This is a genomic window from Spirulina sp. CCNP1310 (assembly GCF_034932185.1).
Classification (GTDB): domain Bacteria; phylum Cyanobacteriota; class Cyanobacteriia; order Cyanobacteriales; family Spirulinaceae; genus Spirulina.
Genome location: NZ_JAYGHW010000005.1, coordinates 1 through 57671, shown reverse-complemented (window position 1 = coordinate 57671; position 57671 = coordinate 1). Strand labels below are relative to the sequence as shown.

General features: G+C 51.8%; 48 protein-coding genes and 1 pseudogene (1 of these 49 running past the window's edge). 23 read left to right on the top strand and 26 right to left on the bottom strand.

The window, feature by feature from the left end; translation table 11 throughout:
* From VB712_RS02605 to VB712_RS02590, 4 genes are all read right to left on the bottom strand, one after another.
* A protein-coding gene (locus tag VB712_RS02605; protein WP_323251830.1) for a hypothetical protein crosses the window boundary here: on the bottom strand, nucleotides 1-262 show its start. The gene continues 353 nt to the left of window position 1, outside the view; 262 of the gene's 615 nt are visible here — the first part of the coding sequence; the start codon lies at nucleotides 260-262; the stop codon falls past the left edge of the window.
* Nucleotides 263-581: 319 nt separating this feature from the next.
* On the bottom strand, nucleotides 582-992 hold the full coding sequence (locus VB712_RS02600; RefSeq protein WP_323251828.1) for a type II toxin-antitoxin system VapC family toxin: 411 nt from the start codon (nucleotides 990-992) through the stop codon (nucleotides 582-584).
* Nucleotides 989-1252, bottom strand: a complete 264-nt coding sequence (locus tag VB712_RS02595) for a hypothetical protein (RefSeq protein ID WP_323251826.1) — start codon at nucleotides 1250-1252, stop codon at nucleotides 989-991. The genes VB712_RS02600 and VB712_RS02595 overlap by 4 nt, the downstream gene beginning before the upstream one ends.
* Nucleotides 1253-1332: 80 nt before the next feature.
* Nucleotides 1333-2211, bottom strand: a complete 879-nt coding sequence (locus VB712_RS02590) for an alpha/beta fold hydrolase (RefSeq protein ID WP_323251825.1) — start codon at nucleotides 2209-2211, stop codon at nucleotides 1333-1335.
* Between the two features lie 53 nt (nucleotides 2212-2264).
* Between VB712_RS02590 and VB712_RS02585 the strand changes: the two genes are divergently transcribed.
* From VB712_RS02585 to VB712_RS02575, 3 genes are all read left to right on the top strand, one after another.
* Nucleotides 2265-2921: a class I SAM-dependent methyltransferase gene (locus tag VB712_RS02585; RefSeq protein ID WP_323251823.1), complete on the top strand. Its 657-nt coding sequence runs from the start codon at nucleotides 2265-2267 to the stop codon at nucleotides 2919-2921.
* A gap of 62 nt (nucleotides 2922-2983) precedes the next feature.
* Entirely contained in the window at nucleotides 2984-4084 is a 1101-nt protein-coding gene (locus VB712_RS02580) for a mechanosensitive ion channel family protein (RefSeq protein ID WP_323251821.1), read from the top strand.
* A gap of 5 nt (nucleotides 4085-4089) precedes the next feature.
* Entirely contained in the window at nucleotides 4090-5202 is a 1113-nt protein-coding gene (locus tag VB712_RS02575; protein WP_323251820.1) for a mechanosensitive ion channel family protein, read from the top strand.
* A gap of 174 nt (nucleotides 5203-5376) precedes the next feature.
* On the opposite strand, the gene VB712_RS02570 is transcribed toward VB712_RS02575, so the two are convergent.
* Nucleotides 5377-7095, bottom strand: coding sequence for an iron uptake porin (locus VB712_RS02570; protein ID WP_323251818.1), 1719 nt, complete (start codon nucleotides 7093-7095; stop codon nucleotides 5377-5379).
* Nucleotides 7096-7302: 207 nt separating this feature from the next.
* Here VB712_RS02570 and VB712_RS20355 point away from each other — a divergent pair.
* Nucleotides 7303-7603 (top strand): annotated as a pseudogene (locus VB712_RS20355) (hypothetical protein); the annotation flags it as partial.
* A gap of 105 nt (nucleotides 7604-7708) precedes the next feature.
* Here the strand turns inward: VB712_RS20355 and VB712_RS02565 are convergent.
* Nucleotides 7709-9286, bottom strand: a complete 1578-nt coding sequence (locus VB712_RS02565; protein ID WP_323251816.1) for a glycosyltransferase family 39 protein — start codon at nucleotides 9284-9286, stop codon at nucleotides 7709-7711.
* Nucleotides 9287-9503: 217 nt separating this feature from the next.
* On the opposite strand from VB712_RS02565, the gene VB712_RS02560 reads away from it, so the two are divergent.
* The 4 genes from VB712_RS02560 to VB712_RS02545 all read left to right on the top strand — a co-directional run bounded on the left by VB712_RS02560 (nucleotide 9504) and on the right by VB712_RS02545 (nucleotide 13260).
* The gene (locus VB712_RS02560; protein WP_323251814.1) at nucleotides 9504-10529 is read left to right on the top strand and encodes an ABC transporter ATP-binding protein; all 1026 of its coding nucleotides are present in this window, start codon (nucleotides 9504-9506) and stop codon (nucleotides 10527-10529) included.
* Nucleotides 10530-10766: 237 nt separating this feature from the next.
* Nucleotides 10767-11639: an ABC transporter permease gene (locus VB712_RS02555; RefSeq protein ID WP_323251812.1), complete on the top strand. Its 873-nt coding sequence runs from the start codon at nucleotides 10767-10769 to the stop codon at nucleotides 11637-11639.
* A gap of 130 nt (nucleotides 11640-11769) precedes the next feature.
* Nucleotides 11770-12750, top strand: coding sequence for an adenosine kinase (locus tag VB712_RS02550; RefSeq protein ID WP_323251811.1), 981 nt, complete (start codon nucleotides 11770-11772; stop codon nucleotides 12748-12750).
* 285 nt (nucleotides 12751-13035) lie between these two features.
* Nucleotides 13036-13260, top strand: coding sequence for a DUF4327 family protein (locus tag VB712_RS02545; protein WP_323251809.1), 225 nt, complete (start codon nucleotides 13036-13038; stop codon nucleotides 13258-13260).
* Nucleotides 13261-13286: 26 nt separating this feature from the next.
* Here the strand turns inward: VB712_RS02545 and VB712_RS02540 are convergent, their stop codons facing one another.
* Nucleotides 13287-13454, bottom strand: coding sequence for a hypothetical protein (locus VB712_RS02540; protein ID WP_323251807.1), 168 nt, complete (start codon nucleotides 13452-13454; stop codon nucleotides 13287-13289).
* 4 nt (nucleotides 13455-13458) lie between these two features.
* On the opposite strand from VB712_RS02540, the gene VB712_RS02535 reads away from it, so the two are divergent.
* On the top strand, nucleotides 13459-14076 hold the full coding sequence (locus VB712_RS02535) for a GDYXXLXY domain-containing protein (RefSeq protein WP_323251805.1): 618 nt from the start codon (nucleotides 13459-13461) through the stop codon (nucleotides 14074-14076).
* A 124-nt stretch (nucleotides 14077-14200) separates the two neighbouring features.
* Here the strand turns inward: VB712_RS02535 and VB712_RS02530 are convergent, their stop codons facing one another.
* Complete coding sequence (locus tag VB712_RS02530) at nucleotides 14201-14785, bottom strand: Uma2 family endonuclease (protein ID WP_323251803.1); 585 nt, start codon at nucleotides 14783-14785, stop codon at nucleotides 14201-14203.
* Between the two features lie 121 nt (nucleotides 14786-14906).
* On the opposite strand from VB712_RS02530, the gene speA reads away from it, so the two are divergent.
* Nucleotides 14907-16880 carry a biosynthetic arginine decarboxylase gene (gene speA / locus VB712_RS02525; protein WP_323251801.1) on the top strand — a complete coding sequence of 658 codons (1974 nt, stop codon included), beginning with the start codon at nucleotides 14907-14909 and terminating at the stop codon, nucleotides 16878-16880.
* Here the strand turns inward: speA and VB712_RS02520 are convergent.
* Nucleotides 16877-17626, bottom strand: coding sequence for a CAP domain-containing protein (locus tag VB712_RS02520; protein ID WP_323251799.1), 750 nt, complete (start codon nucleotides 17624-17626; stop codon nucleotides 16877-16879). The genes speA and VB712_RS02520 overlap by 4 nt on opposite strands.
* 164 nt (nucleotides 17627-17790) lie before the next feature.
* On the opposite strand from VB712_RS02520, the gene VB712_RS02515 reads away from it, so the two are divergent.
* Both VB712_RS02515 and VB712_RS02510 read left to right on the top strand, forming a co-directional pair.
* Nucleotides 17791-18507 (top strand): Uma2 family endonuclease, encoded by a 717-nt coding sequence (locus VB712_RS02515; RefSeq protein ID WP_323251797.1) that lies wholly within the window; start codon nucleotides 17791-17793, stop codon nucleotides 18505-18507.
* Between the two features lie 166 nt (nucleotides 18508-18673).
* The gene (locus VB712_RS02510) at nucleotides 18674-19270 is read left to right on the top strand and encodes a COP23 domain-containing protein (RefSeq protein ID WP_323251795.1); all 597 of its coding nucleotides are present in this window, start codon (nucleotides 18674-18676) and stop codon (nucleotides 19268-19270) included.
* Here the strand turns inward: VB712_RS02510 and VB712_RS02505 are convergent, their stop codons facing one another.
* The 3 genes from VB712_RS02505 to VB712_RS02495 all read right to left on the bottom strand — a co-directional run bounded on the left by VB712_RS02505 (nucleotide 19271) and on the right by VB712_RS02495 (nucleotide 21662).
* Nucleotides 19271-19444: a hypothetical protein gene (locus tag VB712_RS02505; protein ID WP_323251793.1), complete on the bottom strand. Its 174-nt coding sequence runs from the start codon at nucleotides 19442-19444 to the stop codon at nucleotides 19271-19273.
* A gap of 44 nt (nucleotides 19445-19488) precedes the next feature.
* Nucleotides 19489-19698, bottom strand: a complete 210-nt coding sequence (locus VB712_RS02500) for a DUF433 domain-containing protein (RefSeq protein WP_323251915.1) — start codon at nucleotides 19696-19698, stop codon at nucleotides 19489-19491.
* 260 nt (nucleotides 19699-19958) lie between these two features.
* A complete protein-coding gene (locus tag VB712_RS02495; protein ID WP_323251791.1) occupies nucleotides 19959-21662 on the bottom strand; it encodes a tetratricopeptide repeat-containing serine protease family protein in 1704 nt (567 codons plus the stop codon).
* 193 nt (nucleotides 21663-21855) lie between these two features.
* Here VB712_RS02495 and hisS point away from each other — a divergent pair, with 193 nt between their 5' ends.
* Nucleotides 21856-23142 (top strand): histidine--tRNA ligase, encoded by a 1287-nt coding sequence (gene hisS / locus VB712_RS02490; protein WP_323251789.1) that lies wholly within the window; start codon nucleotides 21856-21858, stop codon nucleotides 23140-23142.
* A 19-nt stretch (nucleotides 23143-23161) separates the two neighbouring features.
* Nucleotides 23162-25831 carry a hypothetical protein gene (locus VB712_RS02485; RefSeq protein WP_323251787.1) on the top strand — a complete coding sequence of 890 codons (2670 nt, stop codon included), beginning with the start codon at nucleotides 23162-23164 and terminating at the stop codon, nucleotides 25829-25831.
* Here the strand turns inward: VB712_RS02485 and VB712_RS02480 are convergent.
* The 5 genes from VB712_RS02480 to rimP all read right to left on the bottom strand — a co-directional run bounded on the left by VB712_RS02480 (nucleotide 25809) and on the right by rimP (nucleotide 31891).
* Nucleotides 25809-26699, bottom strand: a complete 891-nt coding sequence (locus tag VB712_RS02480) for a low-complexity tail membrane protein (RefSeq protein ID WP_323251785.1) — start codon at nucleotides 26697-26699, stop codon at nucleotides 25809-25811. The genes VB712_RS02485 and VB712_RS02480 overlap by 23 nt on opposite strands.
* An 80-nt stretch (nucleotides 26700-26779) precedes the next feature.
* Complete coding sequence (gene infB, locus VB712_RS02475) at nucleotides 26780-29725, bottom strand: translation initiation factor IF-2 (RefSeq protein ID WP_323251783.1); 2946 nt, start codon at nucleotides 29723-29725, stop codon at nucleotides 26780-26782.
* A 128-nt stretch (nucleotides 29726-29853) separates the two neighbouring features.
* Entirely contained in the window at nucleotides 29854-30144 is a 291-nt protein-coding gene (locus VB712_RS02470) for a YlxR family protein (protein WP_323251781.1), read from the bottom strand.
* Between the two features lie 40 nt (nucleotides 30145-30184).
* Complete coding sequence (gene nusA / locus VB712_RS02465) at nucleotides 30185-31399, bottom strand: transcription termination factor NusA (RefSeq protein ID WP_323251779.1); 1215 nt, start codon at nucleotides 31397-31399, stop codon at nucleotides 30185-30187.
* Between the two features lie 21 nt (nucleotides 31400-31420).
* Nucleotides 31421-31891: a ribosome maturation factor RimP gene (gene rimP, locus VB712_RS02460; protein WP_323251777.1), complete on the bottom strand. Its 471-nt coding sequence runs from the start codon at nucleotides 31889-31891 to the stop codon at nucleotides 31421-31423.
* 133 nt (nucleotides 31892-32024) lie between these two features.
* Between rimP and VB712_RS02455 the strand changes: the two genes are divergently transcribed.
* The gene (locus VB712_RS02455; protein ID WP_323251775.1) at nucleotides 32025-33302 is read left to right on the top strand and encodes a cytosine deaminase; all 1278 of its coding nucleotides are present in this window, start codon (nucleotides 32025-32027) and stop codon (nucleotides 33300-33302) included.
* 143 nt (nucleotides 33303-33445) lie between these two features.
* Nucleotides 33446-36673: an efflux RND transporter permease subunit gene (locus tag VB712_RS02450; RefSeq protein WP_323251773.1), complete on the top strand. Its 3228-nt coding sequence runs from the start codon at nucleotides 33446-33448 to the stop codon at nucleotides 36671-36673.
* 121 nt (nucleotides 36674-36794) lie between these two features.
* Here VB712_RS02450 and hisD read toward each other — a convergent pair whose 3' ends face one another.
* Entirely contained in the window at nucleotides 36795-38099 is a 1305-nt protein-coding gene (hisD, locus tag VB712_RS02445) for a histidinol dehydrogenase (RefSeq protein ID WP_323251770.1), read from the bottom strand.
* Between the two features lie 279 nt (nucleotides 38100-38378).
* Between hisD and rpsT the strand changes: the two genes are divergently transcribed.
* The 7 genes from rpsT (at nucleotide 38379) to VB712_RS02410 (ending at nucleotide 50735) form a co-directional block, all read left to right on the top strand.
* Entirely contained in the window at nucleotides 38379-38681 is a 303-nt protein-coding gene (gene rpsT / locus VB712_RS02440; protein WP_323251768.1) for a 30S ribosomal protein S20, read from the top strand.
* 89 nt (nucleotides 38682-38770) lie between these two features.
* Nucleotides 38771-39553 (top strand): TatD family hydrolase, encoded by a 783-nt coding sequence (locus tag VB712_RS02435; protein WP_323251766.1) that lies wholly within the window; start codon nucleotides 38771-38773, stop codon nucleotides 39551-39553.
* A gap of 105 nt (nucleotides 39554-39658) precedes the next feature.
* Nucleotides 39659-42991, top strand: coding sequence for a DNA-directed RNA polymerase subunit beta (rpoB, locus tag VB712_RS02430; protein WP_323251764.1), 3333 nt, complete (start codon nucleotides 39659-39661; stop codon nucleotides 42989-42991).
* Nucleotides 42992-43121: 130 nt separating this feature from the next.
* Entirely contained in the window at nucleotides 43122-45056 is a 1935-nt protein-coding gene (locus VB712_RS02425; RefSeq protein ID WP_323251762.1) for a DNA-directed RNA polymerase subunit gamma, read from the top strand.
* Between the two features lie 261 nt (nucleotides 45057-45317).
* Nucleotides 45318-49256: a DNA-directed RNA polymerase subunit beta' gene (locus VB712_RS02420; protein WP_323251760.1), complete on the top strand. Its 3939-nt coding sequence runs from the start codon at nucleotides 45318-45320 to the stop codon at nucleotides 49254-49256.
* Nucleotides 49257-49433: 177 nt separating this feature from the next.
* Nucleotides 49434-49757, top strand: a complete 324-nt coding sequence (locus VB712_RS02415; RefSeq protein WP_323251758.1) for a metal-sensing transcriptional repressor — start codon at nucleotides 49434-49436, stop codon at nucleotides 49755-49757.
* An 18-nt stretch (nucleotides 49758-49775) separates the two neighbouring features.
* Nucleotides 49776-50735, top strand: coding sequence for an undecaprenyl-diphosphate phosphatase (locus VB712_RS02410; protein WP_323251756.1), 960 nt, complete (start codon nucleotides 49776-49778; stop codon nucleotides 50733-50735).
* A gap of 281 nt (nucleotides 50736-51016) precedes the next feature.
* Here the strand turns inward: VB712_RS02410 and VB712_RS02405 are convergent, their stop codons facing one another.
* The 8 genes from VB712_RS02405 to VB712_RS02365 form a co-directional block, all read right to left on the bottom strand.
* On the bottom strand, nucleotides 51017-51421 hold the full coding sequence (locus VB712_RS02405) for a type II toxin-antitoxin system VapC family toxin (protein ID WP_323251754.1): 405 nt from the start codon (nucleotides 51419-51421) through the stop codon (nucleotides 51017-51019).
* 9 nt (nucleotides 51422-51430) lie between these two features.
* Nucleotides 51431-51670: an antitoxin gene (locus VB712_RS02400; protein ID WP_272118205.1), complete on the bottom strand. Its 240-nt coding sequence runs from the start codon at nucleotides 51668-51670 to the stop codon at nucleotides 51431-51433.
* A 344-nt stretch (nucleotides 51671-52014) separates the two neighbouring features.
* Nucleotides 52015-52389 (bottom strand): type II toxin-antitoxin system PemK/MazF family toxin, encoded by a 375-nt coding sequence (locus tag VB712_RS02395; protein WP_323251751.1) that lies wholly within the window; start codon nucleotides 52387-52389, stop codon nucleotides 52015-52017.
* Nucleotides 52382-52606 (bottom strand): hypothetical protein, encoded by a 225-nt coding sequence (locus tag VB712_RS02390; protein ID WP_323251749.1) that lies wholly within the window; start codon nucleotides 52604-52606, stop codon nucleotides 52382-52384. Before VB712_RS02390 ends, VB712_RS02395 begins: the two co-directional genes overlap by 8 nt.
* 361 nt (nucleotides 52607-52967) lie before the next feature.
* On the bottom strand, nucleotides 52968-54515 hold the full coding sequence (locus VB712_RS02385; protein ID WP_416236227.1) for a trehalose-6-phosphate synthase: 1548 nt from the start codon (nucleotides 54513-54515) through the stop codon (nucleotides 52968-52970).
* Between the two features lie 96 nt (nucleotides 54516-54611).
* Nucleotides 54612-55277, bottom strand: a complete 666-nt coding sequence (locus tag VB712_RS02375; protein WP_323251747.1) for a PIG-L deacetylase family protein — start codon at nucleotides 55275-55277, stop codon at nucleotides 54612-54614.
* Nucleotides 55259-56239 carry a hypothetical protein gene (locus VB712_RS02370; RefSeq protein ID WP_323251745.1) on the bottom strand — a complete coding sequence of 327 codons (981 nt, stop codon included), beginning with the start codon at nucleotides 56237-56239 and terminating at the stop codon, nucleotides 55259-55261. The genes VB712_RS02375 and VB712_RS02370 overlap by 19 nt, the downstream gene beginning before the upstream one ends.
* Nucleotides 56236-57459, bottom strand: a complete 1224-nt coding sequence (locus VB712_RS02365) for an amidohydrolase family protein (protein ID WP_323251743.1) — start codon at nucleotides 57457-57459, stop codon at nucleotides 56236-56238. Before VB712_RS02365 ends, VB712_RS02370 begins: the two co-directional genes overlap by 4 nt.
* Nucleotides 57460-57671: the final 212 nt, after the last annotated feature.

Genomic DNA, 57671 nt, shown 5'->3' with positions numbered 1-57671 from the left:
ATCGTATCTTAAAATCTGTGGCCATTGGTCGAGGATCATGAAAGTTGCCCAGCGATCGCTCAATTTTGCGAGAGATATTCAGGCCAAGTAAAACTGTATTTCCATGGAGTACATCGAGCAGTGCAGGATTTTGTTCAGGATCTAATACAGTGAGATCATCAATATTATCTTTGGTTTTTTTACCTTCCTCTGCCCACACTGCCCAACTTGCAAAATGTCCAAATTGTTCACGAATTTTACAGAATGTTTGGAGGTTGATCATGAGCGTTTGATGAGTGTAAACTAACTAATAAAACTTAAGGCAATGCAATCTCGAATTATTCAAAAGTTGTAGGATGCATTAGAGAAATTAAACCACAAAAAAATAACTTCGTAACTAACGCAAAATCACCATTCAGAAAATGGTGCGTCAAGCAAAATTGAACCACTAATTGCATAATTAATTCCATCTGACGCACCCTACATTTATAATTACTTTATGAATTTTGAAAATATGCGCAGACGCTTCTTATCTTGATTTTTTTGTGATAAATTTTCCTTATAAATACATATCCAAAAGACCCAGTTTTAGATACTGTGCATTATCGTAACAATGCATTAAAACCGGCTTGGACAAAGTGCTTATCATAAGCAAGTGCATCCATAATGTTCTGTTCTTTCATAACGCAAAATGATGCACAATCTGTTAAACTCCAAGACTGGTCTAAACGGTTTGCATAAAATTCAAGTGCTGCTAAAAATAATTCTTGATCATGAGGAATGATTGTGATATTTTCGTTATCTTGAGAACGCTTCACTAATTTGATCATTGATGACTTTAACCATTTCCTTTGACCAGAAAAGGCATTTAAGCATTCAACAAAAATCATTTCAGTAGTAATAATTTTTAGAGGATAAAGGGCTTGGGTTATTTCCTTTGACTTTGAATGTAAATTGTTACTCGAATTCAGCAATGCAATCCAGTATCCTGTATCTGCAAAAACAGTCTTCATGATTCTTGTTTAGGGACACCGTAAAGATAATGATCTAACTGTTGAGAAAAATCCTTGGGAAGTTGATCCCATTCCTGTAAAGGAACTTCGGCGGTAATTTCATCAATCATTTGCAGGATCGGGTTATTGTTGGCAGGAGAAGAATCTGGGATAGGTTGAACCTTGACCTTCGTTTTTAAAAAAAGCAGAAAGTCATAGACTTCTTGAATTAAAAAATCAGGCGTTGATTCCAGTTCGTCAATTAGTTGTTGTTTATTCATTGGACGTTGTAGAGTTGATCGGCGTGGGGGCGAAATTTAAAATTTTTCGCCCCTACATCAGCAATATATCTGAATATCCCCTAATCCTGAGCGTGAGCCGCTAACCATTGGAGGATAAGGGCATTGACTTGATCCGGGGTTTCGTCGTGGGGACAATGGCCCGCCTTCGGGATGATGTGGAATTCCCCTTGGGGGAGATTTTGATAGATTTTAGAACCAGAGATCGGAGTCCAGGGATCAGCATCCCCCCACAGAATTAACAGCGGTTGCGCGATCGCTGGTAACAATTCCCCCGGAGCCGGGCCAGGGGGTGCAGTCAACACCGAAGCAAACACCGCCTGCGCCCCCGCATCACAGGAAGGTTGATAGAGCAACTCCACCAGATCATCCGTGACAGCATTGCGATCGCCATACACCTGATAAAGCGTATTCTTAATCCGGCCCCGCTGGCGAATTTGGTTAAACACCAAAGGCCCCACCAGGGGAGAACTCACCAACTGCGTAAACGTCCCCATCACCAACCGCAACAGCGGGTTTAACTCCTCCGGCCGGTGGTTCAGCCCCCCCGCACAATTAATCAATACCCCGCCTTCCGTGATTTCCGGCCGGTGCGCCATCACCATCAACGTCAACAGCCCCCCGATAGAATTCCCCACCATCACCATCGGCCGGCCAATGTGGGCCTGCCAAAAATCACAAATCTGCGCCTCCCATAACTCCAGACTGTAGGCCAACGCCGGTTTAGCCGAACCCCCAAACCCCAACAGGTCAAGGCCATAGACCTGATAGCCCGCCGCGGCTAAAACCGGGATATTTTTGCGCCAATGACCAATGGAAGCCCCAAACCCATGGATCAACAGGAGCGGCTCTCCCGTCCCGGCGACGGTGTAGCGGATGTTGTGGCCCTGCCATTGCCAATCATGGGGGGTGAGGGTTGCGGGGGCGGCTGCTGTTACCATGGATAGATTAAAACTTTCTAAACTTTTGTAACGTTATTTTATCGATAATCACCATGCTTTTGCCAGAACAACGCACGAAGCTCGACCCCACCAACGATTCTCTGTTTTACGACTATCCCCGCTTCGTCACCCATGTCGATGATCATTTCATTGCCCAACTGACCACCCTGTACCGCGATCGCCTCACCCCCCAAACCCGCATCCTCGATCTGATGAGCAGTTGGGTTTCCCATTTACCGGAAGAAATGGCATTTGCCCATGTGGAGGGCCATGGCATGAATGGGGAAGAACTGGCCAAAAATCCCCGCTTGGATCACTACTTCGTCCAAAACCTCAATGAAAACACCACCCTCCCCTTCGAGGATGAAAGTTTTGCGGCGGTACTCAATTGCGTTTCCGTGCAATATTTGCAATACCCCGATCAGGTGTTTGCCGAGGTAGCCCGAATTTTGACACCGGGGGGGCTGTTAATCATTAGCTTTTCCAATCGGATGTTTTACCAAAAGGCGATCGCCGCCTGGCGAGAAGGGACAGAATCCAGCCGGGTGCAATTGGTGCAGCGTTATATCCGGGCGATCCCAGCCTTTGAAGAACCAGAGGTGATCTGCAAAACTTCCCCCGCCCCCCCCATTTTGCAATTGTTAGGGATGGGCATTCATGACCCGTTTTATGCTGTGATTGCCCGCAAACAAAAATCTCCTTCAGGATAGAGGTGTTCTGACCCCCCATTGCGATAAAACCAATAAAGATTGCATCCCCATTCTGACCCCCAATGGATCCCACCACTGCCACCCAAATCACCATCCCTACCCCCCTCCTGATCAAGGGATTGATCGGTTTAGGCAGTATTTTAGGCGTGATTCTCTTGGGCTTAGGGGGGCGATCGCTCTACCGCGCCCTCATCGCCCGCCTCCCTCCCCTTTGGCAGGATATCTACTATCGCCTCATCGCCCCCGATCTATTTCTCGTACTCCTGAGCGTGATCATTGGTGTGAGCGATGTGGTGCTAATTTATCTCCCCTTAAACTATTGGTGGTGGATTGGTGAAACAGCCTTAGGATTACTCTTAGCCATCTTTTTAATCCTCTTGGGGACGCGGTTTTTTGCCCGCTTATTTGACCGCTATTTACTCGATACCGCGATTCAAAGCCGCCAAAAAGTGAATAGTGAACTGCTCAATGTGACGAAGGCGATCGCCAATGGATTACTAATCATCATTGTTGTGATTATATTCGCCCAGGTGCATCGCTTTAATATCGTCGGCCTCCTCGCCAGTTTAGGCGTGGGGGGGCTAGCCATTGCTTTTGCCGCTCAGAAAACCCTAGAGCAAATTTTAGGGGGGATTGTCATTTATTTAGACCGGCCCTTTGTGGTGGATGATTATATTGGTTTACCCGATGGTATTTTTGGCCGGGTGGAATCGATTGGGATGCGATCGACCAAAATTCGCACCTCTGGGAAAGGCACATTAGTGATTGTTCCCAACAGTGCGTTAGCTTCGATTAACATTGAAAACTACACCAGCGCCAAAAAAATCATCTCCCTGGTCTATCTCACCTTTCATCGTCTGATTGAAGATACCGAAAAAGCTTTTGTTCGCCAGATTATTTTAGACAGTACCAAAGATATTTTAGGCATCGATCCCCGTAGTACAGAGGTGCGTTTTCAAGAAGCACAGAATCATCAAAACCAAACCATTACCCAAGCCCAAATCAACTTTTTTATCCTTGGCTCAGGGGATGTTTCCATGGATTTACGCAAACAAGTCTTAGAAATTGCCAATCAAAATATTAACCGTCAGTTAACTGAGTTTGGGGTTGAATTTTCCATTGAAGAACGCAGCCTCAATGTTGATTCTCCCATTACCATCTAACCCCCATGGATTTTTCTCAAGTTGCGGATATTTTTCAAGCCACAATCCTTTGGCTCCATAGGCGAGAACTGCTCAATGCCCTCATTTTTCTCGGCTTTTTAGCCATCGCGATGATTGTGGGTCGTTATACGCCGACAGTGGTGCGGATTGTGATCAATGCGATCGCCCCCCAAACCCAAAACCGCTTTTACGCCCGCTGGATCGAACCCATCCGCCCAGAAATCCGGATTACCGGCACGCTCCTCCTCATTACCATCGCCCTCAGTTGGCTCACCCCCTACACCGCCCTTTATAACTTTCTGCGGCCCTGCATGATTCTCAGCCTGACCATTAGCACCGCTTGGCTCACCTCCCGCCTCCTCCATCTCTTCCTCCAAGTCTATGGCATCGCCTTTGTCCAAAAGCTGGGTCTAGACCCCGATGAACTGATTTTACCCTTTGAATCGGTGTTGAATGTTGTGATTGGGATGACGGCGGCGATCGCCTTTGCCCAGACCCAAAATATTAACCTCATCGGCTTAGTAGCCAGTTTAGGGGTAGCCGCTACAGCAGTGGGTTTAGCGGCCCAAACTGCCCTCTCCCAATTAATCGGAACCATCGTGTTATACCTCGACCGCCCCTATATTAAAGGAGAATATATCCGCCTCACCAATGGCCTTTTCGGCCGCGTCGAATCCATCGGTATCCGCTCCACCAAAATCCGCACCCCCGCTAAAAATACCCTCGTCATTGTCCCCAATTCCCTGATGATCAATATGGAAATTGAAAACATCACCCGGGGCAAAAAAGTGATGGTCTTGTTATATCTTGACTTTTTTCAGAGTTTAAATGCCCAGCAAATGGCCCTTGTTGAGCAGGTTGTTAATCAAAGTACCGATAGTTTAATGGGCATTGATCCCGGCAGCACCCGCATTCAATTTATGACCCTAGAGGATCAGGAAAATCGCCGCGCCCGAGTCACATTCTTCATCCTCGGCTCTAGTGATAACTCCATCGAACTCCGCAAACGCTTATTAGAACTAGCCAACGCCACCATCGCCCAACGCATGACCACCTACGGTTTAGAATTCACCACCCAAGACCCAACGGTTTATGTCGATTCCCCTGTACCTCTCTAGCCCCTCTTTGATCTGCGTAGGGGCGAAAAAATTTAAATTTATAGCAATTGCTAGAGCTATGCGGTACAAAGATCCCCCTCAATCCCCCTTAAAAAGGGGGAAGTAGAGTTCTCATAAGTCGCGAAAACGCTATATTAAATTTTTCGCCCCGACTTCAAACACAACCGTTAAAAGTTAAAAACTAAATTGTGCTCGGAAGTTAGCCACATAAACATCGGGATTAGCGCCGAAGTTATTCGGGTTTTTAATCCAGAAGAACGAAGGAACCAGGGCAATATTATTATTGAGGGGATAGAAATAGTTGGCTTCAAACTCATGTTGAATGCCCCCGTCCCCTGCCCCAGAAACAACAAAGTTGCGCCCCCCAATAATTGAAAAGGGAATCAGATAGGACACTGTTAATAGTGAGCCATCTTTGCCCAAATCTGGAAACGCTAACCCCGCTTGTACTGATTGGCCAATAATCACCCCCCGAGATAAACCCGTATTCACCGGGCGTACATGGGTCTTCCCATAGGTATAACGACCAAATAAACCCAACCATTCTAAAGGTTGCCAGTCGAAATTAAAGCTATAGGTATCGGCATTGGCATCATTGAGATCCCCACCAAAACCATCATCCGCCAAACCATAGAGCGGTTCACTTTGCCCCCCTGCACCGATTAAACCACCAACGGCATTGAGGCGCGATCGCGTGTATAAAAACCGCAAATTGAGGTCATCAATGGGGGTAAACGTCAGTTCACCGCTGAGGGTATAGGTTCCCGAAAACAAACCCTCTGAGGGGTTAGCGGCGGTATTAAAGCCAGCGGCTTGGCTGAGAAATTCGGTGCTTTCCCCTAAATAGCCAATATTGAACTGAATCTTATCGTTCAAGCGGGCTAACGCCACTGCCCCCGCCCCCCGGTCTAGGGTATTAATCAACGCCCCACCACTGGAGTTAAAACTATCAGCCCCTTTGAATAAATTGGTGTAGCGGTTGCCATCAAAATAGCGATACCAGTTCACCCTTGGCCCAACCACTAATTGCAAGGTATCATTCACCGGGAATTGATAAAAGAGTTCGCGAATAATGACCGAATTATCCGTTGTGCCTTGATTGGTAAATGTCGAACCCCAGGTATTAAATAAACCGGCAGAAACATAGGTGTTGGCGGGTGCAGTCCCATTCCCTGCGGCAAGCTGAATTGCTAAATTATCTTTACCTGTAAAGGAGGTGCTTAAGTTGAGCCAAGTCAGATAGGAAAATGTCGGTTTGCTATCATCGCTAATCGTGCGGCGAATCGGAATATTATTCGCATCTCGACGGGGGGTAGCTAAGGTAAAAGCACTGCTACCTTCGGCGAGCAGATCGCGCCCTGCCCAAGCATGGCTCATGTGCATAAACACATTGCCCCGCAGTCGGGTCGTGGTGGAAAATTGGTTATCTTCCAAAAAAGCCACCCGACTATCGAGGTTGTCCACCCGGGTTGTCAGCATGGCGAGTTCAGTTTCAAACTCTGCCATCAGCCGCTCCATGGTGGCGAGATCATCACGGCTGACAAAGTTGGCGGTACTTTCGGCAATCAGTCGTTCGATCTGTTGGAGACAAGCATTCAAGCCAGCGGCAAATTCATAGCGAGATAACGCCCGATCGCCCCTAAACGTGCCGTTGGGATAACCGGCAATACAGTTGTAGCGTTGTACCAAATCACTCAACGCGGCATAGGCCCAATCATTGGGGGAAACATCGCTCAATTCCGCAACACCCCGGACTTGGGACATCGGGGCTGTGCCGCTGATGGCTTCGAGTTGTTGCAGCGTTTCATTGGCGAGGGTTGCGGGGGCAAACCCTAAGCTCAGAGCGGTGGCCATTGCCCCCACCAAAATTCCTTGACTTTTCCTCAATTTCATAACTCACACCGAAATTTAGCAGGACATTATTTTCAGACTCCCGCAACGTAGCAGACATTTTTTAGGGGTTGTGTAGTCTGGATTACGAAAATAGTGCGGGAGTCTTAGAGCAACGTCAATTTATTGCGGGGATGAAAGACGACACGAGCGACTTTAGTCGCCGTTTTAGGCCAGTCGTGTTATGCTAATCATATTGTATTTCAAACGTCCAGGAACTATCACAAGGCTAAAAACCGACAGGCCTGGAAGCATTTAAGGGTAAGCAGGCAGCGTAATGAGTGGGCGGATTGCCTACTGCGTCATCCAATCTAACGATTTGGTCGCCTAGGAAGACTTGAATGTGAAAGGGTTAGTCTGCGAGCGGCATCGTGCTGAGTCGATAGTGAAGCGGGTTTGTATCCTGCGCCTGGGACGAACTACCGTGGGGCAAACGGGAAGTCATACGCTTGGGGAGATTAGACCTCTGGCTGGGTTGGAGCAATCCTGCTCGGTTAAGTCCGGTCGATGAACCAAGAATCCCCGTCGCTTTAGCGCGGGGAGTGTCAACGTTAATCAGAGACAAAAAGGCAGATGGTGATGGTCGTCATCCGTGAAAAGACGGATTTTTTGAGCGTCATAGCTGAGTTTTGGGGGCAATGAGGTGATAGCCGTCGGCACTGGCGACGATTTCCAGGGATTCCCCCCAAGTGGCGCGGGTGGGTTCGTCGATGAGGATGAAGTGTTGGGTGTGGAGGGTTTGCAGTGTGGGGAGGTCGGCGGGGATGAAGAGGCGATCGCCATAAAAATCCAAACTGGGGCGGCTGGCGAAATAGCCCAGATAGACCACAGTATCGGGGGAGGTATGTTCCCGCACCATTGCCCCAATGGCCCGCACCGGAAAACTTTCATTCACCTCCCACACCCAAGCGGGGGAGAGGAAAAAACTGGTTAACCCCAGATATAGGCCGATGCTGAGGGTGATTAAAAAATGGCGATCTGGGTTGGGGCGGCTTAAGCATCGGGTACAGAGGGCGAACGTGATGAGGGCGATCGCCACCCCGCCGATTAAGGGAATTTGCGGATCACTCCAGAGCAAATAAGCGCCACCCCCTAAACTAGCAAGGGTTAAAAATCCGAAAAAGTAGCGCAATTTGGGCGCAATATTCGTTAATCCATAACCGCCGATCAGCAGGGCGAAAAAGGAATAAACCGGGAAAACATACCAGGGTAATTTTGTCCCCATCACGCTTACGAGGGCGAAGAAAAACCCAAATCCCCACAGGGGCAATAATCCCCCCTTGCGCCATTGTTGGGCGGCTTGGGTGAGGGCTTTGGGGAAAAAGACGAGCCAAGGCCAGCCATATTTGAGCAGTTCTAACAGGTAATACCAAATTGGCCCAGCATTGCCCTCCACGGCGGTACTGAGGCGATCCAAACTTTGGCCGCCAAAATGCGCGGTCATAAATTCCCCGCCGTAGGCCTGCCATTGCGCCTCATACCAAGCCCCTACCACCGCCCCCCCAATCAATAATCCCCCCCAACTGTAGGGATTTTTAAACACTTGCCATTGTTGTTGGAGGAGGATGTAACCAAGGGCGATCGCCCCCAAGGCCAACACTAAAACCCCTTTCGTCAGCGCAATGGCCGCAAGGGCGATCCCCATACCGAAGGCCCAGGGGGGCCGCTGTTTCGATTTCACCAAACAGAGCAGGAAAAAGATCAAAAATGTGTTGATGATGCCATCAAGCATGGCGAGGCGACCATGGCGGACAACGGGTAAAAGGGTGAGGTAGACGACAGCGGCGGCAATTGCCCTCCGTTGATTCCCGAACAGTTCCCGACCGAGGAGGTAGAGGAGGGGAACGCCGAGGGCGGTGATGATGGCCAGGGGAGCGCGGCAGGCAAATTCGAGGGCGGGGGATTGCCATTCAGCCCCGAACCCTTGGAGGACTTGATACCCGATGGCCACTAGCCAAATCCCTAAAGGGGGCTTGGCCCAAAAGGGTTGGCCAAACAGGGAAAGATGGAGCCAATGGTGCGATCGCACCATCTCCCTCGCCACCAAGCCATAGGTTCCCTCATCCCAATCCCTTAGGGGAGCCGTGCCTAAACCCACTAACCATAGAAATAAGGCCGCAACGGTCAACCCCCCCAACCAACGCCATTCGGTTTTGCTCAAGCTCACCCCCAAAATTTTGCCAAAACTTAGCATATAGCAATCCTCAAGGATTCATGAACGCCGCTACTCCCCTCTCACACCCCCATGCTGTGGGCCTCAAGCTCAGAGAGGCGTAAAATTCTCATCCGCAATCCAGTTAGCGAAAAAAATTTCCCCCCACGGCTCAGAGGGCTGACTTTAGCCACCTTTCCCATTCCCGGACGGCAACCCTTTAAAATGGGGAGCGTTATCCCAAACCCATGGTGCTGTCATGACCGCCGCTGTTGTCATTGAACATCTGCAAAAACGCTACGGCGAAATCCCAGCCGTTCAAGATATTTCCTTTACCGTCCAACGGGGAGAAATTTTCGGACTCCTGGGCCCCAATGGGGCCGGCAAAACCACCACGATTCGTTGTCTTTGTACCCTTGCTAAACCCGATAGCGGCCGCGTTGAAGTCTGTGGGATTTCCGCCGTCAAGCAACCCAAACAGGTACGGCGCAGACTGGGCTATGTGGCCCAAGAAGTGGCCCTTGATAAAGTCCTCACCGGGCGGGAACTGCTCAACCTTCAAGCCGCCATCTACCACATCCCGCGCTCTCGGGCCCAAGACCGCATTCAAGAACTACTCGAAGCCCTCAATCTGACGGACTACGCCGACCAAAAAACCGGAACCTATTCCGGCGGGATTCGCCGCCGCCTCGATCTCGCTGCTGGGCTACTCCATCAGCCGGATCTTTTGGTTTTGGATGAGCCGACGGTGGGGTTGGATATTGAAAGCCGCTTTGTCGTGTGGGAATTTTTACGCCAACTGAAGGCCGCCGGGACAACGGTGCTGCTCACCAGCCATTATTTAGAAGAGGTGGATGCCTTGGCCGATCGCCTCGCGATTATTGACCGGGGTTTAGTCTTGGCAGAAGGCACACCCACCCAGTTAAAGGATCAGGTGGGGGGCGATCGCATTACCCTCCGGCTCCGGGAGTTCACCTCCGACGAAGAAGTCCAAAAGGCACAGCACAGTCTTAATGCCCTGCCCTTTGTGGAAACGGTGATTATCAATACCGCCCAAGGCAATTCCCTCAATCTTGTTGTCCAACGGGGTAGCAATGCCCTCCCCCAAATTCAAGACACCCTCACCGATATTGGTCTGCCCATTTTCAGCCTCGCCCAATCCCGACCGAGTTTGGATGATGTTTATCTCGCGGCTACGGGTCGCACGCTCATGGATGCGGAGTTGGCGGCGGCCAGTATGCGGGATCTGAAAAAAGAACAAAAACAAGCGATGAAAACAGCTTAGATCCCCAGAGATCCCCCTAAATCCCCCTTAATACGGGGGACTTTGAACCGGAGATCCCCCTAAATCCCCCTTAATACGGGGGACTTTGAACCGGAGATCCCCCTAAATCCCCCTTAATACGGGGGACTTTACAGCCCAAGATCCCCCTAAATCCCCCTAATCCCTTGCGGCGATGCGCCTGCGGAGTAGAACAAGGGGACTTGGGACAAGATTAAACTTTCCTTTAAAAATCAAATCATGAGCCAATCCATTAGTCCCACTGCCCTTGCCCCCCAAACTGCCCAAGCCCCGGATCCGGGGGCTGTGGCGGAATTTATCCAGGAAACCCTGGCCCTCACTCAACGGCTCTTTATTCAACTGCAACGGCGGCCCTCTACCCTTGTGGCGGGGGTGATTCAGCCGATGATGTGGTTGATTCTCTTTGGGGCTTTGTTTACGAACGCGCCCCAAAGTTTGTTTGGCCCTGAGGTTCACTATGGCCAGTTTCTCGCGCCGGGGGTGATTGTGTTTACGGCGTTTTCGGGGGCATTGAATGCGGGGCTGCCGGTGATGTTTGACCGGGAATTTGGGTTTTTAAATCGGCTCCTTGTGGCTCCCTTGGCTTCCCGCTATTCGATTGTGGCGGCTTCGACGATCTATATTATTAGCCTCGCCTTTGTGCAAACGGTGGTGATTATTGGGGCCAGTGCGGCTTTGGGGGCGGGGTTGCCCAATGTGGTGGGGTTGGGGGAGATCGCCCTCATTGTCCTGCTCATCGTTTTAGGGGTGACGGCCCTCAGTTTGGGGCTGGCCTTTGCCCTACCGGGACATATTGAATTAATTGCCGTAATTTTTGTCACCAATCTACCCCTCCTGTTCGCCAGCACCGCCCTCGCCCCCCTCTCCTTCATGGCCCCCTGGTTGCAATGGTTAGCGGCATTGAACCCCCTCACCTATGCGATCGAGCCGATCCGCTATATCTATTTCAATGCTCAATGGTCCCTCACCAGTCCCGTCATGGCCGCCCCTTGGGGGGATCTCAATTTTGCTGTGATGTTGGCGGTGTTATTGGCCTTTGATCTGGTTGTCCTGCTCCTGATTCAACCCCTCCTCCGCCGCCGTTTCGGTTGATCAATCCTGTGCGATCAAAACTCTACCTCCCCCTTTTTAAGGGGGATTGAGGGGGATCTCTGTACCGCATCGCTTCAGAAATTGCTATATCATCCAAAGGCTTCAACTTGCAGATTTAAAACATTAGCTTATGTATGACGTTTACGGCATTGGCAACGCTTTGGTGGACATGGAATATGAGGTGACACCGGAGCAACTGGCGGAGTTAAACATTGAAAAGGGCGTGATGACATTGGTGGATGAACACCGCCAAAGTGAAATTACCGTTCACCTCCAAGGGGTGGAGTGCAAAAAGGCCAGCGGTGGCTCGGCGGCCAATACCCTCGTCACTCTCAGCCAATTGGGGGGTAAGGGTTACTATGCCTGTAAGGTAGCCAATGATCCCACAGGGGGCTTTTTCCTCTCCGATCTCCTCGAATGTGGCTTAGATACCAATCTGCAACACCAACCCCGCACCGAAGGCGTAACCGGCAAATGCTTGGTCTTTGTCACCCCCGATGCTGATCGCACCATGAACACCTTTTTAGGGATTAGTGCCGATATTTCCCCTGCTGAAATTGATAGCACGGCCCTCGCCCAAGCCCAATATCTCTACACCGAGGGCTATCTTGTCACCTCCCCCACCGGCAAGGATGCAGCGATTACGGGGTTAAATTTTGCCCGCGATGCGGGGGTGAAAACCAGTTTTTCCCTTTCTGACCCGAATATGGCCAAGTTTTTCCGGGATGGCCTGCTGGAAATCATTGGGCCGGGGGTGGATTTGCTCTTTGCCAATGAGGCGGAAGCGATGACGTTGGCGGGGGTAGAAGACCGGGAAGGGGCGATCGCCTATCTCAAAACCCTGGCCCGCACCTTTGCTGTCACCCTCGGCCCCGCTGGTTCCCTCGTTTTTGATGGAGAAACATTACACGAGATTGAGCCAATGCCAGTAAAGGCGATCGACACCGTGGGCGCAGGGGATACCTATGCGGGGGCTTTTCTCTACGGCATTACCCACGGCATGAGCTACCCCGAAGCGGGAACTCTGGCCTCACGGGCAGCGGCCCAAGTGGTGACACAATATGGCCCGCGCTTAACCCCAGAAGTATTGGCCACGTTGCTCCAGGTTTAAGGGGGAAAGCACCCACAGGGACAGTCCTTAAAACTGTCCCTAGGGGCATTGTTCTCAATCGAGGTCAAAAAATGCGACAAATCCCCCTCGACAGGGTGGAAATCTTAAGAAAATCTAAATAATTCTTGCCAGATCCGGGAAAACCCTTGCTTTTAGGGTTCTTTTTGCGCTAAAAGAATAAACAGTGAACCTCCGACAGATCCTCTCCTCGTAGTGGAAACCTCAAGGATCGGGAGCGTAAAAACAGAAAGTTTGCACCATTTATTAAATAATCACAAACAGCGTATGACTCAACAAGTTGCTCACCCTATGGTGAAGTTACAACGGAAAGTGCGTTCTTTAGTGGATTCCAATATCCTCAAGCCGAGCGATAGCATTTGGAAAATTGCTTTCCTCTATGGCGATGATTGGAGTCACTGGAAACAAGAACTGTTAGATTTTGGTTTTGCGATGCAAGACCCTGTGAGTGAAATCCTTTTAGTCGAAGCCTGGGATGAAGACGAAGAATAAACCCTTCTCCAGGATTGCAGAGATCCTCAGGGCATGATGCCAGGAGCCAGGATCAGTCCATGCTTGTCCCCCCAGTTGTGGGGGATTTTTTGTAGGGGAGGAATCCTGCTGCTGTGGCGATCGCCAAATTGACCCATGGAGAAAACCAGGGGCGATCGCCCCCCTAATAATGAGGCATACTCTATCCTCCGCATTCCCATGACCACAACCCCTGATCACAGTCTCCCCCCCTGGCGATTTGCCCTCACCCTGTTGGCGCAATTTGCCTTAATTGTCGGTGTGCCGGCCCAAGCCATGATCACTTATTTTGCCGGGGAGCCGGTGATCCTCCAAACTGCCCCCGTTGATCCCTACGATCTTCTCCGGGGCTATTCCCAAACCCTCAACTACGATATTTCCCAAGTTCCAACCTTGGAAAAACTCCCCGGTTGGGCAGAAATTCAAGCCGAATTAGACAGCGAAGAGCGAGACCCATCGCAACCGATGTTGATTTATGTCACGTTAGGCAGTCCCGAAACGGAAACCAATGCGGGGATTCCCACCCCTTGGGAGCCGGTGGCGGTGGGGTTAAATCCCCCTAAAGGTTTGGCGATCGATGAGGTGGCCTTAGCTGGGCAACTGTACTATGGCCAAGTCACCTATGGCTTGGAGCGGTACTATATGCCGGAAGATCAAAAAGACGGGATCAATGACCACATTGCCGATATTAACCGCCGTTTCCCCACCGATCCCCCCATGGTCGTAGAGGTGCGAGTACGGGGCAATCAAGCAGTTCCGGCTACGCTGTGGGTGGGCGATCGCGCCTATCGTTTCTAGGAAAATTCATCTCGTGCCATGGCTCTGCCATGGTATGGGCATCAAGCGGCTCTGCCGCCCTTGAGAATGGAGGCAGAGCCTCCCGGAGGGCGTTACTTGGCAGAGCCAAGTAACGAGGAAAGACCTAAACCTTGAGCCAATCGAATAGGGTCTGATGGGTAATCTGCCAATCATCTAAGCCCTCAAGCACCTTTAACGGCGTGGTATCGCCCGGTAGATAAATCTGGGGCCGGCTGTGATTAAAGACCGTGATCCCTTTGCTGTGGGGATCAATCAGCCAGCCCAGTTCTGTCCCTTGACTGACACAAAAGAGGATTTTCTCCATCACCAATGTTGCGGACTGATCCGGTGAGAGGATTTCAATCATCCAATCGGGGGGACAAGTCACCTGATCGCTAATTTCGCCATCCTCATCCCTGGGCAAATTCGCCCAACGCAACACCGCAATATCCGGCACAATCGAGCGGCCAGCAATGGTGCAGCGCAGTTCTGTGAGAGCAAGGGCAATTTTGCGATCTTCTGCCACTTCGTCAATAGCACGGGCTAAACGGGCTTGAAGGCGACTATGTTTTCCTTTGGGCATGGGTTTGGTTTCGATCCTCCCTGGATGGTATTCGCGGGCGGGTTTGGTTTCTGGTAAAGCCAGAAATTCCTCTAGGGTGAGCGTTGAGGATGTTTCTGTTGAGGATTTTACGGGGGTTGCAACCATCAAACCTCCTGGGGTATGTATGTTTGTATTATGCCATAGAAAACCTGAGATGCTGGGCAATTTGCGGAATGGGGGGCGAGAATTTGGCACACTAGAGATCGAGTTTTCGAGAAGATCGCCCATGGCTGCTACTGCTGTTCAATCCCTGCCGACCCTCACCCCTCCCCGACCCTGGACTATTGAAGAGAGTGAACGCCTCTATCGGGTGCAGGGGTGGGGCGAGCCTTATTTTTCCATTAATGCGGCGGGCCATGTGCTGGTTTCGCCCTTGGGCGATCGCGGCGGTTCGTTGGATTTGTATGAATTGGTGCAGGGGTTGGAGCAGCGCAATTTAGGGATGCCCCTCTTGATTCGGTTTGCGGATATTTTGGGCGATCGCATTGAACGCCTCAATGCCTGCTTTGCCCGCGCCATTGCCCGCTACAGTTACCCCGGAACCTATCGGGGCGTGTATCCGATTAAATGCAATCAGCACCGTCATTTAGTGGAAGCATTAGTGAAGTTTGGCCAGCCCTATCACTTTGGGTTAGAGGCCGGATCGAAGCCAGAACTGATGATCGCCCTCGCCACATTGCCCCCCAATCCCCCCGGCAATGATCAACCGACGCTTTTAGTCTGTAACGGCTACAAAGACCGGGAATATATCGAAACAGCCCTGTTAGCAACAAAATTGGGACATTATCCCCTCTTGGTGATTGAACAGTTGGAAGAGTTGCGGTTAATTTTAGAAATTAGCGCAAGTTTGCAGATTCGCCCCAATTTAGGGGTACGAGCGAAATTAAACACGAAAGGATCGGGCCATTGGGGAAATTCCACAGGCGATCGCGCCAAGTTCGGCCTCACCATCCCTGAAATTCTCACCGTCGTTCAAACCCTGGAAAAAGCAGAATTATTACCCTGTTTACAACTCCTTCATTTTCATATTGGCTCACAAATTTCCGCCATTAGTGTGATTAAAGATGCCATCCGCGAAGCCAGTCAAATCTATGTGGAATTGGCAAAATTGGGGGCGGGGATGCAATACCTCGATGTGGGGGGCGGTTTGGCGGTGGATTATGACGGCTCTAAAACCAAGACCGCTGCCTCGAAAAACTACAATATGCAGAACTACGCTAACGATATTGTTGCCGAAGTTCAAGAAGCAGTGGCGGCGGCCCAAGTGCCGGCCCCGACGTTAATGAGTGAAAGTGGACGGGCGATCGCCTCCCATCAATCGATTTTAATCTTCGATATCCTCGGCGCAAGCTATCCCGTCACCACCACGCCGCCCCCCGTCGCCCCCACGGATCACCTCATCCTCCGCAACCTTTGGGAAACCTACGAAACCATCGATCTGGAAAATGCCCAAGAGGCCTATCACGATGCGCTGCAATTTAAAGAAGAAGCCATTAGCCTGTTTGGGTTTGGTTATCTTTCCTTAGCGGAACGGGCTAAGGCTGAACAACTCTGCGGTTGCTGTTGTCAAAAAATCTTTAGTTTGATTCGCCATCAAACGGTAATTCCTGATGATCTCAAAGAATTAGAAACCAGCCTCACCGCCACCTATACCGCCAATTTATCCGTCTTTCGTTCCGCTCCCGATAGTTGGGCGATCGCCCAACTTTTCCCGATCATGCCTATCCATCGCCTCAATGAAGCCCCTACGGAGCGGGTAATTTTAGCCGACCTCACCTGTGATAGTGATGGCAAAATTGACCGCTTTATTGATCAACATCCGGGTAAAGATGGCCTCGAACTCCATCCCCTCCAATTCAACCCTGACCACAGCCCCCAACCCTATTATTTAGGAATGTTTTTGGTGGGAGCCTATCAGGAAATTATGGGCAATCTTCATAACCTGTTCGGCAGAACCCACACCGTCCATATCACCATGACCCCCAAGGGCTACCATGTGGATCAAGTGATTCGCGGTGACACAATGGGGGAAGTATTAGCCGCTGTCCAATACAATGGCGAAAATCTCCTCGAAACGCTCCGCCAACGCACAGAAATCGCCCTTCAGGAACAGCAAATCACGCTCCCGGAAGCCCAGCGGCTTTTACAAAACTATGAGCAAAGTCTCAACCGTTACACCTATTTAACCCAACGGGATTAGCGGTAATACCAATCGGGGTGAACAATTAACGGGTTATCGCCATTCATATTGCCAACATGGTGATAGTTGCAGTTAAGGAAATAGCCATGGGGCCAGGTGCGATCGCCCCCTGGAAAACGAATCTGATCCCGCACCACACCGCAACCAATTTGGGTGCTTTCCCGCCAAATGATTTGGGTATAGTGACCACAAACACCGTTACAGTTGCCATTGCTGTGATTGTATAACTGCCGTTCATCATCCCAATCCGTCACCCCCTTCACCACGGGCTGCACCACAGCGGGAGCCGATCCCGCTGCCCAGGCTAGGTTTTCCCCCAACGCGGCGGCATTGCCCCGCAGGCCGGTGCGGGCGGCAAATTGCTGTTGTCGCCAAGCATTGGAGCTATGGCCTTGGGTTCCCCGGCTTTGGTTGGCCCAAGTTTGGGCCACGGCGGCTACATCACAATTCCAGCGCACGGCGGGCAGGGGGGGTAAACCGTTGGGAAGGTGGCGATCGCCATCTTTCCGGGCGCGGTTATGTTCGAGGAGGATGGCCTGCATTTCCTGCCGGGTTAACTGGGAGGTGCTAGTAGCACAGTCGGGCAAAGGAACAGCCGCGACATTATCCTTATAGCGGTTATAGAATGCCGCAGCGGTATCGGTTTGGGCAATTTTCATGGGGGGATTAAGGGCAGCGGGGGCGGGTTGGAGCGTCACCGCAACGGCAAGAAAACCACTAATTGTGGTGAGCATTGGATATTTCATAATTTTAAACAGCCAGAAATCACCACCACTATAGCTTTTCCCGTTCGTAACACCCCCACCCCGAAAAATCTTTCACCCCTCCATATTTTTCGCCTCTCCATGGTCAAATTTGAGGGGTTTGGGAAAATTCTTGTTAAAATCAATGCAAATGAACTTGAGGCACTATGGTTCAGCAACCCCCCACCCTCAACCCCACTGTTGTTTACCCCGATAGTGATGGCCAACCGATGGCAGAAAATACCGAGCAATTTCAATGGATTGTGATGATTAAGGAGAATCTAGAAATTCTCTTTGCCGATGATCCTGATGTTTTTATCGCGGGGGATCTGTTGTGGTATCCGGTGGAAGGGGACAATAAACTACGGGCTGCCCCCGATGCAATGGTGGCTTTTGGTCGGCCCAAGGGGCGACGGGGTTCCTATCGCCAATGGGAGGAGGGGCAGATCGCGCCTCAGGTGGTGTTTGAAATTCTCTCGCCGGGAAATCGTACCGGGGAGATGGTGCAAAAATTTAAGTTTTATGAGCGGTATGGAGTCGAGGAGTATTACATTTACGATCCCGATCATTTTGAGTTAACGGGATGGTTACGGGAGGGGAATGAGTTAGAAGCGATTGCGGTCATGACGGATTGGGTGAGTCCCCGGCTCCAGATTCGTTTTGGTTGGGATGAAACGGGTTTAACGCTTTATTACCCCGATGGCCAACGGTTTTTGACTTCTGTCGAATTACATCGTCGGGCGGTGGATGCTGAGGCGGCTTTAGCGCAGGAGCGGGAATGCCGAGAGCAGGAAAGGGCCAGGGCAGAGCAGGCAGAGGCGGCTTTAGCGGCTTTGCAGGCAAAATTAGCGGCGTTGGGGATTGATCCCCAAGATGTTGAGTAGGAAGGCACAATTATTTTCAAAATGCCCCCTCACCCTAAATCCCTCTCTACTTAGTCCGGGTTAAGAGGCGGCATTCGGTTATCCCTAATTCTTATGGCTCATCTAGGTTATGGAATAAAATAGATTGAGGTTGTAGTTCTCGGCTATCAATATTCTCCTGAAAATTATGGCAACTCACGAACATAATGCGGTTTGGATTGGGATTGGTGGCTTGGTGTTGGGCGTGATTACGTTGGGTTGGACGGTGTATTCGGGGCGAGTGCCGTTAGAGGTTACGCCTCAGAGTCAGTTTATTTGCGCGTTGCGGCCTGATCCTGATCCGGCAATGGCTCGGCAGGTTTGGACGGTGTTGTATCAGAAGAATCCTGAGCAGCAGCCGAAAGAATGGTTGTACATGGTGCATGAGATGGGGGATGGTTGGAATACTGATGTCCGCTGTATTGAGATTGCGGATCGGATGAATCTTTACAAGGAGGCGGGGCTAATTTCGTTTGAGTATCGTCCGGATGAGAAAACGCCGAATCAGTGGGTAATTTGTGCGCGAACTCAAGCGACGCAAGGTTGTCCGCCTGTGGTGACGTTAGTACCGGGGGGGGATGAGGTGACGGCGCTGGCGGCGTTGCAGCGGGTGGCGAAGGGGTTGTTGCCGGGAAATCCGGGCAGTTATCAGGGTTCGGGAGGGATTGTGGTGGAGCAACCGGGAGAGATTACGGTGGAGCAACCGGCGCGGATTCCGTTGGCGGGTTTGTTGGCGGAGGATTGATTAGGGTTTGTTGTTGAGGGTTTGCCAAAGTTGAGCGAGTCGGCTCTGGGCAATTTGCTCACGATAATAGTTGAGTGGATCGCTGTAGGGTTTACCGTGAAGGGCTTGGTAGGTTTGGATGTTGCACTGTTCGCGGTGGGCCATGAAGTCAAAATTGAGCTTGGTTGTTTTCATGGGTGTCAATTCTTGGGGGTGAGGGGATTGTGAGTAGTCTGGAGCTATTGGCGAACAGGAATTTCTGTAGCGAAGGTGAAGCAGGCTTTAATGTCTTCGGGGGTTAATTCGGAAAAGTCTGCGAGGATTTCGGCTTCGGTCATGCCGCCTGCGAAGTATTCGAGGATGTCGTAAACGGTGATGCGCATTCCTCGAATGCAGGGTTTACCGCTGCGTTTTTCGGGTTCGATGGTGATGATGTTTTGGTAGTCCATGGGGTTGAGTTTGTGGAGGATGGTTAGCAAGATTGGCTAATACCGATTCTGGGTGACAGAAACCGGGTTTCTGTGAGGATGCTAGAGCAGAATGAGTAGGTGCAAGAAACCCGGTTTCTAGGCTTTTTTAGTTGGGGGTGGGTGAAGTTGCCGCTGGCGAGTTGGGTGGTGATGAATTGTGTTTGTTGTTCGTTGAGGGTGATTTGCATAAGCTTTGAGCGGTTGTGGGTTGATTCTGTGGTTAGACAGGTTTAGGGGGATTAGTTGAGTTCTTCGAGAATAAATTGACGGATTTGTTGATAACGCTCATTATTGGGATAAAGCTGAATTGCTTTTTCTACTGACTCAAGGGCCTCTTGATAACGACCTAATAACGCCAACGCAATGCCACGGTTAGACCGAGCCTCGGCAAGATCAGGATTAATGGCAATGGCTTTATCATAGGATGCGATCGCATTTTCGTATTGTTCTAACGCTGCTAAGGAATTGCCACGGTTAAACCAAGTCTCGGCAAGATCAGGATTAATGGCGATCGCTTTGTCATAAGAAGCGAGCGCATTTTCATATTGTTCTAACGAATGTAATGAAACGCCACGGTTAGACCAAGCAGCGGCATAATCAGAATTAATGGCAATGGCTTTATCAAAGGATGCGAGCGCATTTTCGTATTGTTCTAACGAATGTAACGAAATGCCACGGTTAGACCAAGCATCGGCAAAATCAGGATTAATGGCAATGGCTTTATCAAAGGATGTAATCGCATTTTCGTATTGTCCTAACGAATGTAACGAAATGCCACGGTTAGACCAAACAGCGGCAAAATCAGGATTAATTTCTATTGCTTTATCATAGGATGCGATCGCATTTTCGTATTGTTCTAACTTTTCAAAGGAAACGCCACGGTTATACCAAGCCGTCGCAAAATCAGGATTAATGGCAATGGCTTTATCAAAGGATGTGATCGCATTTTCGTATTGTTCTAACTTTTCAAAGGAAACGCCACGGTTAGACCAAGCCATCGCAAAATTAGGATTAATGGCAATGGCTTTATCAAAGGAAGCAATCGAATTTTCGTATTGTTCTAACTCACCTAACGAAACTCCTAGATGTCCCCAAGCCAATGCATAATTTGGGTCAAGTGCTACTGCTTGCTTAAAATAGGACAATGCCTCCTCATACTTCTTCTCATTAAATAACGCGATTCCCTGCTCATAGAACGCCTGCGCCGTCCCCTCCGCCGCCACCGGCAACTGCGCCAACATTGCCGTCAACTCTCCCCGCAACTTCGCAATGGGAACTGCTGACCCGAATCCCACCTCTGCTGCACCATGCACCGCCACCACCTCACCCCATACATTCACCAACGGCCCCCCACTCATCCCCCCCGCCGTCGGACTCGTGTGGGTGATATCATACCCCTCCACTTCGTCCCCATCTACCGCCGAAATTTGCCCCGTTACTACCTGCTGCTGATATAACGCCCGCGTAACTCCTTCCGGGAAACCAAACACATAAACCTCATCCAGCGGCTGAAGCGTCCCCGAATCCCCCAACGTCAACGCCGGATAAGGACACCCCTCCCCCGGCGCATCAAACGTAATAATTGCCAAATCCATCCCATTCTCCCACGGCTGCACCGCCCGCACTGGGAAACCCCCCCCCGGATTCACCGTATACACATCATGCGTCCACACCGAAATCAACTCACTCGACTTCACCACATGGCCCACCGTCGCCACCGTACACAGCCCCGCCTCCCCCGCAATGATAACCCCCGCCCCCTGCTCCCATTCCCCACCGAGAAGATACTCAATCCGCACCACACTCGGCTTAATTTGCGCCACCAAAACATCCCGCTCCAGGGGTTTACGTCCTCCCGGCAATCCATCCGGCAACCCCCCACACCCCACCAACCCCAACACCATCAACCCACCCAAAACCGTTCGCGCTGATTGCCACACCATAACCACCTCATGAACCCATACCCCCAACATTATCGCGCCAAAATTCCCCCCCCATTGTCCCCTAGCAACGGTTTGCAATGTTTAGACAGGCGCGATCCGCCGCATTTATCGAGGTGATCCGGGTTAGGGGACAGAATTTGTTAAGATTTCTTCGGATTAGCGATGAATCTTGCATAGGAGCAAATCAACCACGATGGGGATCATAAAGGCACTACGGGGAACGCGGGATATTTTGCCGGGGGAAATTGGCCACTGGCAACAGGTGGAAGCGATCGCCCGTAGCGTGCTGGGCCATGCCCTCTATAGCGAGGTGCGGCCCCCCATTTTTGAACAAACCGATTTATTTGCGCGGGGCATTGGCGAAGCTACCGATGTGGTGGGCAAAGAAATGTACACCTTTAGCGACAGGGGAGATCGCTCCATCACCCTTAGACCCGAATTTACCGCTGGTGTAGTGCGGGCCTATATCGAACATAACCTCGGCACAAAAGCACAGGTGCAACGGCTTTGGTATAGCGGCCCCGTGTTTCGCTACGAACGGCCCCAAGCGGGCCGCCAACGGCAATTTCACCAAATCGGGGCAGAATTAATCGGCAGCGATGCCCCCGCCGCCGATGTGGAAGTGATCGCTGTGGCCACGGATATTTTGCAACAGTTAGGTTTGAAATCCCTGCGGTTGGATTTAAATTCCGTGGGCAATGTAGGCGATCGCACCCAATACCGCCAAGCCCTCATCGACTTCCTCACCCCCCATCACCAGGATCTTGATGCCGATTCCCAAGACCGCCTCACCCGTAACCCCCTCCGCATCCTCGACAGCAAAGACCCCAAAACCCAGGCGATCGTTCAGGATGCCCCCCAACTCCTCGATTATTTAGGGGATGAATCCCGCCGCCACTTCGAGCAAGTCCAAAACCTGCTCACCGCTTTAGGGATTGAATACCGGATTAACCCCCGCCTCGTTCGCGGTTTAGACTACTACACCCACACCGCCTTTGAGATTCAATCCGATGATTTAGGCGCACAGGCCACCGTCTGCGGCGGCGGTCGTTATGATGGCTTAGTAGCCCAGTTGGGGGGAGCCGCTACCCCGGCCGTAGGTTGGGCCATGGGAGTAGAGCGGTTGATTTTATTATTAGAACAATTGCACGCCGCCCCCCTGCTGACCCCAGAAATTTACTGTGTATCCCAGGGCGATCGCCCCACCGCCCAAGCCCTCGTCTTAGCCCAAAAACTACGTCAGCAGGGGTTACGGGTAGAATTTGACCTCAGCGGCGCAGCCTTTAAAAAGCAATTGAAGCGAGCCGATCGCAGCGGTGCGCCCCTCTGCTTAATTCTCGGTGAAACTGAGGCCGAACAGGGAACCGTTGGCCTAAAATGGCTGCAAACTCAGGAACAAACCAGCCAAACCCAAGGGGAATTCCTCGAAAATGTGGAAACATTAAAAAAACGTTTGGCGTTGACGGGATCAACGCCATAATGAGCGGTGGTCATGGGTGATGGTTGGCAGCCTTCAGGGAGGGGGAATTGCATTGATGGATCATTGGGAATTTCTACTGCAACAACAGGGAACCCGCAATTGGTTGCGGATTAAATCGGAAAAGCTGGCCATTGCCCCCGGTATTTATCGCATTGCCGCCCAAAGTTGCCCGCCGGATATCGAGGTGAATCTTCAGATTATTCATCAAACCTTCGATCAAGGGGGGCAAGGGAAAAGGCGATCGCAACAGCGCACCTGCAACACCAACCCCAAGGGGTTAATGGTGGTGATTCCCTTCACTGAACTCACGCCGGGCCTGTGGGAATTGCAAATCACGACCCAAGAACGGGAAATGATGCAAACCCTGCGGCTCCAAGTTGAGCCGCCCCCGGAGCCACCCCGCCCCAAAACCCCCCCCATTGCCTCCCCCGAAACCTTTGCCGCTGCCTTTGCCCCCCAACCCCAGCAACCGGCCCCTCCCCCCGAATTTGACAGCGAAACCGCCCACGGCCTGCTCGAACAATCGATCAGCAGCCTAGAGCATATTCTCGCCCAAGTTTCTGAGCCGCCCCCCTATGTTGATCCCCCCCCGGTCGCGCAACCCGTGGCAGCGGCCCCCACCGAAACCCTATTCGCCGATGCCCCCGATCTCCTAGCCTCCTCCCCTCCCCCCGATCTGCATCAGGTTCAACTGACCATTGCCCTCCTAGAGGATAGTTTCGTTCGTCGTCGGGATGAGCCGATTCTCATTTCCGGCCATGTCAATGCTCTCAACCCGCACCAAACCAACCCCCTCGATCAGGGCTTTGATGGGGTATTGCGCTATGAATTGCGGGATCCGCAAAGCTTTGATCTGTTATTAAACGTCGAGCAGCCCCTCAGCGATGCGACGATTCCTTTAGTGTTTAACTATTTATTAGATGTACCGACGGCCTACGCCACCCGCCTGATCCTCGGTGAGGTGATCCTCGAAGTCTTCACCCAGCAGCAGGAGCAAATGCTCCCCTATAAACTAGCGAGTCAGAGCTTTTCAATTACCGCTAGTCTTGAAGAACTGCTCGATACCGTTACCCAAGTTCCCATCTCTGAACCGGAACCCATCCCCGATCTCCAACTACCGCCCACCCAATTAGTGGATTTTGGCGATCTTTGGGCCCCCCCTGTCGAAGTGAGGACGGAGCAGACCTCCAGCCTTCCCCCACGCCTCAACCGTTCCCCATCCCAACGGCGCAAACCCTTAGATTTGCCCAGCTTTGGCAATCCCCCCTCTCAACAGCCACCGTTGGAGCGGAGCCTCTGGGACGATCAACCCGAGGAGCCAATCGCAGCACCGGCCCTCACCTCCAGTCCTGAACCAGAGCCACCGCCGTCAATCCTGGCCCTACTTTCTGAGGATGAGGGGCCGCCACCACCCTTAACGACGACCGAAGAGGATTGGTTAGGGTTAACGTTCTGGCCAGAACCCTCGGAGCCGATTCCCCCCATTACTCCCCCCACGCTGTCCATCCCTGAACCTCCCTCAGGGTCAGCGATGATCGCTGATGTGGAGGCATCCTTAGATGCCCGCTCTGGGGAGGAGGCGTTAGGAAGAGACGTAGCGGAAACGGGGGAAGGGAATTGGGACGAAGAAGAAGCACCCACCCTGCTCATCGAATCAGAGTTTCTTGAGGAAAATGGGGATTGGGGGGTTGAACCAGCCCTTGATCCATCGTTGGATCAGGTGGATGCTGCCTTTGCCCAATTGCCAATTCAGGATCGATTTTGGCAACAGATCAATGATTTTGCGGGGCAAGATCTGGATTTAGATGTAGAAAATGGCAATGACCCCGTAGGGGCGAAAAATCTTTCGCCCTCCCCAGAGAATTTTCCGCCCCTAGGCTCTTGGGTTGAGCTAGGGGAAAGCCTAGAGGCGGAATTCATTGCTACGCCGCCCGGTGAGCCACCGCCGGAACCAGACTTTTACCCAGATGAGGAGCCACCCGCTGCTCCCGCTCTCCGATGGGATGCGGTGGAGCAGGCGTTGACGGCCATTGGCGATCGCCCAGCGTCTCCGCAGGAGAATCGCGCAGCGTCTCCGCAGGAGAATCGCCCCCCTATCACCTCTGATGCCAATGCTTGGGGCCGGGGGGATTGGCCCATTCAAGAGTTTGTCGTTGATGATGATGAAGACGAACCACCACCTCCACCCCATAAAGGGATCAGCCAATTCACCAAAGGCTACGACACCTCAGGACTACCCTACCCGAAGGAGTTATGGCCCATGGCCCAAATCCAGGAGCGAGCACCCCTCTACACACCCAAACATCAAGAGCCGAAATACCAAGAGCCGACTCCGGTAGCAGCCCCCATTTTGGGGGTGCAGGGGGGGGAATTGACGGCGGGGGAAATGATTTTGGTCAAAATCAAACTGCCCCCGCAGGCGGGGACATTCTATGTGAAGCTCTGGGTGCTTGATCGCGAAACGCGGCAATTGCTTGATGGGCCGCGATCGTTTATTGAGTTTATTCCCAACGCGGCGGGGGAGTTGGAAACGATGACGCAGTTAATTGTCCCCTTAGGTACGCAATCGGTGCGGTTTGAAGCGGTGACAATTAATGTCACAACTCAACAGGAGAGCCATAAAACCCAGTGCGATCGCACCGTCATTCCCCCCAATCTCCAGGCTTTCAATGATCCGGATTTGTTTTAACGGGTTCTTCTTCGGGATCTGCGGCGTTCTCTTCACCCTCTGGGGGAAGAACTTCGACGGTTGCAGGTTCTGGGGTTTCAGTCCCTTGCTCATCGGTAGCTGACTCAATCTCTAGGGGGGCAGGAATTGCCTCCACCGCCTCCACCGCTTCAGGATCAGGGAGGGGATCCGGTTCTATCAGGGCAACCGCTGCGCTCTCGATGCTGTTTGGAATAGCCGCTATTTCATCATCCACCGTTTCCTCAGCGGTTTGAGATGGCTTTGAGGGGGGGATATCTGGAACGGCTTCCGGGGTAATGGTCGGTAAAAGCCTTTGAACAGGTAAGCCGATGTTGAGGAAATCTTGACGGATTTGCGCCACGGGATAATCCGCTGTGGCGGTGAATTTCGCCTCACCTGTGAGCAATAATGCCCCCATGCTGCCGCTCACCTGTACCATGCCATTGGCACAAAAAAGGGCGATCGCCCCCAGCCCAAACCCCAAAACATGGTTAGGAACTGGCGTAACCGCCTGGGCTAAGGGGGCAAACCCGTAGATCTGCCCCACCAACCACACCATCGGCAAGGCGATGATCACCGCTAAAATTCCCGTGGTTTTGCCCTTTAGTCTTGTCAGCCATTGCCGTTGCACGGGGGTTAACTGGTTCGGCAGCAACACCAAAAGCCACACCCCAAAGGGATTAACCGGGCGCGTCCATTGCAGCCACACCCAAGGCACTACCGCCACCGTCACCAACAGGAAAATTTCCACCGTGACAGGCAAAATCGGCTGTCCCGCCGCCACCCCCAACCATGCCACCCAGAGCCACAGGGGCAGGGTTGCCAAACTGGTTAAATGGAGCCAGAGGTAGGGGTCACGACGGAACATAAGTAAGAAGTGGGAAGTAGGAAGTGGGAAGTGGGAAGTGAGGGAGAATGCTAAATTTCACTCTCTCCTCTTTCTTCTGTTTACACCAGGGTGAGGGTGCGTCGCTTCATGGTCATTTGATAGGCCTCAATGCGATCGCCTTCTTGCCAATCATTGAATTTATCCGTGCCAATGCCGCATTCATAGCCCGCATTGACTTCTCGGACATCTTCCTTCATCCGTTTCAGGGAATCCAGCACGCCGTTATACAACACGGTTTCGCCCCGCAGCACACGAATGCGACGGTTACGGATCACCTTACCGGACAGGACATAACAACCCGCCACCGAGCCTTTGCCCACGGGGAACACCGCCCGCACTTCCACCATACCCAGGTGTTCTTCCACCTCTTCCGGTTCCAGCAGACCCTCCATGGCCCCCTGGACATCATCGAGGAGGTTGTAGATAATCGTGTATTCCCGAATATCCACCCCTTCGCGATCGGCGGCATTGGCCGCCCCGGAAGCGAGATCGGTATTGAAGCCAATAATCACCGCTCCTGAAGCAGAAGCCAGATCCACATCGGTTTCGCTGATCTCCCCAGGGGCCGCTAACAGGATGCGAATTTGTACCTCGTTTTGGGGCAGTTTTTCCAGGGCGGCAACGATCGCCTCCACAGAACCCTGCACATCCGCCTTGAGGATCAAATTCAGTTCCTTCAGTTGTCCCTCTTGGGCCTGAGCAGAAATACTGCTCAACGTCACCCGGCGAGACATCGCCTGTTGCAGGCGGTTTTCCCGTCGTTCAGCGGCGCGGGCATCGGCCACAGCACGGGCCTCTTTCTCCGTGGGGTAAACCCCAAACTCATCCCCAGCGGAGGGGACATCATTCATCCCCAGGATTTCCACAGCAAAGGAAGGCGTGGCCTGCTCGACGCGATCGCCTCGATCATCCACCATCGCCCGGATTTTACCCAGGGAAGCCCCCGCCACAATACAATCTCCGACCCGGAGCGTCCCGTTTTGGATCAACAGTGTGGCCACTGGCCCACGGGATTTATCGAGGTGAGCTTCAATCACCGTCCCCTTCGCAGAACGGTTCGGGTTGGCGGAAAGTTCTTCCATTTCCGACACCAGCAGGATCATCTCCAGCAACGTATCGAGGTTTTCCCCCTTAATCGCGCTGACGGGAACCATAATCGTTTCACCGCCCCATTCTTCCGGAACAAGGCCCTGTTCTGTCAGTTCCTGCTTGATGCGATCGGGTTCCGCTTCCGCCTTATCCACCTTGTTAATCGCCACAATCAACGGCACACCCGCCGCCTTCGCATGACTAATGGCCTCACGGGTTTGAGGCTGTACCCCATCATCGGCAGCCACCACCAAAATGGCAATATCCGTAACTTTCGTACCCCTTGCCCGCATCGCCGTAAAGGCTTCGTGGCCCGGCGTATCAAGGAACACCACCTGCTGCACCTTGCCGCCATGTTCCACATCCACATGGTAGGCCCCAATATGCTGGGTAATGCCCCCGGCTTCTCCTTGGGCCACCTTCGTTTTGCGGATCGAATCCAACAGCGTCGTTTTCCCATGGTCAACGTGACCCATGATCGTTACTACCGGCGGCCGCAACTGGAGATTTTCCAAGTCTCCCAATTCCAGCATCTCGCTCTTCGTTGCCGCTGATGCTTTTTCAGGGGTGTCCACCTCAATCCCCAATTCTTGGATCACCTTCATGCAGGTTTCCATATCCAGGGTTTGAGTGATATTGATAGCGATCCCCTTCGTGAAGAGATTGCGAATAATTTCCGTCTCTGGCAACTTGACCAGATCGGACAGTTCCCGCATACTCATGCTGCCAGTGAGGGTGACAATCTCAGGGGTTTTCGCCACTGCTTTTTGATCGCGAGCATTGTTCCGACTCGCAGCAGCTTGCTCACCCCGGCCCTCTTTACTGGGACGGCTCGGTTTGCGGCCCTTGGGCATGGGGGGGCTACTGGTGGGCTTGGGTTGATTGGGCTTGGGTGGCCGAGCAATGGAAATGCTTACAGCGGTGGGTTCATCTTCCACATCCTGTTGATCGATGTCGAAATCTTCATCATCTTCAATCAGGAGCGGTTTCCGTTTACCCTTACTGCCCACTTTGGCTTTAACAGCCTTGGCCTTGTCGGGATTATCCTCTTCTTCGTCCTCCCATTCTTTGCCTTTGCGGGCATTGGGGGGCCGTTTGGGTTTCGCCTGGGGCCGCTCTGGGGGAGCAAGGAGGGTTTTCGCGGGCGCATCATCGAGGACGAGGGTTTCATCATCATCATCGAGATCGGGAGCTTCTCCTTTGGCCTTGGGTTTCACCAATTGCACCACATCCGCTTTTTTGAGGCGGGGCGGTTGTGCTAAGGCTGGCACAGACGGGGCCTCACTCTCTCCACTGGATCGCCGTGGCTCCCGTTTAGGAGCCGTGGATTTCACCGGCTTGGTGGGAGGCCCTGAGGCGCTCGGTGCTTCCGTTCCGGGCGTGCGAGCCACCTTCTGCTTCCGGGGCCGGGGCGGAGGGGAGAGGAGTTCGAGGGAGCTTTCTTCCTCCGGTGGAGGGGGAGTTGGCGCTTTACTGGCTTTGGGGGGAGCGGCTTTGGGGGTTACGCCATCGGTTCCGCCACTGACGGGACTACTATTCGGCTTCATCGGCCGCGCCGGAGGAGCGACAAGGCGATGGTCTCCCCCTGCTTCCCCAGTGGGTCTCCTGACCTCCGGTGCATGGGGACGGGGAGTATCGCCTTCTGATTGTGGGCCATGGCGCACAATCCGTTGAATTTGGGGCTTACGGGGGGGGCGTTCTGGTGCTTTAGCGCGATGAACTCCGACCCGATTGGCCCCTCTTTTGCCGAATTTGTTGTGAGCCTCGGCCCGAATCTGGGCCACCTCTTCTTCCGTGATGGTGCTGCTATGGCTTTTAACCGCGATGTTGAGGACTTCACAAATCGCCAGCAAATCCCGATTTTCTAAATCGAGTTCTTTCGAGAGTTCATAAATTCTAGTTTTTCCGTTGTTCATCCACTATGCCCCGTGCGTATCGTCAAGTATGGTCAATTTTTTAAGGTTGGGTTGGGTTGGGTTGAGGGTGTTAAAGTTTCTGTTCTGTCACAGCGGTTGAGGTTGAAGACAATTTTTATTTATCTATCCTAGTCAGTTCTGGGGATTGTTGACTGTTGGATCAGGGGGCATGGGGGGGTTAGTCGCTGCCAGAGTTGGTTGTAAATCACATCGGGAACTTGAGTTTTGAGCGATCGCCCCAAGCGATTTTTCTTTTGGGCGATTTGCAAACAACGCACCTGGGGGCAGAGGTAAGCGGATCGTCCCATACCTTGATCCAATTGTACCGTCCCCGTGGGATGGAGACGGACAATTCGCCAAAATTCAGATTTGGGCCCGGTTTTGCGGCAGGCTAAACAGCGTCGCTCTTGGGGTGGCATGGTGGCAATCCTCCCAACGATTTCCCCTGATTTCCCAATGTTACTCTTCTTCTCCGGTGGGTTCGGGGGTGGGTTCGGGGACAGGGGGGGGCGGAGCCTGCTGGGATACAGACTGATCCGCACGGTAGCGAACGGTGTCCTTAATATCAATTTTCCACCCCGTCAATCGTGCCGCCAGGCGCACATTTTGGCCTTCTTTGCCAATGGCCAAACTGAGTTGATCCTCCGGGACTAACACCAAAGCTTGGCGCTCTTCGGGGTCGATTAAAAACACCTCATCCACCCGCGCCGGGCTGAGGGCATTGGCGATATAGGTGGCGGGGTCGGGAGACCAACGGATCGCGTCGATTTTTTCGCCCCGTAGTTCATTAACCACCGCCTGAATCCGCGAACCCCTTGCCCCAATGCAGGCCCCCACCGGATCCACATCCCGCTCAAGGGTATCGACGGAAATTTTCGTCCGGGGCCCCACATGGCGGGAGGGGGGATTCGCTTCCCGGGCGACGGCAACGATCCGCACGATTTCTTCTTCAATTTCCGGTACTTCTGTCGCAAACAGTTCCACCACTAACCCCGCCGCCGCACGGGAAACAATCAGTTGCGGCCCCCGATGTACGCCTTCGCGCACTTTTTTCAAATAGACCTTAAAGGTGGCATTGACGCGATAGGTATCGTTGGGGAGTTGTTCCCTTTTCGGCAGTTCGGCCTCCACTTCCGGCTTGCCAAACTCGCTATTCACCGCCATGATCACGGATTGCCGCTCAAAGCGCAGCACTTTGGCTTGAATCACTTGATCTTCGATGTCTTTAAATTCCTCTTGGATCAGTTTGCGCTGCTGATCTCGAAGTTTTTGGAGCAGAACTTGCTTGGTTTGGATGGCGGCCATGCGTCCAAATTCTTGTTTATCGGGGGTGACATCGAGGACAACGGAATCGCCTAATTGAGCCTCAGAGGTGACTTCTTGGACTTCCTGAAGGGCAATATGATGATCGGTGTCTTCGATTTCTTCAACGATAATTTTGGTGGAGAGGACGCGAAAGCCCTCTTCATCCACATCTAACTCAACTTCAAAGTTTTCAAAATAGTCTTCTCCAAAGACTTGTTTTTTGTCCATCATCTGAGAACGGCGGTAGCGCTCATAGCCTTTCAGCAGGGCTTCTCTGAGGGCTTCCCGCACTGCATCTTCAGGGAGACGGTGTTGGTTACTAATTTCGGTGATCATCTGGCGGAGGCCAGGGAGGTTAACAAGGGACATAGGGGAACGTTGAAACTCCAATTACATCGCTTCGGCATGGTCGTCCAATTGGACTGTGGCGATCGCCTGCCGAGGGATAGCGATCGTTTTACCTTTCTGGCTGAGGTAGACGTTTTGCTCGTCCCGACGTTGGAGACGACCAGACCAGAGGGTTTTACCCTGATGGGGGGTGTGGGCTGTCACCACAACAGGAAAGCCTTTAAAGGAGGTAAATTCCCGATCCGTGGTGAGTTCATTGGGAACGCCCGGGCTGGAAATTTCGAGGACATAGGCCCCCGCAATTAAGTCCGTGGCATCCAAGGCGGTTTCCAATTCTCGACTCATTTGTTCGCAGTCGCTTAAGCTGGTGTCTCCCTGGGGGTTACGGATATCAATCCGCAGAATTGGAGGGCTTTTGCTGGTTTGGAACACTGCCCCCACTACTTCTAGGCCCAAGGCGCTGGCCACGGGGGTCGCGAGGTCTAAAAGTTCGGGAATCAGTGGGTGAGTCATGGGAAATTACCAATAAAAAAAGCGGGCTAGACCCACTTCTGCAAAGACGGTTTGATCTTGACAGGGGCGAAGTTCCCAAAAATTTTGGCACTTCTACCCTTCATCATAGGAGACAGGTTGTTTTTGTGGCAATATGAGTAATTTTGATTTGGTAATTCGCGGCGGTGGCCTCTGGCTGGCTCCTATGGAGGGCTATCGCTCCCCGGTAATGGATATTGGCATTCGGGGCGATCGCCTCGTGGCCCTTGCCCCCCAACTCTCCGGTACGGGCCGGGTGGAAATTAATGCTGTTGGGAAATTGGTATCGCCGCCCTTTGTCGAGTCCCATATTCACCTCGATTCCGCCCTCACAGCAGGCCAGCCGAGGGTCAACGCCAGTGGCACGCTGTTTGAGGGGATTCAAATTTGGGCGGAGCGGAAACAGTCGCTAACGACTGAGGATGTACGGGAGCGGGCGATCGCCACGCTCAAAACCCAAGCCCAGCAAGGGGTGCTTTATGTCCGCAGTCATGTCGATGTTAGTGAACCCAACTTGACGGCCCTCAAGGCCCTGTTAACCGTTCGGGAAGCGGTGCGCGATTGGATCACGCTCCAGATCGTCGCCTTCCCCCAAGATGGCCTCTATGGCCATTCCCGCAATGCTGAACTGTATCAAGAGGCGATCGCCCTCGGTGTTGATGTCCTCGGGGGCATCCCCCACTATGAATTAACCCGTGAAGCGGGCGTGCAATCTGTTGAGCAGATTTTTAACTGGGCGGTGCAAAACAACCGGCTCATTGACCTCCATTGTGACGAAATCGACGACCCCCAATCGCGATTTTTAGAAGTGATGGCCGCCTGTGCCATCCGCCACGACATCGGCCCCCGTGCCACCGCCAGCCATACCACCGCCTTTGGCTCCTATGACAACGGCTACGCCAACAAGCTGATGGGCTTCCTGCAACGGGCCAAGCTCAATTTCATCGCCAATCCCTTAATTAACATCACGCTCCAAGGCCGCACCGACAGCTATCCCAAGCGGCGGGGGATTACACGGGTGAAAGAACTCTGGCAAGGGGGGTTAAACGTCAGCCTCGGCCATGACTGCATCCAAGATCCCTGGTATAGCTTGGGAACGGGGAATATGCTTGATGTGGCCAGTATGGCGATCCATGGCTGCCACATGACCGGCCAGCAGGAAATGCTGGCCTGCTACGACATGATCACCTATGGCGGGGCGCAAACGCTCCAACTTGAAAATTATGGTCTGGAACTGGGCAATCCAGCGGATCTAATCATTCTCGATGCCGCCGATCCGATCGCCGCTCTCCGCCAACGGGCCACGGTAACCACTGTGATTCGTGGGGGCCAAATTTTGGCCGAAACCCAACCGGCTGTTACGACTTGGCGGGTGGGGGACAGTGGGGAATAGAAAGCGGGTTTCTGGTTGGTGGTGGTGGGGCAATGAACTAAGCAACTGGGTTTTTCGGGGGGTTGCTGCCTTGTAACCTTTGACCCATGCTTTGAGCCTGCACAACGTTTATCCTAAAGGGCAACGTCTTTTTTCCTCCCTCCATGGCCCGCTCCTCCCGACCGAAACTGTTTTTCCCCCAAGACCCTCCTCAACCGAAGGGTTCCCTTAGTGCGATCGCCATTCGGCGGCACATCGGCACATTGATGCTCACCCTGGCCACGATGGTTTTAGGGGTGTTTTTCCTATTGCAACTCAATGTCGATCTCCTGCCTGCGATCACCTATCCCCGCATTGGCCTGCGGGTTGATGCCCCTGGCGTTTCTCCTGAAGTTGCCCTCGAAGAAGTCACCAAACCCTTAGAAGCGGCTCTCAGTGCGACTGAGGGGGTGGTACAGGTTTATTCCCAAACGCGGGAAGGGCGGATCAGTCTCGATTTGTTTTTCCAACCGGGGGAAGATATTGATCAAGCCCTTAATGATGCCACCGCAACGCTGAACCGCGCCCGCTCTAGTTTGCCGGATATTGTCGAAGAACCCCGACTGTTTAAGTTTGACCCCTCCCAACTGCCGGTCTATGAATTTGCCCTGGAATCTTCCCTGTTAGATCCGGTGCAATTGCGCGTTTTTGCGGATCAGGAAATTGCCCGTGAGTTGGCGATGGTGCTAGGGGTGGCCAGTGTGGATGTGTCTGGGGGCCTGCGGGAAGAGGTACAGGTCAATCTGGATTTGAACCGCTTGCAATCCTTGGGCGTGAGTTTGCAGGATGTGCTGACGGCGTTGCGGGAGCGGAATCAGGATATTGCGGGGGGACGGTTGGAGGGCGATCGCGGCGAACCCCTGGCCCGCACCATTGGCCGGTTGACCTCTATCCAGGAATTGCGGGATCTCCCCTTGCCCTTAAACAGCAGCCGTCGCATCTATTTGCGGGATGTGGCGGAAGTGGTGGATGGGGCGGAAGATCAGCGGGTGTTTGTCTCCCTCAATGGTGAGGGTGCGGTGAAGGTGAGTATTCAGAAACAGGCCGATGCCAACACGATCGCCGTTGTCGATGCTGTTAAAACGAAAATTGCTGAAATGCGGGATGGGGGGGCGATTCCCCCGGATATGACCCTCGTGCCGACCTTGGATGAATCGCGGTTTATTCGCAGTTCCATTGAAAATGTCGTTACCTCCGGCGTGACGGGGACGATTCTCGCCGCATTGGCGGTGTTTTTCTTCCTTGGCTCCCTCCGTCAGACGTTTATCATTGTCACCGCCATTCCCCTGGCTACCTTGGCAGCGGTGATTCTGATGCAATTGTTTGGCCTGTCGATTAACGTTTTCAGTTTGGGGGGGTTGGCTCTGGGGGTAGGGATTGTGGTGGATAACTCGATTGTGATGCTGGAGGCGATCGCCGCTGGTTCAGAAAATCATGATGATCCCATCACCCATGCGATCGCCAAAGGTCAAGAAGTGGAATCCGCCCTGATCGCCTCGACGATGACCAACCTCGTCTCCGTCCTCCCCTTCCTGATGATGGGCGGTTTATTCTCTCTGTTGTTTCGAGAATTAATCCTCACCATCAGCTTTGCCGTCGCCGCTTCCCTTATTCTCGCCTTAACCGTTGTCCCCGCTTTGGCCTCCCGCCTTTTGGGGCTACGCAACAAGAGCGGTGTGGAGCATTGGGGGATGATTGTCCAATTTAATCGCAGTTTTCTCTGGGTGCGCTATCGCTATGGCCAACTCTTAGCCCAGGCACTGAAACATCGGCTTTGGGTGATTATCCTGGCCTTTGCCCTGTTTGGTAGCGGGAGTGGGTGGATGGCGGGACAATTGCCCCAAAATATTCTCCCCGGCATTAGTACCGGCCAAGCTAACCTCTGGGCGCAATTCCCCCCTGGTACAACCTTGGCGGAAAACCGGCAGGTGATGGCGCGGGTGGATGAATTACTCTTAGCCCAGCCGGAAACGGAATATGTCTTTACCACCGCTGGTGGAGCCTTGTTTGCTAACCAAACCAGCGCAAATATACTACGCGGTTCGAGTTCCATCACGCTCAAACCCGGTACGAATGTCGAAGCCTATGTGGAACGTGTCACCCGTGAACTGGATCGCCTCAATTTGGTGAATACGCGATTGCGCCTTTCACCGGGGGAAGTGCGGGGGATTGTCCTGAGTAATTCACCCATTCGGGGGGCGGATGTGGATATTACGATCCAAGGGGATGATGGGGCGGTACTGGCGGCTACGGGCCAGGAAATACTCCGGGTTTTAGATGAAAATGTTGATGTGGTGCGGTTCCGCCCCGATGCAGACCCCCCAGAAGCGGAGGTGCAAGTGCTACCGGATTGGCAACGCTTGGCCACCTACGATCTCACTAATGGAGATGTGGGGGAAACGGTACAAACCGCCCTCCAAGGGTCTGTTCCCACTCGGTTACAACGGCGCGATATGCCTACGGCAGGCTTGCGCCACCGCTCCGGCACTTCAGAGCGTCTTGTGGATATTCGTGTCCAACTCCCCCCTGCACAACGTCAAGGGCGAGAGCAATTAGCCCAGGTTCCCCTCTTCACCAGTGGCAATACTGCGATCCGCCTCCGGGATGTGATCCGCTTGGAGCCTGGTTTGGCCCCCAGTCAAATCCAACGGATTAACCAGCGGGGGGTTTTTATGATTGCGGGTAATTTGGTGGAAGAGGGGGGCAGTGTATCGGAGGCGATCGCCCAAACGGAAGCAGCCCTCGCAACGGTGGAACTCCCGCCGGGGGTCGTGTTGATCCCCAGTTCCCAAGCCGAAGGCCAGCGGGAACTACAAGCGGCCTTAAAACTGTTGGGGGCGTTGGCAGTGTTTTTGGTGTTTGTCGTGATGGCGGTGCAGTACAACTCCCTCATTGATCCCTTGGTGATTCTCTGCACGATCCCCCTAGCCCTGGCGGGGGGGATTTTGGGGTTATACGTCACCCAAACGGAAGTGGGGGCGATGGTGTTGGTGGGGGCGGTGTTGTTGGTGGGGATTGTGGTCAATAATGCGATCGTGTTGGTGGAGTTGGCGAACCAAATTCGCGAGGAATTCGGCATTAGCCGTTATAGTGCGATGTTGCGGGCAGCCCCCCAACGGTTACGACCCATTTTAATGACCACAATTACAACGGTGTTGGGTCTGTTTCCCTTGGCTTTGGGAATCGGGGAAGGCTCGGAATTTCTCCAACCCCTAGGGGTGGTGGTGTTTTCCGGGCTATCCCTCGCCACATTGTTAACGCTGTTTATTATTCCCTGTTTCTATGTCCTCTTTTCTGGTGGCAACCCCCTCCGCGCCCCCTGGCAGGATCAAGAAACGATGGAAATAAACTAACCTCTCCTCCCATCTCGTGCCATGGCTAGGCCCGTGGCGCGGCCATGAGGCGGCTCTGCCGCCTGGAGGCAGAGCCTCCCGGATTGCGTTACTGGGCAGAGCCAAGTAACGAGGAAAGTTATCAATGGGCATTTTTATCCACCCGGAGGCGTACCGATTCCCGATGGGAATGGAGACCTTCGGCATTGGCCAGGGTTTGGACGGCTCCGGCAACCCGTTGCAAGGCTTGGGGGGAATATTGGATCAGGCTGGAATGTTTCATAAACGTTTCCACACCTAAGGCTGAGGCATAACGGGCCGCGCCGGAGGTGGGCAGCGTGTGGTTGGGGCCTGCTAAATAATCCCCTACGGCTTCGGGAGTAGAATTCCCTAGGAAAATTGCCCCCGCATGGCGGATCTGCTCCACTAAATCCCAGGGGTCTTCAATTTCTAACTCCAAATGTTCTGGGGCAAAGAGGTTGGAAAATTCCGCCGCCTGGGAAAGGGATTCCACAATCACAATCAGGCCGTAATGGGCGATCGCCTTTTCCGTCAAAATCCGTCGGGGGTGATATTCCAATTGTCGCGTCACCTCCTGCTGTACCTTCTGGGCCAACTCTGGATCAGGGGTGAGTAGGATCGCCGCCGCGAGGGGATCATGTTCCGCTTGGGCCAACAAATCCGCCGCCACATGGACAGGATTGGCATAGCGATCGGCAATAATCAACACCTCCGATGGCCCCGCCAGGGAGTCAATCCCCACCACGCCATAGACCATCTTTTTCGCCAGGGTGACGTAGATATTCCCCGGCCCGGTAATCACATCGACATTGGGAATCGTTGCTGTGCCGTAGGCGAGGGCGGCGATCGCCTGCGCCCCCCCCACCCGATAAATTTCCGTCACCCCCGCCTCCTGAGCCGCCACCAACACCGCCGGGTTAATTTTTCCCTCCGGCCCGGGGGGCGTGACCATGACAATGCGCGGCACTTGGGCCACCTTCGCCGGAATCGCATTCATGAGTACCGTACTGGGATAGGCCGCCCGCCCCCCAGGTACATATAAACCGGCCCGATCAACAGGGGTGTAGCGTTTCCCCAGCACCGTATCATCGTCTTGGAACTGCACCCAGGATTTCGGCAGCCGTTGGCGGTGAAAGGCTTCAATCTGCTGGCGGGCCAGAATAATCGCATCCAACAGTTCTTTAGAAACCTGTTGATAGGCCGCATCCAGTTCAGAGCCGCTGATGGCCAACTGTTCAACGGTGACGGTTTGACCGTCAAATTGGGCGGTATAGTCCAACAGAGCTTGATCGCCCTGCTGTTGAACCGTTTGCACAATGGTACGGACAGCTTCTTCCTGAGGCAGCGTCTCACTGCCGTGGGTGCGGCTACTAATACGGTGCAGTTCAGTACGGGCCTCAGTTGCCTCGGTGATGATTCGCAGCATGGTCTTGCAATGCCTGGGCGAGTGGTAAGGAGGAGAGTGGAGCAAGTGGGGGTCTTAGCGTCCCGGCACTTAATCCGGATTACGTTCTAGCTTAACGTGGATAGTTGAAGGCTGTGGGGCGATCGCTCCCCCGTTGAGCCAATTTGAGCGAATTGACAAATTTTAGCGATGGGCTGCGGTTTAAGTTGCGCAGTGGTTTCCCCTAGTGGTATATTAATATGTCCGACAAGTGTTTAATATTCTACCTGCAAACCCAGCAACCTGTTCAAGAAGACGACCGTGGCTAATTCTAAATCTGCGATTAAACGTATTGAAATTGCTGAGCGTAACCGCCTCCGTAATAAATCCTACAAATCTGCTGTCAAAACCCTCAGCAAGCGATATCTCGCAGCGGTGGATGCCTACGCGGCTAACCCCACCGCTGAACAACTCGCTGAAGTGAGTGCGGCCCAAGCACGGGTTTACAGCAAAATTGACAAAGCGGTGAAACGAGGTGTGCTCCATGTCAACACCGGAGCGCGGAAAAAATCCCGTCTGGTGCGGTATTTACGGCGCAACGAAACCCCAGCGGTTTCGGCCTAGGGTTCACGGGGCGATTCCTGTCACGCCCAATCCGCCCAACGCGATCGCCCTTTGGGCAACGGCCCATATATCCATCATTGGGTTGCCCCATGCAGCTAGTTGATACCCATGTCCATATTAACTTCGAGGTCTTACAACCAGACCTGGAAGCCGTGCGGGCCCGCTGGCAAGAGGCTGGCGTGGTGCAGTTGGTGCATTCCTGCGTTCGCCCCGATGAATTTCCCCAAATCCAGGCCCTGGCGGATCGCTTCCCAGAGCTATTTTTTGCTGTGGGTTTGCATCCCCTCGATGCCGACGCATGGCATGAGGGTCTAGGGCCAGAAATTCATCGGTTAGCGGCATCGGATCAGCGGGTGGTGGCCATTGGGGAATTGGGCCTGGATTTTTTCAAAGCCCAAAACGCTGACCATCAACGCCAAGTCTGCCGCCAACAATTGGAAATTGCGGCGGCTTTAGATTTGCCGGTGATCATCCACTGTCGCGATGCCGCCGCTGCGATGCGAGAACTCCTCCAAGAAATGAACGACACCTGCGGCCCGATTCGCGGCGTGATGCATTGTTGGGGGGGCAATCCCACGGAAACCCAATGGTTTTTAGATCTGGGGCTGTACATCAGTTTTAGCGGCATTGTCACGTTTAAAAATGCCCATGATCTCCATGCTTCGGCGCAAATGGTACCGAGCGATCGCCTCCTGATCGAAACCGATTGTCCCTTCTTGGCCCCCGTCCCCCATCGGGGCAAACGCAATGAACCCAGCTATGTCCATCATGTTGCCCGAGCGGTAGCCCAACTCCGCCAAGAGGAATTGGCGGATCTGGCCGCCACCACCACCGCCAACGCCCGCCAACTGTTCCGCCTACCCGTCCATTGAGGAGAGAGGGAAGAGGAGAGAGAAAAGAGCAAAATCAATTTTTCTCACTTCTCACTACTCTCCCCTCACTGCTCTCCCCCCCCTCCGTCCCCATCGTCAAAACCCATGACCAACCTAACCTACAATCTGCTGCCAGACTTGATTGAGATTCAACGGTCAAGTTTCCGTTGGTTTCTAGAAACCGGCTTGATTGAAGAACTCAATAGTTTTTCGCCAATCACAGACTATACCGGCAAGTTGGAATTGCATTTTATTGGGGATAAGTTCAAACTCCATGCCCCCAAGTACGATGTGGATGAGGCCAAACGGCGGGATGCTAGCTATTCCGTACAAATGTATGTGCCGACTCGGTTGATCAATAAGGAAACCGGGGAAATTAAAGAAATGGAAGTGTTTATCGGGGATCTGCCCCTGATGACCGACCGAGGCACGTTTATTATTAACGGGGCGGAGCGGGTGATTGTGAATCAGATCGTGCGATCGCCCGGTGTCTATTACAAAGCCGAAACCGACAAAAACGGTCGCCGCACCTATTCCGCCTCCCTGATCCCCAACCGGGGGGCCTGGCTCAAGTTTGAAACCGATAAAAATAGTTTGGTGTGGGTGCGCATTGATAAAACCCGCAAACTGTCGGCTCAGGTTTTACTGAAGGCGATCGGCCTCACCGATAACGAAATCATGGATGGCCTACGCCACCCCGATTTCTATCAGAAAACCCTCGATAAAGAAGGCAACCCCACTGAGGAAGAAGCCTTGATGGAGTTGTACCGCAAGCTCCGTCCCGGTGAACCCCCCACGGTGAACGGCGGTCGTCAGTTGCTCGAATCCCGCTTTTTCGATAACAAGCGCTACGACTTGGGCAAGGTGGGCCGCTACAAAATCAACAAAAAACTCCGCCTCAACACCCCCGACACGATCCGCGTTCTCACCAACGATGACATCATGGCGGCAATCAACTACCTGATTAACCTGGAGTTTGATAGCGGTAACACCGATGATATTGACCACTTGGGGAATCGGCGGGTGCGTTCGGTGGGGGAACTGCTGCAAAACCAAGTCCGGGTTGGGTTGAATCGGTTAGAGCGGATCATCCGGGAACGAATGACGGTTTCTGAAGCCGATTCCCTCACCCCCGCTTCGTTGGTGAACCCTAAGCCCCTGGTGGCTGCCATTAAGGAATTTTTCGGCTCCTCCCAACTGTCCCAATTTATGGATCAAACCAATCCCCTCGCGGAATTGACCCATAAACGCCGCCTTTCTGCCCTGGGCCCCGGCGGTCTCACCCGTGAGCGGGCCGGCTTTGCGGTGCGGGATATTCACCCCTCCCACTATGGGCGGATCTGTCCGGTGGAAACGCCGGAAGGCCCCAACGCCGGGCTGATCGGCTCCTTGGCTACCTATGCCCGCGTTAATCAGTACGGCTTTATTGAAACCCCCTATTACCGGGTGGAAAATGGCCATGTGCTTTATACCGATACCCCTGAATACCTCACCGCCGATCAAGAGGATGATCTTCAGGTGGCTCCGGGGGATGTGTCCACCGATGAAAATAATAAAATTAAGGGCGATCGCGTCCCCGTCCGCTATCGGCAGGAATTCTCCACCACCACCCCCGAACAGGTAGACTATGTAGCGGTTTCCCCGATGCAAATCGTCTCCGTCGCCACCTCATTAATCCCCTTCCTGGAGCACGACGACGCGAACCGCGCCCTGATGGGTTCCAATATGCAGCGGCAAGCCGTGCCTCTGTTGCGACCGGAGCGGCCCCTGGTGGGGACGGGTTTAGAGGCACAGGCCGCCCGCGACTCCGGCATGGTGGTGGTGTCGCGCCATTATGGAACAGTGAGCTATGTGGATGCGGAATCGGTGCGGATTCGGGTCGATTGGAGCGAAGAGGAAATTGCCGCCGCCGAGGAAGCCAACCAAACCCTCCCGGCAGAAGTGGAGTACGAAATTCAAAAATACCAACGCTCCAACCAAGACACCTGCCTCAACCAGCGGCCCCTGGTCTATCAAGATGAGCCGGTGGTTCCCGGTCAAGTCTTAGCCGATGGTTCCGCTACCGAAGGGGGTGAACTGGCTCTGGGGCAGAACATCCTCCTCGCCTATATGCCTTGGGAAGGCTACAACTACGAAGATGCGATCCTGATCAGTGAACGCCTCGTCATGGATGATGTCTACACCAGTATTCACATCGAAAAATACGAAATTGAAGCCCGCCAAACCAAATTAGGCCCCGAAGAAATCACCCGCGAAATTCCCAACGTTGGGGAAGATGCCCTCCGCAACCTCGATGAGCGGGGCATCATCCGCATTGGCGCTTGGGTGGAATCCAGCGATATCCTCGTCGGCAAAGTCACCCCCAAAGGCGAATCCGACCAACCCCCAGAGGAAAAACTGCTCCGCGCCATCTTCGGCGAAAAAGCCCGCGATGTCCGGGATAACTCCCTGCGGGTTCCCAACGGCGAAAAGGGTCGCGTTGTCGATGTGCGCGTCTTCACCCGTGAGCAGGGGGATGAACTTCCCCCCGGCGCGAACATGGTGGTACGGGTCTATGTCGCCCAAAAACGCAAGATCCAAGTGGGGGATAAAATGGCCGGTCGCCATGGCAATAAGGGGATTATTTCCCGGATTATGGCCGCCGAAGATATGCCCTACCTCCCCGATGGCCGCCCCGTGGATATTGTCCTCAATCCCCTCGGTGTGCCGTCCCGGATGAATGTGGGCCAGGTGTTTGAATGCCTCCTGGGCTGGGCCGGGGAAAACCTCGGCGTGCGGTTTAAAATCACCCCCTTTGATGAAATGTATGGGGAAGAAGCCAGCCGCACCGCTGTCCATGGCAAGCTCGAAGAAGCCAGCCGCAAACCCGGTAAAAGTTGGGTGTTCAGCCTCGATAACCCTGGTAAGATCACCGTCCGCGATGGCCGCACCGGCGAACCCTTCGATAGTCCCGTCGCTGTAGGCATTGCCTATATGCTCAAACTCGTTCACCTCGTTGATGATAAGATTCACGCCCGTTCCACGGGGCCTTACTCCCTCGTCACCCAACAACCCCTAGGGGGCAAAGCCCAACAGGGGGGACAGCGGTTCGGAGAAATGGAGGTGTGGGCCTTGGAAGCCTACGGCGCAGGCTACATTCTCCAGGAATTGCTCACGGTGAAATCCGACGATATGCAGGGGCGCAATGAAGCCTTAAATGCGATCGTCAAGGGCAAACCCATTCCCCGCCCCGGCACACCGGAATCCTTTAAGGTGCTCATGCGGGAACTTCAATCCCTCGGCCTAGATATTGCCGTCCACAAAGTCGAAACCGCCACCGACGGCAACAGCGACGACACCGAAGTGGACTTAATGGCCGATGTGGATCGCCGCCGCGCCCCCAACCGCCCCACCTACGAATCCCTCACCGCTGACGACCTCCAAGAAGACGAAGCGTAAGAAAGGCAGAAGGCAGAAGGATGAAGGCAGAAGGCAGAAATTGCCACAAAAATCCTTCATCCCTCCCCCTTCATCCTTCAAAAATCCCTCCCCCTTCATCCTTCATCCTTCATCCTTCATCCTTGATCTTATGTCTGACAACCGTTTCGACTACGTAAAAATCGGCATAGCTTCCCCCGATCGCATTCGTCAATGGGGGGAACGGACTCTCCCCAATGGCCAATTGGTGGGGGAAGTCACTAAACCCGAAACGATCAATTACCGCACCCTCAAGCCCGAAATGGACGGCCTGTTCTGCGAGCGCATCTTTGGCCCCGCCAAAGATTGGGAATGCCACTGCGGCAAATATAAACGGGTTCGCCATCGCGGCATTGTTTGCGAACGCTGCGGTGTGGAGGTGACAGAATCCCGCGTCCGTCGCCACCGGATGGGCTACATCAAACTGGCGGCCCCCGTTACCCATGTGTGGTATCTCAAGGGCATCCCTAGCTATTTGAGCATTCTGCTGGATATGGCGCTGCGGGATGTGGAGCAGATTGTTTATTTCAATGCCTATGTGGTGTTGGATCCCGGCAATGCCAGTAACTTGAGCTATCGCCAATTGCTCACGGAAGACCAATGGCTGGAAATTGAGGAGCAACTCTATGAGGAGGATTCTCAACTGGAAGGCATTGAGGTGGGGATTGGGGCGGAAGCGGTGCAGCGGTTGCTGGAGGAGATTAACCTGGAGGAGGAGGCGGAAAAGCTGCGGGAGGAAATTTCCGGGGCCAAGGGGCAAAAGCGGGCCAAGCTGATTAAGCGGCTGCGGGTGATTGATAACTTTATTGCTACGGGGGCGCGACCGGAATGGATGATCCTTTCCTATATTCCGGTGATTCCCCCGGATCTGCGGCCGATGGTGCAGTTGGATGGGGGGCGGTTTGCCACGTCGGATTTAAATGATCTCTATCGCCGGGTGATTAACCGCAATAATCGTCTGGCGCGGTTGCAGGAAATTCTTGCGCCGGAAATCATTGTCCGCAATGAAAAACGGATGCTCCAGGAGGCGGTGGATGCGCTGATTGACAATGGCCGCCGGGGTCGTACGGTGGTGGGGGCCAATAATCGCCCCCTGAAATCCCTCTCGGATATTATCGAGGGGAAACAGGGCCGGTTCCGGCAGAATTTGCTGGGGAAACGGGTGGATTATTCCGGACGGTCGGTGATTGTGGTGGGGCCGAAGTTGCGGATTTATCAATGTGGTCTGCCTCGGGAGATGGCGATCGAATTGTTTCAGCCTTTTGTGATTCACCGCTTGATTAAGGGTGGGTTGGTGAACAATATTAAGGCGGCGAAAAAGCTGATCCAGCGGGGCGATCCCACGGTGTGGGATGTGTTGGAGGAGGTGATTGCGGGCCATCCGGTGCTGCTGAACCGTGCGCCGACGTTGCACCGCTTGGGGATTCAGGCCTTTGAACCGATTTTGGTGGAGGGGCGGGCGATTCAACTGCATCCTTTGGTTTGTCCGGCGTTTAATGCGGATTTTGACGGGGATCAGATGGCGGTTCATGTGCCGCTGTCGTTGGAGGCGCAGGCGGAGGCGCGGTTGTTGATGCTGGCTTGCCACAATATTCTTTCTCCGGCAACGGGGGGGCCGATTGTGGCTCCTTCTCAGGATATGGTGTTGGGTTGCTATTACCTGACGGCGGAAAATCCTGACTATGAGCGGCCGGCTCTGGTGAGGAATGGGGATGAGGCGTTGGAGCGGATTAAGGGGGGCCAAGCCCGCCGGTTTGCTTCGATGGATGACACGCTCCAAGCTTTTGAGCAGGCTCAATTGAATATCCATGAGTATGTTTGGCTGCGCTATGGGGGTGAGGTGGAGGTGGCAAAGGCGGAGGTGGAGTTGGCGATCGCCACGGCCCCAGGCATTCGCTGCTATGGGGAACCCCGGGGGGAGGAGACTTACCTGCCCACCCGCCTGATCCGGGAAACGGAGGAGGGGGAGCGTTTCCAATATGTCTATACGACTCCGGGGCGGATTATCTACAACAAAACCATCGGGGAGGCGTTGGGGATTGCGTAGGTCGGGGGCAGGATCCCCCCCTGCCCCCCCTTAAAAAGGGGGGGTTCAAGGAAAAAAACCCCCTGTTTAAGGGGGTCGGCGCAGCCGGGGGGATCTAGCACCGGCTACCCACGGGCAGGATCCCCCCCTGCCCCCCCTTAAAAAGGGGGGGTTCAAGGAAAAAACCCTCTTTTTAAGGGGGTCGGCGCAGCCGGGGGGATCCTTCCCCATTCCCCATTCCCTGTTCATCCTTCATCCTTCATCCTTCAAAACATCCTTCAAATGACTAAAACTCCTCGTTTCTTTAACCACATTGTTGACAAAGGTAAGCTCAAAAAGTTAATCGCTTGGGCCTATACGAACTATGGCAGCGCTCGCTGTTCGCAGGTGGCGGATTACCTCAAGGAAATGGGGTTCCACTATGCGACGATCGCCGGGGTTTCCATTAGTGTTGATGATTTGCAAGTGCCGGCGGTGAAAAAGGCGATGCTGGCTACCGCTGAGGCGGAGGTGGCGATCACGGAGGAGCGCTATCGCACCGGGAAAATTACCGAGGTGGAGCGGTTCCAGAAGGTGATTGATACCTGGAATAGTACCTCTGAGGAATTGAAAGATGAGGTGGTGCGGAATTTCCGAGACAATACGCCCCTGAATAGTGTCTATATGATGGCCTTTAGTGGGGCGCGGGGGAATCTTTCCCAGGTGCGCCAGTTGGTGGGGATGCGGGGCTTGATGGCGGATCCCCAGGGGGAAATTATTGCGCTGCCGATTAAGACGAATTTCCGCGAAGGGTTGACGGTGACGGAATATATTATTTCCTCCTACGGGGCGCGGAAAGGGTTGGTGGATACGGCGTTGCGGACGGCGGATTCGGGCTATTTGACGCGGCGGCTGGTGGATGTGAGCCAGGATGTGATTGTGCGGGAATCGGACTGTGGCACGCAGCGGAGTATTACGGCGGAACCGATGAAGGATGGCGATCGCATTCTCATCAAACTCGCCAGTCGTCTCTATGGTCGCGCTCTGGCGGAAGATGCGATCCACCCGGAAACGGGGGAAGTGATTGCCCGGCGCAATGACTTTATGGATCACGACCTGAGCCAAGCGATTGAAAGGGCGGGGATTGACAAGATTAAGGTGCGATCGCCCCTGACCTGCGATGCGGCCCGGTCGGTGTGTCAGCATTGCTATGGCTGGAGTTTAGCCCATGGCAAGCTGGTGGATCTGGGGGAAGCGGTGGGGATTATTGCCGCCCAATCGATTGGCGAACCGGGGACACAGTTGACGATGCGGACATTCCACACCGGGGGGGTATTCACCGGGGAAGTGGCGCGGACGTTTAAGGCCGATGCGGCGGGGAAAATTCAATTTGGCAAAAAACTGAAAACCCGCCCGGTGCGCACCCGCCACGGGGATGACCTGGAGCAGGTGGAGGTGGCGGGGGATCTGATCCTCACCGCGACGAGCGGAGAGAAATTCACCTATACGGTTAGCCCTGGGTCACTGCTGTTGGTGCAAAAAGGCGACGGGGTGGAGGCGGGGCAGATCCTCGCGGAGGAGTCGATTACGAAACGGCAAAAATCGACGGAAAAGGCCACCAAAGATGTGGCTTCGGATCTCTCCGGGGAAATCCGGTTTGACCGCCTGGTGGCGGAGGAAAAGACCGATCGCCAGGGGAATATTACCCATATTGCCCAACGGGGGGGTCTGCTGTGGGTGTTGGCGGGGGAGGTGTATAACCTGTTGCCGGGGGCGGAGCCGGTGGTGAAGAATGGCGATCGCGTTGAACAGGGGGAGGTGTTAGCCCAGACGCAACTGCGGACGATCCACGGCGGCGTAGTGCGGCTGACGGAAGGGAGCCGGGAAATTGAGATTATTACCGCTTCCGTCCAGTTGGATCAGGCCAGTGTGCGGCGCACCGTGTCCGGGACGCGGGAACAGTACATCATTCAAACGGGCCATGGCCAGCAGTTCTTCCTCAAGGCTACACCGGGGGCGAAGGTGCAAAACCATCAGGTGATTGCGGAACTGAGCGATGACCAATACCGCACCCAAACCGGCGGGACGATTAAATACGCGGGGGTGGAAACGGGGAAATCTCGCGGTAAAAAGCAGGGCTACGAAGTCACCAAAGGGGGAACGCTGCTGTGGATTCCCGAAGAATGCCATGAGGTGAACAAGGATATTTCGCTGTTGATGGTGGAAGAGGGGCAGTATGTGGAGGCCGGCACAGAGGTGGTCAAGGACATCTTCTGTCAATCGGCGGGGATTGTGGAGGTGGTGCAGAAGAACGACATTCTCCGGGAAATGGTGATTAAACCGGGGGATCTGCATATGCTGGATGAACCCCCGATTGTCGATGCCGATGGGCAACTGTTGCAACCGGGAACGGAAATCTTCCCCGGCTTCACGCTGACGGCGTTGAAATACGGGGAATATGTGGACACGCCGGAAGGGTTAGCGCTGCTGCTGCGGCCGGTGGTGGAATACCAGATCGCCGATGAACCGGATGTGCCGTCCCAGGATTCGATCAATGGCGGGGCGGGGCAGCAGATTGAACTGCGGGCAGTGCAACGGCTCTACTACAAGGATGGGGAGCGGGTCAAGTCCGTGGATGGGGTGGAATTGCTGAGTACGCAATTGGTGTTAGAGATGATTGAAGACCGGGTGGCCAATGAACATGGCGATGTGGCGACGATGAGCGCCGATATCGAACTGGTTCCCCATGATCCTGAGGATGAGAACACGGAGTATCAACTGCAAATCGTGATTTTAGAATCCTTGGTGATTCGCCGGGATATGGATGCGGATACGACGACGGGGGGGACAAGGACCTACATCGTGGTGGAGGATGGCCAGGAAATTCCCCCCGCTGCGGTGGTGGCGAAAACGGAGATTCAATGTAAGGAAGGGGGGTTGATCCAGGGAATTCAAACGGAAACGGAAGCAATGCGCCGGGTGCTGGTGACGCGGAACACGGATCTGCTGACGGTGGATCTGGACATTGCCCCAAATCTCGCCCAGGGGGATTTGGTGGTGGCGGGGCAGGCGTTGGCCCCTGGGGTGCCTTCGCCGGAATCGGGGCAGGTGTTGGCACTGTCGGAGACTGAGGTGATTCTGCGCCGGGCGCGGCCCTATCGGGTTTCGGCGGGGGCATTGTTGCAGGTGGGGGATAAGGATCTGGTGCAACGGGGGGATAACCTGGTGCTGCTGGTGTTTGAACGGTCGAAGACGGGGGATATTATCCAGGGTCTACCTCGGATTGAGGAGTTGCTGGAAGCCCGTCGCCCCCGGGAAGCCTGTGTGTTTGCCCGTCGCCCTGGGGTGGCCCAGGTGGTGTATGAGGCGGATGAGACGGTGGATATTAAGATCATCGAGGAGGATGGGACGATTAGTGATTACCCGATTAGTCCGGGGCAGAATGCGATTGTTTCCGATGGTCAACAGGTGACAACGGCGGAGGCGATTACCGATGGCCCCTCGAACCCCCATGAAATCCTGGAGACGTTCTTTGAATATTACAAAGACCAGATTGGCGACTATCAGGCGGCATTGATTGCCCTGGAAAAGGCGCAGTTCTTCCTGGTGGACAGTGTGCAGGGGGTGTATCAATCCCAGGGCATTGATATTTCCGACAAACATATTGAGGTGATTGTGCGGCAGATGACCTCGAAGGTGCGGATTGACGACGGCGGCGATACAACGATGCTGCCGGGGGAATTGGTGGAGTTGCGCCAAGTGGAGCAGGTGAACGATGCGATGGGGATCACCGGCGGCGCTCCAGCCCGGTATACGCCGGTACTGCTGGGGATTACGAAGGCATCGCTAAACACGGACAGCTTCATCTCCGCCGCTTCATTCCAGGAAACGACCCGCGTCCTGACGGAGGCAGCGATTGAGGGCAAATCCGACTGGCTGCGGGGTCTGAAGGAGAACGTGATCATCGGTCGCCTGATTCCCGCCGGAACCGGCTTCCATGCCACCGAGGAGTTCCGCGACAGCAGCCTCGACTTTGACAATGGTCATGATTTCGCCCCCGCTCTCCCCACACGAGGCATACCAGAGGCGAACTATGGTCGCGCCGGGGCGGATTTTAGTCGCGATAGCCATGATCTTGATGAGGACATGGTGCTGGATGACCAAACGGCCCGGATCTATCACTTGGATAGTGGGGACGATTTAGCAGAACACGCCACGTTCCTATTGGATGAGGAGGAATAAGAGATTATTGTCGGGGCGAACAATGTAGGGGCGGAACATCTTTTGCCCCTACAAATGCAAAGGAGAGAGAAAAGAGCAGAGAGAAAAGAGCAAGATCAATTTTTCTCACTTCTCACGCCTCACTTCTCACTCCATTTTTTGAGGAATCTAGATTCTCTCTAGGGTAGGTGCCAATTGATGTTAGACAATTCTCCCAATCCGACAACGGCTCCCCCCCAAGGTCATAGCCATGTCCACAGTGTTGAAACCCAGCGCCAGATTATTAATCGCTTGTCTCGCATTGAGGGTCATATTCGGGGCGTGAAAAATATGGTGCAGGAGGATCGCCACTGTGCGGAAGTGTTGATCCAAATTGCGGCGGTGCGGGGGGCGTTGGATCGAGTCGCCCGGATGATTTTAGATGAACACCTGACGGCCTGTGTGGCTCGTGCTGCGGAAGAAGGCAATATTGAAGCGGAAATTGAGGAGCTGAAGGCGGCTCTCGATCGCTTCCTCCCTTAGTTCTTTTGTGCAATATTTATGAAGCCGTTTTTGCAACAACGACTAACGCTCATTGCTGAGATTATGTTAGGGGTGGGCTGTGCGATCGCCCTCTCTGCCCTTCGGGCCCATGCCCAAGGCCCTGCCCCCACGGGTCGGGTGGAGATGGATCTGTTTCAGTCTTTGATTTTAGGCGTGATCCAAGGGTTAACGGAGTTTATCCCGATTAGCAGCACGGCTCACCTCAAAGTAATTCCTGAAGTATTGGGCTGGGGTGATCCCGGTGTGACGTTTACAGCTGTGATTCAGTTGGGGAGTATTGCGGCGGTGCTGTGGTATTTCTGGGGCGATATTGTTGATTTATCCCTAGGGGCCTGGCGGGCGCTGCAAAAACGAGACTGGCAGGATCAAAACTGGCGGATTTCCTTAGGGATTGCGGTGGGAACTGTACCCATTGTTTTGGTGGGCCTGTTACTGAAGGCGCTGGTTCCGGATTTGGATAATTCGCCGATTCGCAGTTTGGGGGCGATCGCCCTGGCCTCCATCGTCATGGCTTCTCTCTTAGCCCTCGGGGAAAAAATCGGCAAACGTACCCAAACCTTTGAAAACCTCAAAACCCGCGATGGGATCATCATGGGGTTAGCCCAGGCCTTGGCCCTGATGCCGGGGGTTTCCCGTTCTGGCTCAACGATTACCGCTGGCCTGTTCATGGGTTTGGAGCGAGCCACCGCTGCCCGGTTTTCGTTCCTGTTGGGGATTCCGGCGATTACGTTGGCGGGTTTGGTGCAGTTGAAAACCGATGTGATTGATGTGGGGGTTTCCCAATCAGAATGGATTTCCCTGATTGCCGGTACAGCTTCCTCAGCAGTATTTTCCTACCTTTCCATTGCCTGGTTGTTGAAATATTTACAAAAACAAAATACTTGGGTGTTTGTCTGGTATCGCCTTGGTTTTGGGGTGGTGATTTTGGCAGGATTGGCCCTGGGTTGGTTGGTGTAGGGTGAAACGCTCAAGCAACTCATTCATTGCCCCTTCACCCAGAACTTTATGCCCATTCTATCGATGATTGCGGCTCTCAGGCAGATTGAGTATAGCTTGATCACGCTCTTGGAAAGGGGGTAGACTTCCCTGATTCTGCCAATGTTGTTGAAAGGTAGGCATTCTTTCCAAAAAACATCACATCCCCACCTTGATCGGATTTAACGGTGAAGTTAGCCTGCGCCGCTTCCAACTGTTCTCTTCGCTTGAACCAAAGACATCTTATGCCAAATCTTGTATTTTCAAAGCAACCAATTATCTAACTTTAAGGCAGGCACACGCTCAAATTCACGGGTATTTGCTGTAATAAGGGTCAGATCAAGAGCTAGGGCATGAGCAGCAATCAGTAAATCATTCGGACCAATCGGAGTTCCTGCTTGCTCCAAATTTGTACGAATTGAGGCATAGTGCTCATCTACAGGTGATTCCAACGGCAAAACTGTCAAAACTTCAAGGATGCGTTCTAGTTGTTGTACCAGACGGGAGGAACCACTCTTAACTACTCCAAATCGTAGTTCACACGCCACAATGATGCTAGTACAAACGCTATCTTCCCCGACATCGACAATATGGTGGAAAATCCGACCTTGAGGATGTCTGATCAAATCTGACAGGATATTTGTATCAAGGAGGTATTGATAGGTCATTGGGTGGTACTAAAGTGTGATGTCATCCAGGGGAAGTAACCCCTCATCTAGATTAGGGAAATCATCCGTAATGTCTGGCAACGTCGTTAGCAAAGAAAGGAGAGAATGAGCAGGAATGAGTTCAATGATTAAGCGATGACCTTCTTTGCGTAACAAAACTTCTGTACCGGATAGGGCAAGTTCATGGGGAATGGTTAGGACTTGATCTTGTCCATTTGTGAGTAAGGAAACATGACGAGAGTTTTGCATAAGTGACCTCTTTGTTGTTTGAACTGTGAGAAAATCGGTGAAAATCTATTTCTGTATTTGCTAGTTTGGCAAGAATATCGGGAGCATGAGTTATTCAACCAGCGAAACAATTGCGTTTTGCTGACTTTCAGGTAAGGCTTGTAACAAAGGCGATCGCCCGCCCAAGTAACTCAGGCATTGCCCCTTCACCCAGAACTTTACACCCATTCTATCGATGATCGCGGCTCTCATGCAGATTGAGCATAGCGCGATCGCGCTCTTGAAAAGTGGGTAAACCTCCCTGATCCTGCCAATGTTGTTGAAAATTAGGCATTGTCTCCAAAAACATCACATTGTTAGGCGAACTACGAGGATTTGAACGCTAAACTGAAACCAAGCTCAATACATACTGCTTTCTCAATTTCTTCCCAATAAACTTCTTCCAAAATACCCTGTTTATGCTTAATTCTTTGAGCATCTACAGCCCTCATTTGACTTAAGTTGATGTGCCGATCTCTATCAAGTCCATTCTGTGTAGTTGGTGTAATATTCACAACGAACGGATAAGTCTTTGTTCCAGGCAACAAAGGAGCAACTATTGTTGTTGCCCCATTTTGGTTGCCGATATCATTTTGCAAAATTAGACAAGGGCGTTCTTTATCGGTTTCATGACCAATAACAGGTTTCAGATCAACCCACCATATCTCTCCTCGCTTGTAGGTTAAGTTTCCGTTAGGCATTTAAACCATCGCCCACTGCAACATCCCAGACGGAAATTTCTTCCTGGAACTCCGGGTCATTAGCCTGATCTTTATAAGCATCTTCTAGCTCTTTCATAAAAATCCTTCTCTTCTCTTGCCAGAGGACATCATTTATAAATCTGCTACGATTGCTTGCTAGCCGATCTACAAAATCTAGAACTTCGTCATCCAAGGTTATACTGACTTTCTTACTCATGGCTGTAAGCTGCCCGCGACAGTCTAGTAGGATTCCACTGTCATACTAACCAATCCTACATCAGTTGTCAATAAGAATATCGGGAGACCAGGAGCATGAGTTATCTCAGCAACGAAGCAATTGCGTTCTGCTCACGTTCAGGTAAGGCTTGTAATGGAGAGCACACGCTCAAGCAACTCAGTCATTGCTACTTCACCCAGAACTTTATACTCATTCTATCGATGATCGCGGCTCTCAGGCAGATTGAGCATAGCCCGCTCACGCTCTTGGAAAGTGGGTAAACCTCCCTGATCCTGCCAATGTTGTTGAAAAGTAGGCATTGTCTCCAAAAACATCACACTCGCAGTTTGATAAAAATATTCTATTTCTCATTAGAAATTACTTTTGCAACTTCATCAACCCAGTGATCTATAGTCACACTTTTAACAAGAGTTTTTATACTACTCAATCTAGTCTTTTTATCCTCCGGTGAATCACATATTGCCCTACTAATTGCTTGCCCTAAAGAAACAAAGCTTTCAGACTCAAAACTATAAGCATAGTTTCCAATAAATCTGTAAGTACCAGAAGTATTAGATGTAACAATACTACCACAGCCATTATTAGAAAGTGCATACTCTAATGGCGAAAGGGGCATACCATCAAAGCGGGAAGCTAAGATGAACATATGACAGAATTTGTAAAGAACTTTTAACTCTTCTCGGTTGAATCTTCGATGAATTACATGCACTCTACTCTTGCAAGACAAACGAGATAAAATGCTAGAGATAGAACGCTCCTCATCCTGATAGATTTCTGAAGATTCTCGATGATGCGGTGCGATTATCAATAGATGAGAGTTAGAATTTGGATGGTTTTTCAAGTAGTATTCAAATCCTTGTATTGTGAGAGGTATGTTTTTTACAAAATCTAGTCGGCTAACACTTAGTAAATAGTTGTCATGATCAGAAAACTCAACATCAAAGTATTTAAGAGATTCTTGAAAGTCTTTACGGGAAATATACTCAGCTTGTTCAAAACCTCTATCTGGCCCAGGTATTAATACTTCCAAATTAGTGTTCAAATCTTCATCAGGAAAATAATATTCAAATGATCTTTTGAAATTATTAGAGTATTCGTTTGTAAGAAAAAAAACTTTCTCGCATTTGGAAAGACCTTCCACAATCTCTTTGTGTATGTTTTTGTGAAATTCAACATTGAGAAAAGGAATGAACCAAAAAAATATCTTACGGCATTTCCAATCAATGAGAGTCGGCAATTTGTAGAGGTGATAGTCACACAAAATCACGTCAAAATTCATGTATTCTCGCATTTCTTCTATGACTACGTTCATAACATAGAGATAATCACTGTATTTATCGCATGATATAGCCTTACTAGGATATCCTAATAATACTGGATACAAACACTCTGAGATAAATTCATAGTAATATCTGCTATAGCTGTGATCTTTCACAAAAATCACTTGTAGTTTATCGTCGAAATTAGACTCCACGGAGTTTGAAGAAAGCTTATCAGAACATATACATAGCCACTTATGGCAAAAGTTAGATACCAAATTCATGTAAGCATCACCGGTACCGCCAGCAGAAAAATGTAATTTAGTAGCCGATTTAAAATTGGGGCCTCTATTCGAGACCAGTATAAAAGTTTTGGTAACATTAGCCTGACTTTGCACCCAACTCTGGGAAGTCTCCGTTGCCTGGTCAATGCCCGCTAGAGAGATTTTCTCATGTAACAACCGATTCACCGACTTCTTGATCTCCTCCGACTTCGGTTGCCATTGCAAATTTTCCACGAACTGGCGACCACAGTCCTGGCACCTGTGATTTTGCTTCCCCCAGTGGTTGGTGCCATTCTTAGAGATATCGTGAGACCCACAGGTTGGGCAGGTTATTTCGATGGTCATTGTCTTGCTCCTAACTTCATTATCGTGGTGGTGTGGCCTGATTTTCCTCTGTCCCGCGCACTACATAGACTACTAAAGTTTTAGGAATGCACATATTTAGCTCCATATTGTATACTGCTCGCTTGTTAAATAATTGGTCATTTCATCTACAAAGCGGTTCAAGAACTGAGATTTATATATTCTACACAAGTCCATATGGACATTGATTGATTCATAATCAATGTGCCTTCTGTGGCATATTTTATCTGATAGAAAAAATCGGGCATTTTCATTTCTATACCTCTTATTATCAGCAGCATAGGGAAGATCTGCATAATAAAATTTTGACACATTTAACTGTTGACAAGCAGTTCGCACTAACAAATGGTCAACATGTGAACCAAAAGCAGCAGGAATAAAAAACTCGCCATTAGGGTGGATCTGGGTTGTAATGTATTGTTTAATACTTTCCACTATGCACGTATCTAGCCAAACTTCATCTCCATTCTTAATAAACAAGTTATTTAAAGTATAGCCTCTCAATGGGGCTTCTGGCAAATCCATATAAAAGATATTTTCGACACCTACTTTCGTCAGTGCACTTTTATCTTCATCCTTTCGAATGGCTAAGGCGTCTGCTTTTGATACTATAGACTCATAAACAAAGTTTGTTTCAGAAAATACATTAATCACAGAAATAGAGTAGTTGGAACTTAGCATATACGCGCCAAGCGAAAATACAGCATCATCGATGTGTGGCGAGACTATATAAATTGTTTGCATGATTCACCAACTAGTTTCTGGGCTACTAAATTTCGCAGCAGTTTCTCATCTTCATCTAACAACTTCTGAACCTCAATACAAATCTCTATGATGTGATTTTTACTGTCAATACAATTTATTAAATTAGGATATAAGAACCTGTCTAGAGCAGTTTCTTTAAACGCAATTTCTGAATATATATCAACCATCCATTTTCTCATTCGTATGGCCTGATCTAGCATATTCAAAGTCTTTTTAGGTGCCTTTAAAACATTGCTTCCCCCCCAACCAATGAGCTTCTGAGCATCTTTCAGAATTACAAAAGGTGTCAATAGGGGTGCTGATACACATTGTCCAAAGGAAATGCCAGTTGCGACATCCAATAAAGCAGCTTCTGTAACAATAGGTGATTGATTGTTAGTGGTAAGAGTATCTTGACTGATTATTGTTAAGCCAATCATTTTGGAGGTATCAAATGTTTCAAATGGTTTCGCAAAAACATTTTTGAGGTCATCGTGCCTATATCTTAAGGCATCAAGTGCTAAATTTGAAGCAGATTGCACTATTAGCAATATATCAATGTCATCAAACTCCTCATCGTGTCCATATAAATAGCTGCCATATATGCTGTAACCTTGTATTGTCGCTTCGCTTTGAATAATGTCTTGCACAGCTTCTTGTAGTATTGATTGTAATCTTTGATGATTAATCATACAAAACCTTCGAGATGCTTTATCTTTAAAGTATTGGGTTGAACGATACCAATTTTGGTTCTTCAATCCAGCAATATTAGCACGCAGACCATTTATGCCCCAGTTGGGAATGTAATCAAAATCGACATAAGCAACCCTATTGCATAAGTCCTGCAAGAAGTCCTTATCTACATCACAAAGTCCTCTATCATTAGAAGAGAGAACACGGAAGGGGAAATCTACTAAGAGTTTTTGAACAAAAACATCCTTGTCATATTCTTTCATAATCATGTTAATTTTTTCACCTCAGCCTTTTGTAAACTATTATTTGCCAGATCTACACCAGTTAATAAGTTAAGCCCACTTCTCTTGCCAATCTCTATACTACCCAAGTCTGAGTCATAATTGAGACTTTTAGCCCCATTAAGAGTAGCCCATTTCAATAAGGAGTGAATAGGAATATTAGGGAAATACCTGTTTATAGTTTTGAGTTCTTCTAATACTGACAATTGAAAGTTAGATGCTAAACTATCCGTGCCAATAGCAATTGTTGCGCCTTCTGTCACGAAGGAAGGAATATCAGGTAATACCCCTTCAATATAGAGATTTGAGTTGGGACACATTACCCAATAGATTGTCCCATTAACTTTTTCTGCATAATCTACAGCATATTGAATATCTTCTATAGAGGTAAAAATATTGTGCACAAGTAGAAGTTGATTATTATGGAGCAAGTTATGTAGTGTGTAATGCAAAGAATTTTCACCATTAGCTTCAAAAAAATCGTACTTTGCATTTATCCGTTCATATAAGTCTACAAAAGCACCTGTTTTAGCTTTGAAAAATAGTTCTTCGGCTTTACACTCTTGGTTATGAATGCTCAAAATACAATCAAATTCCATAGAAAAATTCTTGATTAGATGCAGAAGTTCGGGACTTGTATTATAAGGAGCATGGGGAACAATACTCTTCGATCCCCTATTCGCAGTTGGCATTATTTGGTAAAGTGATCTTCCCCTATCAAAAAGTTCTACGGCCCGTTCAGAGTCACCCCCCAAAATTTCTATGAAAGTATGGTATCTGATATTCCCCAAAGACTTTTGATAAAAAGTATAAGTAGTGTTTGATAAGTCTCCTACAGCAACAATACCCGCCTCAATGATTTTCTGTTCTTCACACTCAATTGCATTTATAATTTCTGATTTTTCCGCTTTTCGAAGAGCAGATATTCCTTCGATAAAGGGTATTAGTCCACCTACATTTCGAGGGGTCTTATCTCGTAAATGTGATAACTCGAGATGGCAATGGGCATTAATAAAGCCAGGAATGATTATACCTTCGTAGATCTCCAAATCATCTTTTTTACCCACTTCCCTTTGACTTATAGACACAATTGTATTGTAGCTGTCCAAAGTAACCATTCCATACTCAATGACAGGCCCTGAAATTGTGTAGATGTAATCAGCGGAAATTTTTCTGTAGGAAGATATGTCTGCATCTTGATTGCACATAAAACCTCATCCGTCAATCTGAAAATATTTTGCTCTTTGCGGCAGAACTAAAATAGTCTACTGTGTGATACAAACCTTCATCTAAGGGGTACATCTCAGTTAGGAGATGAGTATAATTACTCAGACCAAGTATATGATTGTAATCCAATTAAGCCGTCAGTGCCCCATTCAGGTACGCACACCTATGCTTTAACACCTTTGGCACATTCTCC

What these genes read in the sequence shown, in the direction of transcription:
- VB712_RS02600 (WP_323251828.1), bottom strand. Translation starts at nt 992, where the DNA reads ATGAAGACTGTTTTTGCAGATACAGGATACTGGATTGCATTGCTGAAT.
- VB712_RS02595 (WP_323251826.1), bottom strand. Translation starts at nt 1,252, where the DNA reads ATGAATAAACAACAACTAATTGACGAACTGGAATCAACGCCTGATTTT.
- VB712_RS02590 (WP_323251825.1), bottom strand. Translation starts at nt 2,211, where the DNA reads ATGGTAACAGCAGCCGCCCCCGCAACCCTCACCCCCCATGATTGGCAA.
- VB712_RS02585 (WP_323251823.1), top strand. Translation starts at nt 2,265, where the DNA reads ATGCTTTTGCCAGAACAACGCACGAAGCTCGACCCCACCAACGATTCT.
- VB712_RS02580 (WP_323251821.1), top strand. Translation starts at nt 2,984, where the DNA reads ATGGATCCCACCACTGCCACCCAAATCACCATCCCTACCCCCCTCCTG.
- VB712_RS02575 (WP_323251820.1), top strand. Translation starts at nt 4,090, where the DNA reads ATGGATTTTTCTCAAGTTGCGGATATTTTTCAAGCCACAATCCTTTGG.
- VB712_RS02570 (WP_323251818.1), bottom strand. Translation starts at nt 7,095, where the DNA reads ATGAAATTGAGGAAAAGTCAAGGAATTTTGGTGGGGGCAATGGCCACC.
- VB712_RS02565 (WP_323251816.1), bottom strand. Translation starts at nt 9,286, where the DNA reads ATGCTAAGTTTTGGCAAAATTTTGGGGGTGAGCTTGAGCAAAACCGAA.
- VB712_RS02560 (WP_323251814.1), top strand. Translation starts at nt 9,504, where the DNA reads ATGACCGCCGCTGTTGTCATTGAACATCTGCAAAAACGCTACGGCGAA.
- VB712_RS02555 (WP_323251812.1), top strand. Translation starts at nt 10,767, where the DNA reads ATGAGCCAATCCATTAGTCCCACTGCCCTTGCCCCCCAAACTGCCCAA.
- VB712_RS02550 (WP_323251811.1), top strand. Translation starts at nt 11,770, where the DNA reads ATGTATGACGTTTACGGCATTGGCAACGCTTTGGTGGACATGGAATAT.
- VB712_RS02545 (WP_323251809.1), top strand. Translation starts at nt 13,036, where the DNA reads ATGACTCAACAAGTTGCTCACCCTATGGTGAAGTTACAACGGAAAGTG.
- VB712_RS02540 (WP_323251807.1), bottom strand. Translation starts at nt 13,454, where the DNA reads ATGCGGAGGATAGAGTATGCCTCATTATTAGGGGGGCGATCGCCCCTG.
- VB712_RS02535 (WP_323251805.1), top strand. Translation starts at nt 13,459, where the DNA reads ATGACCACAACCCCTGATCACAGTCTCCCCCCCTGGCGATTTGCCCTC.
- VB712_RS02530 (WP_323251803.1), bottom strand. Translation starts at nt 14,785, where the DNA reads ATGGTTGCAACCCCCGTAAAATCCTCAACAGAAACATCCTCAACGCTC.
- speA (WP_323251801.1), top strand. Translation starts at nt 14,907, where the DNA reads ATGGCTGCTACTGCTGTTCAATCCCTGCCGACCCTCACCCCTCCCCGA.
- VB712_RS02520 (WP_323251799.1), bottom strand. Translation starts at nt 17,626, where the DNA reads ATGAAATATCCAATGCTCACCACAATTAGTGGTTTTCTTGCCGTTGCG.
- VB712_RS02515 (WP_323251797.1), top strand. Translation starts at nt 17,791, where the DNA reads ATGGTTCAGCAACCCCCCACCCTCAACCCCACTGTTGTTTACCCCGAT.
- VB712_RS02510 (WP_323251795.1), top strand. Translation starts at nt 18,674, where the DNA reads ATGGCAACTCACGAACATAATGCGGTTTGGATTGGGATTGGTGGCTTG.
- VB712_RS02505 (WP_323251793.1), bottom strand. Translation starts at nt 19,444, where the DNA reads ATGAAAACAACCAAGCTCAATTTTGACTTCATGGCCCACCGCGAACAG.
- VB712_RS02500 (WP_323251915.1), bottom strand. Translation starts at nt 19,698, where the DNA reads ATGGACTACCAAAACATCATCACCATCGAACCCGAAAAACGCAGCGGT.
- VB712_RS02495 (WP_323251791.1), bottom strand. Translation starts at nt 21,662, where the DNA reads ATGGTGTGGCAATCAGCGCGAACGGTTTTGGGTGGGTTGATGGTGTTG.
- hisS (WP_323251789.1), top strand. Translation starts at nt 21,856, where the DNA reads ATGGGGATCATAAAGGCACTACGGGGAACGCGGGATATTTTGCCGGGG.
- VB712_RS02485 (WP_323251787.1), top strand. Translation starts at nt 23,162, where the DNA reads ATGGTTGGCAGCCTTCAGGGAGGGGGAATTGCATTGATGGATCATTGG.
- VB712_RS02480 (WP_323251785.1), bottom strand. Translation starts at nt 26,699, where the DNA reads ATGTTCCGTCGTGACCCCTACCTCTGGCTCCATTTAACCAGTTTGGCA.
- infB (WP_323251783.1), bottom strand. Translation starts at nt 29,725, where the DNA reads ATGAACAACGGAAAAACTAGAATTTATGAACTCTCGAAAGAACTCGAT.
- VB712_RS02470 (WP_323251781.1), bottom strand. Translation starts at nt 30,144, where the DNA reads ATGCCACCCCAAGAGCGACGCTGTTTAGCCTGCCGCAAAACCGGGCCC.
- nusA (WP_323251779.1), bottom strand. Translation starts at nt 31,399, where the DNA reads ATGTCCCTTGTTAACCTCCCTGGCCTCCGCCAGATGATCACCGAAATT.
- rimP (WP_323251777.1), bottom strand. Translation starts at nt 31,891, where the DNA reads ATGACTCACCCACTGATTCCCGAACTTTTAGACCTCGCGACCCCCGTG.
- VB712_RS02455 (WP_323251775.1), top strand. Translation starts at nt 32,025, where the DNA reads ATGAGTAATTTTGATTTGGTAATTCGCGGCGGTGGCCTCTGGCTGGCT.
- VB712_RS02450 (WP_323251773.1), top strand. Translation starts at nt 33,446, where the DNA reads ATGGCCCGCTCCTCCCGACCGAAACTGTTTTTCCCCCAAGACCCTCCT.
- hisD (WP_323251770.1), bottom strand. Translation starts at nt 38,099, where the DNA reads ATGCTGCGAATCATCACCGAGGCAACTGAGGCCCGTACTGAACTGCAC.
- VB712_RS02435 (WP_323251766.1), top strand. Translation starts at nt 38,771, where the DNA reads ATGCAGCTAGTTGATACCCATGTCCATATTAACTTCGAGGTCTTACAA.
- rpoB (WP_323251764.1), top strand. Translation starts at nt 39,659, where the DNA reads ATGACCAACCTAACCTACAATCTGCTGCCAGACTTGATTGAGATTCAA.
- VB712_RS02425 (WP_323251762.1), top strand. Translation starts at nt 43,122, where the DNA reads ATGTCTGACAACCGTTTCGACTACGTAAAAATCGGCATAGCTTCCCCC.
- VB712_RS02420 (WP_323251760.1), top strand. Translation starts at nt 45,318, where the DNA reads ATGACTAAAACTCCTCGTTTCTTTAACCACATTGTTGACAAAGGTAAG.
- VB712_RS02415 (WP_323251758.1), top strand. Translation starts at nt 49,434, where the DNA reads ATGTTAGACAATTCTCCCAATCCGACAACGGCTCCCCCCCAAGGTCAT.
- VB712_RS02410 (WP_323251756.1), top strand. Translation starts at nt 49,776, where the DNA reads ATGAAGCCGTTTTTGCAACAACGACTAACGCTCATTGCTGAGATTATG.
- VB712_RS02405 (WP_323251754.1), bottom strand. Translation starts at nt 51,421, where the DNA reads ATGACCTATCAATACCTCCTTGATACAAATATCCTGTCAGATTTGATC.
- VB712_RS02400 (WP_272118205.1), bottom strand. Translation starts at nt 51,670, where the DNA reads ATGCAAAACTCTCGTCATGTTTCCTTACTCACAAATGGACAAGATCAA.
- VB712_RS02395 (WP_323251751.1), bottom strand. Translation starts at nt 52,389, where the DNA reads ATGCCTAACGGAAACTTAACCTACAAGCGAGGAGAGATATGGTGGGTT.
- VB712_RS02390 (WP_323251749.1), bottom strand. Translation starts at nt 52,606, where the DNA reads ATGAGTAAGAAAGTCAGTATAACCTTGGATGACGAAGTTCTAGATTTT.
- VB712_RS02385 (WP_416236227.1), bottom strand. Translation starts at nt 54,515, where the DNA reads ATGACCATCGAAATAACCTGCCCAACCTGTGGGTCTCACGATATCTCT.
- VB712_RS02375 (WP_323251747.1), bottom strand. Translation starts at nt 55,277, where the DNA reads ATGCAAACAATTTATATAGTCTCGCCACACATCGATGATGCTGTATTT.
- VB712_RS02370 (WP_323251745.1), bottom strand. Translation starts at nt 56,239, where the DNA reads ATGATTATGAAAGAATATGACAAGGATGTTTTTGTTCAAAAACTCTTA.
- VB712_RS02365 (WP_323251743.1), bottom strand. Translation starts at nt 57,459, where the DNA reads ATGTGCAATCAAGATGCAGACATATCTTCCTACAGAAAAATTTCCGCT.